Here is a 56879-nt window from a genome sequence, read left to right on the forward strand (position 1 = left end):
GTGCTGCTGTCGATGATGGCGCGCTATGCCTCGCTCGACGTCAACGTCATCGGCCTGATCGGTGAGCGCGGCCGCGAGGTGCAGGAGTTCATCGAGGACGAGCTTGGTCCGGAGGGCCTGGCGCGCAGTGTCATCGTGGTGGCGACGTCGGATGAATCGCCCTTGATGCGCCGCCAGGCGGCGCAGATGAGCTTGACGGTCGCCGAATATTTCCGCGACCAGGGTGACCACGTGCTGTGCATGATGGACAGCGTCACGCGCTTCGCGATGGCGATGCGGGAGATCGGCCTGTCGGTCGGCGAGCCGCCGGCGAGCAAGGGCTATACGCCTTCCACCTTCGCGGAGCTGCCGCGCCTCCTGGAGCGCGCTGGACCGGGCCTTTCCGGATCCGGCAGCATCACGGGGCTCTTCACGGTCTTGGTCGAGGGTGACGATCACAACGAGCCGGTCGCCGATGCGGTGCGCGGCATCCTCGACGGCCACATCGTGCTGGAACGCAGCATAGCGGAGCGCGGCCGCTATCCAGCGGTCAATGTGCTGCGATCGCTCTCGCGCACCATGCCGAACTGCAACACCGACGCGGAGACGGAGATCGTGCGGCGCGCGCGCCAGCATCTGTCGGTCTACGAGGATATGGCGGAGCTGATCCGCCTCGGCGCCTACCGCAAGGGCACCGACCCGCAGGTGGACGAGGCGATCCGGCTATTCGAGCCGCTCGAGATATTCCTCGGCCAGAGGCGGTCCGACCGGACCGACCTTCAGACCGGCTACAACCTGCTCGCCGACATTGTCGGCCTGCCGCATCCTGATGCCGAGCCACCGGCCAAGATTGGCAAGATCGGGCCCAAGGTGATCTCGTGAGCGGGCTCGACCAGCTGATACGGCTGCAGCGCTGGACGCTGGACGAGAAGCGGCGCCAGGCCAGCGATCTCGAGCTGCTGATCGAGCGGCTGGTGCAGGACATCAACAAGCTCGACGACCAGGTCGAGCGCGAAATCGAAGCCTCGCGCGCCAATATCGAGCTGCAGCGTCAGCTGCCCGGCTATCGGCAGATGATGAAGGGCCGCCGCGAACGGCTCGACAAATCGCTGCACGACCTGCGCGGCGAGCTGGAGAAGCTGCGCGAGCAGATCACCGAGGCCTTCTCCGAGCTCAAGAAGACCGAGCAGACCGTGAAGAACCGCGAGCAGCGCCAGCGCCTCGCCGAACGCCGCAAGGAGCAGGCCGCCAACGACGAGGTCGGCCTACAGCTGCACCGGCGGAAGGGGTGACGGCGGCCCTTCTCCGGGCGCCAAGGGCTATCGCATATGAAGAACGCGCGCTGCGATCTCCTCCTCCAAATTGGGGAGGTTAGGGAAGGGGAAGCCGCGTTTCGGTGGGGACAGTTATCGCTCTCTTCCCCACCCTGACCCTCCCCCAGTGTGGGGGAGGGGAATGATGCTCGGTTGCCTAAGTGCGATGACCGCGCCTTCGCGCCCGCATCTCTCAGACGGTTCCGCCCAGCTCCTCGTCGAGCTGCTGGAGCTCCTTGTCGCCGGCCATCATGATCTGCAGCCGGTCCAGCGTGATCTCCGACTTCTTGAACGTGCCGAGCGTCTTGCCGCGGTTGAGGATCGTGAAGCGGTCGCCGACGGCGTAGGCGTGGCGGACGTTGTGCGTGATGAAGATGATCCCCAGCCCCTTCTGCCGCAGTTGGCGGACATATTTCAGGACCATCGAGGTCTGGGCGACGCCGAGCGCTGAGGTCGGCTCGTCGAGGATCAACACCTTGGCGCCGAAATGGACCGCGCGCGCGATGGCGACGCACTGGCGCTCGCCACCGGACAGCGTGCCGACGTGCTGCTGCGGATCACGCACGTTGATGCCGATCTGGCGCATCTCCTCGCGTGCGATCTGGTCGGCATGCTCCATGTCGATGAAGGAGAACGGGCCGACGCGCCACTTCACCGGCTCGCGTCCCAGGAAGAAGTTGCGGGTGATCGAGAGCAACGGGATCATCGCCAGATCCTGGTAGACCGTCGCAATGCCGCGATCGAGCGCGTCGCGCGGGCTGCCGAAGGAAACCTGCTCGCCTTCGACCATGAAATCGCCATTGGTGGGACGGAATACCCCCGAGAGTGTCTTGATCAGTGTCGATTTGCCGGCGCCATTGTCGCCGAGCAGGCAGTGCACCTCGCCCGCATGGAGGGTAAGCGAAACACCGGCCAGCGCGATCACCGGCCCGAAATGCTTCACGAGGTTGTGGACCTCGATCAGCGCCCGTCCCGGCTGCGGGGTGGGCGCAATGGGGCGTATATCGGTGGCTGTCATCTCTCTGTCATCGCTCTGCCGTCACCCTGCGCCGGATCATGTTGTTGAACAGCACGGCCACCAGCAGCATCGTGCCGAGGAAGACGCGGAACCAGTCGTTGGGCACGCCGGTGTAGAGGATGCCCTGCTGCACGACGCCGAAGATCAGCGCGCCGAACATGGCGCCAATGATCGAGCCGTAGCCGCCGGTCAGGAGGCAGCCGCCGATCACCGCGGCGATGATTGCCTCGAACTCCTTGAGCAGGCCGCGGTCGGAGGCGGCCGAGCCGAACTCGAACACCTGGCAGGCGGCGTAGACCGTCGCGCAGAACGCGGTGAACATGAAAAGCGAGATCTTCACCCGGTTCACCGGCACGCCGACATTGCGCGCCGCATTGGCATCGCCGCCGGCGCCGAAGATCCAATTGCCCACCCTGGTCTTGGTCAGGATGATGTGCGCAGCGATCGCCAGCGCCAGCGCCCAGACGATCACCATCGGTATGCCGTTGACGATCGGCTCGCCGTTCGGCAGGCGATCAATCAGGTTGTTGCCGGCGAGCCAGACGAAGAACGAATTGCCGACCGTCCCGGCAAAGAGCCAGGTGACGAAGCTGTCGCCCGCGGCTTCCTTGACGCCGGAGACGATCGTGCGGTTGGAGAACAGAACAGACAACGCGATGGTCAAGCCGCGTAGGATATAGAGCGAAGCCAAGGTGACAATGAAGGACGGCAGGCCAGTGCGAACCGTGATCAGGCCGTTGAGGAAGCCGATGCCGAGCGCGCCCGCGAAGGCGAAGAGTACGCTAAGCTCGACGGGCCAGCCGAAATAGACGGTGGGCAGGGCCATCATCATCCCGGCAAAACCGATCATCGAACCGACCGAGAGGTCGAACTCGCCGCCAATCATCAAGAGCGCCGCGCCAATCGCCACGATCATGAGCTGGGCACTGACCGTCGCCCAGCTCATCATGCCATCGGCGGCGAACATGCCGGTATTGCCGGCCGTTGCACCGAAGAAGGCGAAGACGAGCACGACGCCGGCAAACGCACCGAGCGCCGGCCGGGCCATCAGGCGTTGGATCGGCGACTGGTGCGCCAGACGCTCGTCGCCGATGGTGGCGGCGGGTTTGCGATCTGGAGTGGCTGTGGACTGCTCTGCCATATGCGCTCGTGTCCTGCGAGATGTGGCATGGCGGGCGCAAGGCGCCCACGCGGATGTGGAGAGATGCCGGCGGGCTCGCGCCCGCCGGCGACCGCTGCGCCTAGCGATACTCGCCGGCGAGCTTCTCGACCAACTCGATGTTGGCCTTGGTGACGAAGCCGGGACCGGTGTTGATGTTGTTGGCCGGCATCACGCCATAGCGCGCATGTTGCGTGAGCAGCACCACAGGCAGGTAGCCCTGGAGATAGGGCTGCTGATCAATGGCGGCGTCCATGATGCCGTCCTTGATCGCCTGCGAGATGTCGCTGTCGAGGTCGAAGGTGATGAAGCTCTTGTACTTCTGGGCGGACGAGGTGTCGCGCAGCAGCTTGATCACCGGATCGGCCGAATTCGGGCCGAGCGTTAGAATGCCGTCGGTATCGGGATTGGCGGTCAGATAGGCCTTCACACGGTTATAGACCTCGGTCGGGTCCTGGCCGGAATCGAGCATCTGGCTGCCGAGCTTGACGCCCAGCGCGTCAGCATAACCCTGGCAGCGCTCAACCGAGGCCGTGTTGGTGATGTAGTGGTTGACGCACACGAACTTCGTCACTCCGGCTTCTTTCGCGCGTTCGCCGGCACCCTTGCCCGCGTCGTATTCCGGCTGGCCGATATGCATCAGCGCGCCGATCTTCTTCGACTCTTCGGCCGTGCCGGAATTGACGGTCAGGACGGGAATGCCCTTGGCGAGGGCGGCCTTGAGCGGACCTTCCAGGACGCCGTAGTCAGCGATCGTGCTGATGATGCCGGTCGGGTTGGACGCGGTCGCCTGCTCGATGATGCGCGCCATGTCGGCGATGTCGCCGGTCGAGGGGTTGCGATACTCGACCTTCACGCCGAGATCCTTCTCGGCGTTCTTCAGCGCGTTCTTGATCGTGTTCCACCACGAATCCGAATCCGGCGCATGGCTGACGAAGACGAAGCGCTCGCCTTCGGCGCTGGCGGTGGTGGCGAAGCCAACCAGGGGCAGCGTCAACGCTGCCGCGAGTAGGGCTCTTCGAATGATTCCGGTCTTCACGTGCTTATCCTCCTGTCGCATGTGAGCCGCCATCACGGCGATGGCCGACGCGTTGGAAGCGCACCTTCTCCCGGCGCCGCTGGGCGGGCCAGGAGCCATCCGTCGCCTGGAGTCCGGGTTCTTGACCGCGCGCGGGCTGCAAGCCGGTCGCAGCCTCCGCAATAGGAACGAGCCATTTCGCCGATTTCGGCGGGCGGCCCACCCTTCCTCCCAACGGGCGCGGAATGTTTGCGCCTCTGTTTTCATTTTCTTGGAATATATATTCCACGGAGCCGGTGCGGGAGTCAATACGCCTGCGGCACCAGGCGTGCCTGTTCCGCGCGGCGCAGCCGGCCCCTCAGCGGACGCGGTATTTGCTGGCGTAATGCGTGCGAAGGATCTTTCGCACCTGCTGTGCGACGCGCGTGTTGGCGCCGACCAGCCGATCGCTGCGGGAGCCTTGAGGCTTCGGTCCTTCGGTGCTTTGTTTCCGTGGCTTACGTGCCATGGCGCAGAGCTGGGATGGAGCTGGCGCCCATTCAAGAACGCCATTACACACGAAACAAAGGTGAATTCGTGCGCAGGTCAGGCCAGTGGTGCCGCACCTAGTAACGAATACCCGTTCCGGTCTTTGACCGCCTTGACCGCCCTTTGAACTTGCCGTTAGACGGGGCCATGGGACCATCACAGTATGCGAGGTCTCCATGGTACATGCAGAAGAAGGAACGCGGGTAGCAGGAGTTTGGCTTGCGATCGCCTCTCCGCTATTGGCAGCTGCGCTGGTCGGCCATGGGCCGATCCATCCTGACATGAGTCAGCAGATGGGCGTCATCGCCGATGGGCCCGTCCGATGGGCGATCGTCCATTGGGCTTCCGCGGCATCGCTATCGCTGTTCGCGCTGACAGGTCTCATCGTGCTGGTGGCCAAGTCGCGACTGACCGAGGCGTGGTGGACGATGTCTGCCTGGGGCGTGCTTACTATTGGCGCGCTCTGGACTATGACGACCGCCGTTGCCGAGGCCACCGTAGTCGCTACCGCCGCCGCTGCCGGGGACACGCCAACTTTCGAGGCCTGGTGGGCATTTTCCGAGGGAAAGGCCACTGGTTTTATGTTCCTGGCGTTAGCCGTTGCCGTCATCGCCGGCAACGAGGCGCAGACCGCTCGCCGAGCCACACCGGCCTGGGCGTCGTACGTTGCAGTCGTCGCCGGGATTGGAGCCTTCCTCGGCTGGCCCCTGGGCATGTGGTTCGGCATCACCGTGGGCAGCTTCATCTGGGTCGCGGCATCGCTGGTTATGTCGCTGTGGACACTCTGGTTCGGCTTGCGTTTGGCGCTGACTGCGGTCTCACAACGGAGCGAAGTTGAACCTGCGGCAGGAGTGCAGTGAGCGCCCCGCTCGCTGCCCAGGCGGGGAGGCGGCTAGAAAATCGTCGACGACCAGCAGGACCTCGTCTTGCGTGTAGTGGGGTTCAAGAAAGGAACCCGACGGGGCTGCCGATTGACAGGCCGAGGCCGCGGTCCGCCCGGCCCTGGTTGACGGCGATCTCCGCCAGGCCGTTGGAGTTTTCGTACCAGAATGCGCCGCCGGGCGGCAAGTCGCCGAAGGTCCGCGCGGGCTGCAGCACGCGGCCGGCGACGGCCAAGCGTGTGCCGGGAGCCAGGTGCGCGGCCCTGATGCCTGTCATGGCGTTGCCGTAGTGATCAATGTAGATGATCTCGCCGAGATCATCGGGCCAGTCCGGCCGGCGCTCCGCGCCTTCCGTGCGTGGCCGCCCGGGCGGCGGCTCGCCCCGCGCCAGCATGCCCGCGACCGGTGCGAACAAGTCGCGCCCGTGAAAGCTGGCGGAGAGCCGTTCGGGTTTCCAGTCGATGTCCCAACTCTGCTTGTCCCCAGCACGACGCTGCACCAACTCGAAGAGGCCATTGCCGGGGCCGACATACCAACGACCATCGGCTTCGACGATGATGGGTGGTCGCGGCCCACCCACGCCGGGGTCGACGACACAGACAAAGACGGAGCCCGCCTGGAACCAATCGTCATAGGCCGCCAGCAGGTAGGCTGAGGCCTTGGGATTGCCGGCTGGCGCATCGGCGAACAGGTCGATAATGGGTATGCCCGGTGCGCTCTGGTGGAGCACCGCCTTCATCTGCCCGGTGTAAGGGCCGTGCAGGCCAAAATCCGTGAACAGCACGATCATGCGGGCCAGCATGCCCCAGCGCGCGGCCGCCCTGCAACGATCGCGCATTTCGAGGACCGGCCCATTCGGCAAGCCCCGGGAGCATTGCGTCATGCCGCCGTGTTTATTTCACAGGTGCGTGACCATCGCCGGTCGCGTGCTGACATAGCGAGATCACAGTCACTAGATAGGGATAGCCGGCTGCGATCGAATCTGTGATCCGAAAGGTTCTTTGCCATGATCACCAGGCGATGGCTTTTGGCGGGAGGCGCGATGGCTGCGGTCACTGCGGCAGCGGCGCAGCGTTGGTGGATTCGTGCGCCCCAGGCCAACCAGGTTTTCGAAATTGTCCACAGCGATGACGAGTGGCGCAGGCTGCTGACACCGGAGCAATATGCAGTACTGCGGGAGGGCGCAACGGAGCCGCCTTTCAGCAGCCCGCTTCTGCACGAAGAGCGGCGTGGCGCTTTCGCCTGCGCCGGCTGCGGCCTGGATCTTTTTTCATCGACGACAAAGTTCGACAGCGGCACCGGCTGGCCGAGCTTCTGGGCGCCGCTCGACAATGCAGTCAACGAGACCGAGGATACCAGCTTCTTCATGGTCCGGACGGAGGTCCAGTGCCACCGCTGTGGCGGCCATCTTGGCCATGTGTTCAACGATGGTCCGCAACCGACGGGTCTGCGCTATTGCATGAACGGCGTTGCGTTGGTCTTCAAGCCTGCCACGGCCTGAACGGGGAGACGGACAATGTCACAATTGAATTGGCGAATATTTCTGCGTATCAGGTCGTTGACTGGCATCGCGGCTGTCGTCGGGTTTTTCGCACTGGCGTCGTGGGCGGAACCGTCCGTGGCCGGGAATGCCCGCGTGATACCCGCGCCGGCAGTCGACGAGCAGCCGACACAGTCGACCGCGGAGACTGCGGTGCTGGCCGGCGGATGCTTCTGGGGCGTGCAGGGCGTCTTCCAACACGTCGCCGGCGTGACTCGCGCTGTTTCCGGTTACGCCGGCGGCCAAGCGGACACCGCCCAGTACGAGATGGTGAGCACCGGCGCGACCAGCCACGCCGAATCCGTGCAGATCACCTTCGATCCGAGCAGGATCAGCTATGGCGAGATCCTGCAGATCTATTTCTCGGTCGCCCATGACCCGACCCAGCTCAACTATCAGGGACCGGACACCGGCACCCAATATCGCTCAGCGATCTTTCCGATGAATGATCAGCAGGCGCGGGTGGCCAAGGCCTATATCGACCAGCTCAATCGGGCGCATATCTTCGGCGATGCGATCGTCACCACGATCGAGCAGGGCCGCACCTTCTATCCGGCCGAGGGCTATCACCAGGACTTCCTCACCCGGAACCCAACCCATCCCTACATTGTCCTCAATGATTTGCCGAAGGTCGAGAACCTGAAGCGCGTCTTCCCCGACGTGTATCGCGCCGATCCGGTCCTGGTGATGGCTGCTCAGCCCAGCAATTGACAATCTATGCTGACACCCGGGTCGCCGATTTCTCGATTTCTTCCAGCGGCGAGACTGGGAACTCCTTCACCTTCTGGAAGACGAGGTCGCCGCGGTAGTCGCCGAGCGTCAGGGCTTCGTGGAACAGCTCGGTGATGTCCTGCTTGAATTTCTGCGGCAGGACGATGTGGCTGCGCACCATCAGGTCGAACTGCTTCTCGCGCACCAGCCCGTCGAACTGGAACGGGCCCATCTTCGACATGTCGACTTCGACGATGAAGCGCGTGCCGGACTTCTCGTCTTTCGCATCTTTCTGGTCCTTGCGGCGATCGCGGCGGTAGAACAGGTTGATCTGCCGGATCGTGCCGTCATCCAGGATCGGGATGAAACAGCAACGCCAGTCGATGCCCGGGCGCTCCTGCGCCAGAGTCGAGACCTGCGCGAGTTCCTGGCGGATCTTGCGCGCGCTTTCATCGCGTGTGGTGCTGCCGGAGCGCGCAGCGACCAGGGCGCCCAGCAGCGCGTCCGCATCGTTGGCGCGGATCGCCTGCATGGCCGCGACCAGTCCCGCTGCCAGTCTCGGCCCCGCTTGAGGCAGGCGGGCAAGCGCGGCCAGTGTATCGGCGTTGGTCACGCCCTGGCGCATCAGCGCGATGGCCTCCGCCAAGCTCGGCCAACCGCGCGCGATCGACAACAGCAGTTGCGGCAAGGACAGCGAGCCGGAGGGCAGCGCGGCTGCCGGCGCCGGCAGGATAGGCTCGATCGCCACCTTCAATTCGGCACCGACAGGCAGAGACACGTGACCCTGCAGGATGATGGCGCCTAAGGGTGAATGGAGAACGGCATTGCCCGAAGGCGTATAGCCGATGATCCGACCCGCCATCACGTGCTGCGCGCCAGAAGCGGGCGCCGACATTGCAAGCGCCTGTCCGGGTGCCGAGGCCATTGCAATCAACCGCAACCGCACCTCGGATCCAGTGGTCAGCGGGATCGGCAGCTTTGCACCTTGTGCCAGATTTTGGGCGAGGCCTTGCGGATTGCTTGGCGAGCTTGAGAGCAATGTACCCCTGACGTGGCTTGCCAGAGGTGGCGCGGCGCCGCCCGGCGGTGGCGGCGATGAAAAGAACAAGGCCTCAATCTTCGCCCGCACGTCCGTTTGCAGCGCGCTGACCAGTGCTCCGGGCAGAGTGCTGGCCTGCTGGACCTGCGCCGGAACAGGAGGCGCTCCCGGCTGATGGGACGCTGGCGTGGTTGGACCCGGCGCCGCACCCGCGGTAGCCGGCAGCGGGGTGCCAGAGGAAGCGGGCAGGGGAAGCCTCGTCCCCAGTTGCGCTGACGCCAACTGTGGCTGCGCGCTTGGCGGTCCAGGCAACAGCGAGCGGATGAGCTGGGCGAGCGTATCAGGTGCCGTTTGCACGATTGTGCCATGCAGCACGCTCCCGGCGATCGCGACAGGAGCCGGCGCCGGCGTGGTGCTGGTCGATGGCGGCGGCGCCTGAGTCTGGCCGGTACCGGGGCTGGCTGGTGGCGGCACGGCGCCGGTCCGTCCTCCCTGGCTGGTCGTGCCGCTCGTGGGTTGACTGTCTACCGCCAGGACCAGAACCTGCAGGCGATCGCCGGTAGCGCGCAATTCAAGCGTCACCTGGCTGCCGGTTGGAATGTTGGCAGGCGTGGAGAGCTTGACCGTGCCCTTGTCGGTCACGACCACCAGTAGGCCGTCGGGGTCGCGACCTTGCACAAGTCCCTTGACGATCGTGCCGTTGTCGAGCTGCGCCAGCTGGCGCGGCGGATCGGGAACGATCGCGGTGACGCTGGGCGCTTGTCCAGCGCTCGGCAGCCGCGGCGGCAGATTGATCGAGAACTCGCTCATCGCCGCCCGCTCATCATGATGCTTGCGCCAATTGCTGCGCGATGGCTTCCACGTCGCGTGCGGCCTCGCTGCTGGGGTGACGCGTCAACAGCGGGGCCTGCGCGCGGATCGCCTCGCGCACCTTCGGGTCGCGCCGCACGACCCCAAGCAATGGTGGCGTCATCTTCAGGAAGGTGTCGCAGGCCTTGGCCAGCGTCTTGTAGGTGCGCTCGCCCTCCGCCTTGCTGGCGGCGGCGTTCACCACGACTGACACCTTGGTCTTGGCGCCATCCTGCATCAGCAGCTTGATCAGCGCATAGGCGTCGGTAAGGGATGTCGGCTCATCGTTGGTGACCACGATCGTGCGCTGAGCTGCCCCAGCGAGATAGCGCACCGGCCGCTCGACGCCGGCGCCGAGATCGATCAGCACGCGGTCGTAGCGGCCGCTGAGATCGGCGATGCCGCGGCCGAAGCTGGTGAGCCGCGCGGGCGACAAGGTCGCCAGACTCGCCACGCCGGAACGGCCGGCGACGATGTCGAGGCCTGTTGGCTCGTGGCGCTGCGCAGCCTGGGCCAGTGGCACGTTGTTGTCGAGCACGTCCGCCAGATCCAGCTCGGGCGCAAGGCCGAGCTGGATGTCGACATTGGCGAGTCCGAGATCGCCGTCAATCAATACTGTGCGGCGACTAAGATTGGCGAGGGCATGCGCCAGCGTGATGGAGAGCCAGGTCTTTCCGACGCCGCCCTTGCCGGACGCCACGGCGATGGCATTGGCGATCGGAGCGGTCGCGGCCGTCGGAGCGGTGCGGCGGGTTTCCTGGATCATCATGCGGTACCGGAAAGCGATTTGTTATCGGAGGCGCCTGTGGTGCGCGTTTCGGCGCGACTCGCAGGCAGAATTAGACGGCAGAGCTGGTCCGCGCGCAATGCGGCAAGGCCCGACGCGATCTCGGGCGAGGTGCCGAGTCCCGCGAACGCAAGGCGTCCAGCCTCCGCCGCCGCCAGGATCCCGCCATAGCGCCGCGCCACATCCACCTTGGTGGCGACAAGGCGCGTGGCGCCCGCTTCAGCATAGGCGGCCGCGAGCTCCGCACTTTCGATCACATCGCCCCCCGCTGCCATGACCAACACGATCTCCGCGCCGGCCGCTTCGGCCCACTCGCGCAGCTGCGCCAGATCACCAGCCTTCAACGGATTGGTGCCGAGCGTGTCAATGAGGGTGAGGTCGCTGGTCTCGGTCTTCGCGACGGCGCGGCGCAACGTGGCCGCGTCCTTGGCGCGATAGGCAGGGATCTCCAGCGCCCTAGCATAGGTGGCGAGCTGCTCGATCGCGCCGGCCTTGGCCAGGTCGCAGGTGATTGCGGTCGCGGCCCAGCCATTGACCTTGGCGCGCGCTGCCAGCTTGGCGAGGGTCGCCGACTTGCCGGCGCCGGGAAGGCCGGCCAGCAGGATCGGCCTGCCAGGCTTGTGATCGGTGAGGGGCCGGAAGTCGAACCGCGCCCGCAGAGCCGCAGTCAGCACCTGCTGCGGGCTGCCGCCTTCCAACTCGCCGGCGGTCGCGAGCAGCCGATCGGCGAGTGCTCTCGGCACGCTGTGATAGTGCAAGGCGGTCTCGATGTCGTCTCCCGCGGCAGGCGCGGTGGCGGTTGCCGCGACCGAGCGAGCTGACTCGATCGCGGCGGTCAGCTTGACCTGCTTGCCGACCTGCTCGGTCGACAAGATCACGGCATCCTCTCCCAGAGCCGCGCGCACCTGGCGCATGGCCTCGCTGATGGATGGGGCTGTGAAGGTCCGAAGGCGCATGGATCAGCCCTAGATCTGTCCCAGCGTGCGGATGCGCGCGCGGGCGTGGATCTCGTTCTGCGACATCACTGTGGTAATGGGGCGGAACCGCTCGATGATCGAGCGCACATAGGGCCGGATTGCTGGGCTGGTCAGCAACACCGGGCTCTCGCCCATAATCGTGTAGCGTTCGAACGCCTGCCGGACCAGCTGAATGAACTGCTGCAAGGTGGTCGGCGCCATCACCAGCTGTTTCTCTTCGCCGTCGCCGTGCAGCGCGTCGCTAAAGGCCTGCTCCCATTCCGGCGACAGTGTGAGGATCGGGATGACGCCGGTCTGGTCGGTGGAAGCATCGCTGATCTGGCGGGCAAGGCGCGCACGCACATGCTCGGTGATCGAGGTGACGTTGCGCGAGTAGCCGCACGCCTCCGCGATGCCTTCCAGCACGTTCGGCAGATCGCGGATCGACACGCGCTCGCCGAGCAGGGCCTGCAGCACGCGCTGCACGCCGCTGACGGAGATCTGGCCGGGGATGAGATCGGCGACCAGCTTCTGATGCTCCTTGGGCAGTTCGTCGAGTAGCTTCTGCGTCTCGGCGTGCGAGAGCAGCTCGGACATGTTGTCTTTGATGAGCTCCGTGAGGTGCGTGGTGATGACCGTCGAGGGATCGACCACCGTATACCCGCGGAACAACGCCTCCTCGCGCAGGGTCGGGTCGACCCACATCGCCGGCAGGCCGAAGGTCGGCTCGACCGTCTCTTCGCCGGCGAGGTTGATCTTGTCGCCGCGCGGATCCATGACCAGCAGCATGTTGGGCCGCAGATCGCCGCGCCCGGCCTCGATCTCCTTCACGCGCACGACGTAGGAATTGGCGTTGATCTGAAGGTTGTCCTGGATGCGGACGGCCGGCAGGATGAAGCCCATCTCGCTAGCCAACTGCCGGCGCAGGGCCTTGATCTGGTCGGTCAGGCGATGGCCTTGCTCGGCGTTGATGAGGCCGAGCAGGCCGTAGCCCAGCTCGATCCGCACGGCGTCGATCGAAAGCGCGGTGGAGATCGGCTCCTCCATGACCGGCGCGGCGGCGGCCTGTTGAGCCTGCTCCGCAACGGCTTCCACCGTGACCCGGCGCTGCCGCCGGGCGATCAGGAATGCGCCGCCGCCGGCGAGCCCAGCCAACAGCAGGAAGGGCAGGGCGGGAATCCCGGGCAGCACAGCCATCGTCGCCATCAGGAACGAGGCCATGCCAAGTGCGGCGGGATAGCTCGACAACTGAGAGAACAGCGCCTTGTCGGTCGACCCGTCGACACCCGCCTTGGTGACGAGCATACCTGCGGCGGTCGAGACGATCAGGGCAGGGACCTGGGTGACGAGGCCGTCGCCGACGGTCAGCAGCGTGTAGGACTTTGCGGCATCGCCCATCGAGAGGTCCTGCTGCGCCACGCCGATGATGATGCCGCCGACGATGTTGATGAGCGTGATGATGAGGCCGGCGATCGCGTCGCCGCGCACGAACTTGGCGGCGCCGTCCATCGAGCCGAAGAAGTTGCTTTCGTCCTCCAGCGCCTTGCGGCGGGCGCGGGCGTCCTTCTCGTCGATCAGGCCGGCGGAGAGGTCGGCGTCGATCGCCATCTGCTTGCCGGGCATGGCGTCCAGGCTGAAGCGAGCCGATACTTCGGCGATACGGCCCGAACCCTTGGTGATGACGACGAAGTTGACCAACACCAGGATCGCGAACACGATCAAGCCGATGACGTAGTTGCCAGCCATGATGAAGCCGCCGAAGGCTTCGATCACGTGGCCGGCCGCGTCGCTGCCTTCGTGCCCGTAGGTCAGGATCAGGCGTGTCGAGGCGAGATTGAGCGACAGCCTGGTCATCGTGACGATGAGCAGAACGGTCGGGAAGGTGCTGAAGTCGAGCGGCTTCTGGATGAACAGCACCACCATCAGGATGAGGACCGATGCGGTGATCGAGAAGGCGAGGCAGATGTCCAGCATCCAAGCCGGCATCGGCAGGATGAGGACCGCGAGAATGAAGATGAGTCCGCCGGCGAGCATGATCTCGCCGCGCCGCAGCGTCCTGGCGAGCTGGCCAAGCCAGGCCGGCGCGCCCGTCCCGCCAGCGTTGGCCCCGCTATTGCCGGTATCCGCCATCTGATCCGATCCTTACTGGGTACAACGTGCGATCAGGCGGCCGAGAAGTGATCGCTCTCGCTGTGCGCTGAGCCGGGGACCGGCACTCCTTCTTCGCTGTACTGTTTCAGCTTGTTGCGCAGGGTACGGATCGAGATGCCGAGGATGTTGGCGGCATGGGTCCGGTTACCCAGGCAGTGCTGCAGCGTGTCGATGATGAGGTCGCGCTCGACGGCGGCGACGGTGCGGCCGACCAGGGCGCTGGTAACGCCGCTCGCCGTCTTTGCCGCTGTGGGCGCTGCCGTCAGTCCGGTTTGCTGCTGCAAGGCCGAAACCGGGATGCCGCGCCCGCCGGTCAGCAGGATGGCGTCCGGGGCGATCACCGAATCCTGCGCCAGCAGGACGGCGCGATGCATGGTGTTCTCCAGCTCGCGTACGTTGCCGCGCCACTCGTGAGCACGCAGCATGTCCATCACGTCGGGTGCGATGCCGGTGATCCTGACGCCGTTGGCATCGGCGTACTTCTTCGCGAAGTGCTCGGCCAGCACCTGGATATCCAACGGACGGTGGCGCAGCGCCGGGAGCTCGAGCGACATCACGTTGAGACGGAAGAACAGGTCGTCGCGGAAGTTGCCCTTCCGCACTTCCTCCTGCAGGTCGCGATTCGACGTGGCGAGCAGGCGGATGTCGACCTTCACCGGCTGCGTGCCGCCGACCCGGTCGACGACGCGCTCCTGGATCGCGCGCAGCAGCTTGGCTTGCAGCCGCGGATGCATCTCGCTGATCTCGTCCAGCAGCAGGGTTCCGCCACTGGCTTCCTCGAACTTGCCGATGCGGCGCGCGATGGCGCCGGTGAAGGAGCCCTTCTCATGGCCGAACAATTCGGATTCCAGCAGATTCTCCGGAATGGCCGCGCAGTTCACCGAGATGAATGGCTTGCTGGCGCGCCTGGAGTGGGCGTGGATGTATCGCGCCACCACTTCCTTGCCCGTGCCGGATTCGCCGGTGATGAGGATGCTAGCGTCGGACGGGGCGACCTGGTCCGCAAGCTTCAGCACCGCCTTCATCGCCGGATCCTTGAAGATCAGCGCGGAGCTTTCCTCCGCGACCGCGGCAAGCACGGCGGCGATCAGCTCCGCGTCCGGCGGCAGGGGCACATACTCCTTGGCGCCGGCCTTGATCGCCTTCACGGCCGTTTCGGCGCTGGTGCCGATGCCGCAGGCCACCACGGGGATGTTGATCCGCTCCGTGCGCAAGCTGTCGATCATGCGCTGAATGTCGAGCACGACGTCGAACATGATGAGATCCGCGCCCTGGCCGTTGCGCAAGGCATGCATGGCCTGATCGACATCGTCGACGTGAGCCACCTTGGCTCCGCGGCTAAGGGCGATCTTGCCGGCCGCGGTGATGTGGCCATCAAGGGATCCAACGATGAGTAGACGCATGGTTTGCTCCTGGTGCTCTTGCGGCAGCGGCCGCGCTCAATGTCAATCGAAGTAGCGAATCTGCTGCCCGGCGGGCAGAACGGTGTTGAGTAGCATCTCGAGGCGGCGCGGGTTCTCCTGCCGGCCCATCGAGGCGACGCCCATGGTGTAGACCTGGCTGACCAGCTGCTCGACCGTCGCGTTGCGCTCCAGCTTGCTCGCGAGCGGCAGGAACACGACATTGGCCATCAGCGCGCCATAGAGTGTCGTCAGCAGCGCAAGGCTCATGGCCGGGCCGATGCGTTCGGGCGAGTCCAGGCTTCCGAGCATCTGCACCAGGCCGACCAGGGTTCCGATCAGCCCCATGGCTGGCGAGACCTCCGCGGCGCGGCGCAGGATGGCGGCGGCGCGATGACGACCCTGGGCGATGGCATGCGCTTCCAGGGTCATGTTGCGCTCAATCTCGTCCACCTGCAGGCCATCGACCAGCATGCCGAGGGAGCGCTGCAGAAACGGCGCGTCGCGCAGGCCGTAGAGATCGGCCTGCAGCGACAGCAGGCCGCGCTTGCGCGCTTTGTCGGCCAAGGTCAGGACCCGGCGCGCGCCGACCCGCGGGTCGATTTCGGTGCGCAGCAAAGCCTGGCGGAAGGAGGGCTGCGCCTCGCGCAATTCCTCACCCGTATAGGAGATCGTCGTCACCGCGAAGGTTCCCAGCACCACCATCAGGATGGCCGGTATGTCGATGAAGGCGAGCGGCGAGCCATTGAGCACGATGGCGAGGCCGATCAGGGTCAGCGCCGCGGCCAGACCAAGCAGGGTGGCGAGGTCCATCTTGCGCGCGGGCGCTTCGAAGCGCAGCGGCGCATCGGCCATCGGTCGCACATCGTTAGGCGTTGTATCGGCCATCTTTATCCTGCCTTGCCATCGTTTCCACGCGCGTCCCCAAGCCGTCCTAGGCCCGGTCCGCCTTGATGATCTCCGTCATGGTGACGCCGAGACGATCCTCGACCACCACCACCTCGCCGCGCGCGACCAGTCGGTTGTTGACATAGATGTCGACCGCCTCGCCAACCTTACGGTCGAGCTCGACCACCGCGCCGCGGCCGAGCTTCAGCAGCTGGCTCACCTGCATCGAGGTGCGACCCAGCACTGCGGATACCTGCACCGGGATGTCGTAGACGGCGTCCAGGTCCTTGGCAGTACCCGGCCGGGATGGCTCCTGGCCGGCATCGGGCGGCTGGCCCTCCGCGCCTTGGAACTCGGTGAGCTCCAGATTCTCGTCACCCATCACTCTCTCCTTTCACTCACTTCGCCTCGCGGCCGTCGGCCGCGATGTATCGGTTCAGGGTTTCCTCGATTGCCCGCCAGATGCGGCCGGCCTCGCGTTCCACGCCGCCATCGGCCCATTCGACGCGGCAATCGCTTTCACCCATCGCATCGTCCGCGATCAGGACAACGCGACCCTCAAACCCGGTGGAGGCCGACAATTGCGCCAGCCGCTCCTGCAGCGCATCGAGCCGGGCGCTGTGCACATAGGCGACCAAGCGCGGCTCCTGCTTCAGGGATTCCAGGCATTGACCGAGCACGGATTCGATCTCCGCCAAGCCCTGGCGCTCGACCAGCGTTGGATGCAGCTTGCGCACGATCGCCAGCGCCAGATCGACCGACTTGCCGGCGGCCTGCGCCTCGGCGGCTACGCTCTTGGCGATCGCCGCGGTCTGCTGCGCCAGGGAGCTCAGCGTTGCGGCCACCTGCTTGTCGAAGGCCGAGATCGCCTCGTTGCGCCCACGCACCACGCCGGCTTCCTCGCCCTTGCGGCGCGCGACGTCGCATGCGCCTTGCATCTCCGCCTCGGTGAATATCGGGGCAGGGGGAGCGGGGGGCGCAGCCGGCGTGCTCGATGCACCGGCGGGCGCACCTTTGGCGCGTGCGCCGCCAACTGCACCTTGCGGCGCTTCACCGAAATCGTTGTCGAAAAGGAACTTGCGAACCACTGCCATCTCTCGCGCCAGAACTCTAGTAAATCAGCTCGTCTTCGCCCTTCTTGTCGCTCAGCATGATCTCGCCCTTGGCGGCCAGTTCCTTGGCGACGGTGACCATCGCCAGCTGAGATTCCTCGACATCGCGCACGCGGACGGGCCCCATCGCCGCCATGTCCTCCTTGAGCATCTTCGAGGCGCGCTCCGACATGTTCGACAGGAACAGGTCGCGCAGCGCTTCGGAAGCGCCTTTGAGGGCGATCGGCAGCTTGTCCTTCTCGATGTTGCGCAGCAGCGTCTGCACCCCACCCGGATCGAGCTTGCCGAGATCCTCGAACGTGAACATGAGCGAGCGGACCTTCTCGGCAGAATCGCGGTTGCGTTCCTCGAGCGCGGTCAGGAAGCGCTGCTCCGACGCGCGGTCCAGGTTGTTGAAGATTTCCGCGATCATCTCGTGCGCATCGCGGCGCGAGGTGCGGGCCAGATTGCTCATGAACTCGTTGCGCAGCACGCGCTCGACATCGTCTAGGATGTCCTTCTGCACCGATTCCATGCGCAGCATGCGCATGATGACTTCCATCGCGAAGGCTTCCGGCAGCATCGAGAGAACGCGTGCACCGTGATCCGGCTTTACCTTGGAGAGCACGACCGCGACGGTCTGCGGATATTCGTTCTTCAGGAAGTTCGCCAGCACGGATTCGTGCACGTTGCCAAGCTTGTCCCACATGGTGCGACCCGCGGGACCGCGGATCTCCTCCATGATCTGGTCGACCTTGCTCTTGTCGAGCACCTTCGAAAGTAGTCGCTCCGTGGATTCGTAGGTGCCGGTCAGCGTGCCGGTCGAGGAGATCTGGTCGGCAAACTCGACGAACAGCCGCTCGATCACCGTCGCGTTGACGGTGCCGAGGTTGGCCATTGTCTGCGAAATCTCGCGGATCTCGTCGTCATGCATCAACTGGAAGATCTTCGCGGCAGTGTCCTCGCCGACCGACATGACCAGCAGCGCGGCCTTCTGCAGCCCGTTGAGGGAGCGATAATCGTCCTTGGCGCGAATCATTGTCTTGCTCGTTCCCCGTCACTGTTCCTGGTAAACCCACTGACGGATCAGGTTCACCGCCTGCTCCGGATGCTGGTCGACCAGTTCCGATATCTTCTTGATGGATGAGGCGCGCACGCGTCCTTCGACCTGGTTGATGTCGATCATCTGGTCGATCTCCGCCGCGATCGCCTCCGCTTCGCTCGCCGACGGTACGGCCGGCAATTGAGTCTGCGCTGGCCCAGGGATCGCCAGCGCGGCGGCCGCGCCGGGCGGCAAGGCGAGCCGATCCCCGGGACCCGCAAGCGCGATATTGGCCGGCGCGATGCTCGGCATCGCCAGGATGCGGCCCAGCAGCGGACGCACGACCAGCAGCAGCACCAGCATCGCGACGATTGCCAGCACGACCAGTTCCGCCAGACGCATCAGGTCGGTCTTGTCGAGGCCGAGCAGCGTCGTGCCGGAATCCTCGAGCGGCGCGGGCTCGGCGAACTTCATGTTGACGACATTCACGATGTCGCCGCGCTTCTCGTCAAAGCCGATGGCGGACTTCACCAGCGCGTCGATCTGCGCGAGCTCCTCGGTGCTGCGCGGCTGATAGGTCTTGGCGCCGTCCGCGGCGACCTGATGGATGCCGTCAACCAACACTGCGGCCGATATGCGCTTCACTTCGCCGCCCGCTTTCACCTCGGTGCGGACGGTCTTGGAGATTTCATAGTTGACGATTTCCTCCGTGCGGCCGGTCTGCGAGCTCGAGCCGCTCGTGCCATTGGCATCTTGGCCTGGCGGATTGGGCGTGTTGTTGGCCACGCTGACGCTGTTCGCGCCCTGGCGTTCCTGCGTGGTCCCCGTCTCCTCGATGGAGTTGGTGGAGCGGACGACCTGTCCGTCTGGGTTGAAGTCTTCCTTGTTGGTGGTCACGTGGTTGAAGTCGAGCTCGGCGGTCACCTCCGCGCGCACCTTTCCGGCGCCCAAGGTCTGCGCCAGCAGCTGTTCGATAGCCTGGCTGAGGCGCGCCTCGTAGGAGCGCCGCATGTCCTCGGAGTTCGCCGTGTCCAGCCCGCCCTCATCGGCGCCGCGCGCCAGCAACTCGCCGTTGTTGTCGATGACTGACACGTTCTTGGACTTCATGCCCGGAACCGCGGAAGCGATGAGATGCTGGATGGCGGAGACCTGGCCCTTATCCAGACCGCCTTGCAGAGCGAGCACGACCGATGCCGTCGGCTCCGCGCGATCGCGGGAGAACAGCTCGCGCTTCGGCATCACCAGATGCACGCGCGCCGAGCGGACCTGATGGATGGAGCGGATGGTGCGCGCCAACTCGCCTTCCAGCGCGCGGATCTGGTTGATCTGCTGGACGAAGTTGGTGGTGCCGAGCGCATCGGCGCGATCGAAGATCTCGTAGCCGATGGAGCCGCCCGCCGGGATGCCTTCGGATGCCAGTGAAAGGCGCAGCCGCGCCACCTGATCCTGCGGCACGTAGATCTGCGAGCCGTCGCCGCGCAGTTCGTAGGGGATGCCCTGCGTGTCCATGCGTTGGACGATCTGGCCGCTGTCCGCGGGATCGAGGCCGCTATAGAGCAGCGTCATGCCAGGGCTGGCGAGACGCGTGACAATGAAGGTGAAGAAAGCGATCAGCGCAAACCCGACCGCAGCCAATGCTACGAGGCGAGTTGCCCCCAGATTGCGCAGCGTTTGCATCAGTCCATTCACGAGCGTCACCGGTATACGAATATGTGGCCCACTCGTCGGTCGGCGATCCCGTGCGTTCGCTTAAAATTTGCCGCAAATCATGGGGATCTGCGCGCGATGCCGCCCGACGTGGGTTTGACGATAGGCGGCAGGGCTTAACAAGCCCTTAAGTGACGGCAAAAATTGCCTAGAGGTGGGAAAAACTTGCCGGCGTGTGGCGGAATTTCGCAGACAGGGCGAAGAGACTCGAGAACCGAGTCTACTCGGCGGTGCGCATGTGGCCGCTCCGCCGCGCGGCGGCGCGGTAATCCTGGATACGCGTGGTCCTGAGGCCGCGCATGCCATGACGATCGATCGATCGCTGCCAGGACAGGAACTCCTCGACCGAAAGCGTATAGCGCGCGCAGGCTTCTTCAAGAGTGATCAGGCCGGCGCGCACGCCAGCGACCACCTCCGCCTTGCGGCGGATGACCCAGCGCCTTGTGCCGGGAGGAGGCAAGTCTTCGAGGCGCAAGCGGCGCCCGTCTATACCGAGAACCACCACGCCTCTGTTGCCATCGAGCTCGGCGTCCATCGACTCCTTCCTCGGTGCAATCCGATGTCCTCCGAGCCTATGACCGACGACTTAAGGAATCGCTAAATCAGGCTTACGGGCGAATTCGAGATTGTCGCAGTTTTTCGATAAAATTTTAGCTAGTTAGGGCCCCGAGCGCGGAAGCGGTCTTAAGTCGCGTTGCTGGCGCTGGCGGCTGGCTTGGTGACCTTGAGAACCTTGTCGATCGGGAAACCGACCGACCCGACGAACAGCTTCACCTCGCCATCCTTGATCTCCGTCGAGTCCACCACGCCGAAGCTGGTGATCGGAGCGGCATAGACCTGACCCTGTGCATCGCTGTAGGAGACCGCCACGCGATACGAGCCATCCGGCAGCTGATTGCCGAAGGCGTCCTTGCCATTCCATTCGACTTTATAGGTGCCAATGCCCTTGTTGGCCTCCTGCACCAGGACCACTTGGCCGCGCTCATTGATGACGGTCAGTGCTGCACTGCTGGCTGTCCGGTCGATCTGGTACTCGAACTTCGCCTTGCCATTCTTGAGGCTGATGTGACTGCTGTCCACCGCCACCTCGTTGCCGATGAAGCTGACAGCGCCGAAGGCGTTGGTCGAGGACTGAAGGGCGATCAGTTTTTCCAAACTCTTGTTCGAGGCGATCTGCTGCTCGACCTGACTGAATCCGACCAGCTGCTGCGTGAACTGTGCGGTATCCATAGGATCGAGCGGGTCCTGGTTCTGCAGCTGCTTGGTCAGCAGCAGCAGGAAATTGTTGTAGGTGTCGTTCAGCCCCGCGATCGCCTCGTCGGTCTTGGAGGTCGAGCTGGAGCTGGACTGGCTGGCGCTGGATTGCCCCAGGATGTTCTGGATATTGGGTATTTCCATCGTCTTAGCTCCCGACCTTACCTCAGACTTGCACGTCCACGACTCCTGCGGCGGTATTCACCACCGGGCCGGCCGCGCTATCCCGCTGCTCGCCATCGGCCTCGGCATCCGGGGCCGACCTGCCGGCAGCGGATGTCGCCGACCGATTCAGATCCTGAGCGAATTCCTGATCGGTACCACGGCCCAGGCTGAAAGACAGATCACCGCCCTCAAGTGACAGACCAGCATTATGCAAGGCCCGTTCCAATCCTTTGATGTCGCGCTGGAGCAGTTCGAGGGTGCTGGACCGCTCGACGGTCACTGCCGCGGTGACCCGCTTATCCTCGTCGATTTCAAGCTTTACCTGGATCCGGCCGAGCTCGGCCGGAGACAGCTGGACGGAGAACCTGCGGGTTCCGTCACGCAGCGCGCGCTGGACGTGGACCGCAACCTGCTCGTGAGCCGGCAAATTCTGCAGGTGCTGGCGCAGCTGTGCAACAAAGTCGGGTCGCTTGCTTGCCGCGCCTTGCGCCAGATGGAGCGTCCAGCCGGGTCCGGAGCCCTCCGGCGAGAATGGCTGGCCGAGCGGATCGCCAAGGCCAGCAAACTCTGTGGTCGTGCTCGGCTGGAATGGTGTCGCCGGATGCGGTTGCGCTGATTGCGGTGCGGCCGGCGTGTTGGGCTTGGGATCGGAAGCGCTGGCATGCGGTCGCGGGACGCTGGGCCGGATCTTAGTGTCCATGGCCCGCCGATCCGCCTGTGGCTGGGCAACAGTCGGCGCCAGCTGAGCGATCGGCTGAGATGCGTCCGGCATCCGCAACAGCGGCTTGTCCGCCGCGGCCCCCCCGGCAGCCGGCGCAGGCGCAGCGTTCGGCTGCGTCGCGACGACGGGCGCGTCCGTATTGGTGACCGGCATTGTGCCTTCCGAGGTCAGGGCGACCGCGACATCTGATAAGGCGGCGTCGGCCATCGCTTCAGTAGCCTGCTGTTTCATCGCGGCATCGGTCTTCTGGTGCGATCCATCGGTCGCGGCGCTGGCTGCATTCTCGGCGTCCGCGAGCACTAGGCTCTCGCCCTCGGCGGGCGTGGGCAACTCCAGCGTCAGCGCCAACTCCTGCTCGCCATCGACCTCAGTCTGTTCGGTTGGTTGCGTGGCTACGACGACCGTAACGGCGGAGTCCGGCGACTGGACCTGCTGATCGGCGACTTGCGCCAACTCTTCGGTGGCGATGGTTGCCTCGGTCTCAGCCGGCGTCTCCGCCATTTCGGGCTGGGGCGTGGCTTCCGTACTTTCCTCAGCGACGGGTGTTTCCTCGGCGGCCGTGACGCAGCGCTGATCCGTTAGGTCCCGGCAGGCATCCTTCATCTCTTTCGCTTCGCCGCGCATGGTGTGGGCGTGGGAGATAACGATGCGCGGTGGATGGCCGGACACCGGATCGGATGGGTGCTGGTGGCGCTTCACCACAGGTTCGCGGCGGTCGGCCTGGACGTTCTGCTTCATCCGGTCGGCCAGCAGATCGGCAAACATGTCCGAAGCCTGCCCAGATCCCGGGCGGTGCCAGTTGATCGGCAGGTCGGTGGTGATCTTGGGGTCGAATTGGATGGTCTGCATGCTCGTCCTGTCAGGCGATGAAATTGACCAGCGACAATCGCGAGATCTGGGCGTAGGCGCCGAAGCTGGCCTGCAACTGCAGCTCCACCGCCGCCAGCTTCGCGGCGACCTCGTTGGGGTCGACCGCCTCGATCTTGTCGGTATCCGAGACGTTGGCGTTGATGGTGGTCTGGTGCGACAAGGTGGTCGCGGAGAACAGGGCGTCGTTCACCGTGTTGTCGCTTTGCAGTGCCCGCACACCCGCGAGCGATTCCGTGGCCAACTGCTTGGCGATGGTCATCTTCTCCGCGTAGGTGTCGGGATCCTGCACCGCCGACTGGGCGTATCGCAGGGCAAGGGTCAGCTTCTGGAACGCGACCTCGTTGGCGCTGAAGGTGTATTTCACCGACATCTTGTCCGCGATCACGATCGAGGCGCGTTGCCACGCCAAGGCGGAGTCCGTCCGTTCCTGATGCACGTTGTACTGAGTGGGTGTCGGGTCCGGAACCGCGGCCGGCTGGTTGACCGTGGCTTGCGTCTTGAGTTCGATGCCGATGGTGGCGCCGGTCAGGATCAACTGGCCGCTGCCGGTCGGGCCCGGCACCGCCGAAGCAGGGAAGGGCGGCACCTGGGCATTGATCATCGCCGTCAGGCTGATGGCGATGGCATCCATGTCGGCTTCGGTGCCGTTGGTCGTATAGCGGACGGTGCGGCCGTTGACCGTGACTTCGTAGACGTCACCCTTGCGGCCGACCGCCCCGCTCAGCTGCACGGTATCGATCTGGGGCAATGGCCCGGCCGGGATGTTGGCGACCACGGTGGCCGTGGTGGGCGCGGCCGTGGTGTTCGGCGGAGCATCGGTCGACACGGTCGCCGCGTAGGTCATGGCGGAGCCCGGCGTGCCCGACGTGATCGCCAACCGGCCGTTGCGTACGGAGGCCGTGACGCCGATCCCGGCGGCGTTGATGGCAGACACGAACTTGGCCGCGATCGACGCCTGATCATCGGTGGAAGACGTGGTGACTGTGAAGGGCCCGCCGGCCGGCGCCGTGAAAGTGATCGTATACTGATCACCGGCGTCGAACGGGCCGGGGAAGCCGATCTCGTCCTGCTGCGCGACCGGCACGACCGTGCGCTGGGTCGTCTCGACGATCGGATTGTTCTGCACCGTCGCATGCGCGGTGAAGGCGGTGGCGGCTCGCAGCTCCAGCTTGCCGTCACCGAGGTTGGTCGCCGCCACCGCGAAGGGCGGCTGATGGTTGGCGATCTTGGCCACCAGTTTGTCGACGATGGTGTTGAGATCGGGTTCGTCGCCTGTGGTGCGATAGCTGATCGTCACCGGCGAGGCATGGGCCGGCGGATCGGTGATGGTAACGCTGAAGATCTCGCCGATCGTGCCGACCGGTCCCCTCAGGCTGATGACATCGACCTGATCGGCGCTGATCGGCACGTTGGCCTGGACCGTCGTGATGGTGGATGGCGTCGGGTCGTTACCGGAGATATCGACGGTGAAGCCAGTTCCGGGAGTGTCCGCCGTGATGGTGAAGCCGGTCGCGTCGACGTCCTGGACCGACACGTTGGCGAGCGGACCGACCGCTGCCGCCATGGCCGCCGCGAGCTCCTGCTGCGTCATGGGGCCATTGAAAATGAGCGGCGTGCCGTTGACCGTTACGGTCTCTGTCTGGCCCGTGCCGAGGTGATCGGTGGTGATGCGCACGACCTGCCGGATCGTGCCGCCGGCGAGCTGAAACGTCGTCTCGCTCGCGGCCGCGTTCTTGGAGCCACTCGGATCGGGCAGCCGCGACAGGTCGACGACAGGCGCCCGTTCGTTGGCGTTGATGCCGCCGAACAGATAGCGGTCGTTCACCTGCTCGTTGAGCAGCGCGTTGAGCTCGGTCAGCGCGGTATTGACCTGCGCGACGATCGGGGAAATCTTGCCGGCGCGCGTGAGGGACGATTCGATCGTGTTCTGGGCGCCGGCGGGAACGTCCGTGTTCGTGACATTGACGTTGAACAGCGGTCCGGGCTGCGTACCGGTGATGATCAGGCGGTCGCCGATGACCTCGGCCGTCGCGCGCGCGCCGGAGGTGGAATTGTTGATCTGATTGGCTAGGTTTCCGGCGACCTCGCCGAAGCTGCCTTCGGTGCCGTTCGTGACGTAGGTGAAGAGGACGCCGTCGACGACGACCTTGTAGATGTCGCCGGAATCGCCGAGATCGCCCGAGAAGGTGACGGTGTGCTGCTGCTTGACCGGCGGGTCGCTGTTGGGTGAGGTGAAGGCCTGCAGCATCGTGGCATTGATGTCCTCGATGCTGGTGAGGACGCGATCGTAGGCCTTGACGTCGGTGTGGGCGCTCTTGATGGCTTCGATGTAGCCCTGGCGGCGTGCGATCTCCGCGCGCAGATCGACCAGACGTTGCGTCTGCACGCCATAGGTCGTGAGGTCGCTCGACTTCTTGCCCGTGTTGAGCTGCTGCGTGAGTTGGGCCAGCGACGTCTGCAGGCGATGGAAGCTATTGACGTTGGAGAGATACGAGGCGTAGGTCGAATATCCGCTGACTGGCATGATGCTTCCTCGTCCTTACCGCGACACGGCCGCTTGTAAGGTGTCGAACAAAGTCTGGATCACCGTCATCAAACGGGCGGAGGCCGCATAGGCGTTCTGCAGCAGCTGCAGGTTGGCCAGTTCCTCGTCCAGATTGACGCCGGTTTCCTCCTGATAGCGCTGCTCGGTCATTCGCAGCGTCTCGGCATTCAGCTTGGCATTGTCGCTCACGATCTTGGCGTTGCTGCTGGAGGCGCCGATGATGCCCGACATCAGCCCCTTGTAGGAGACGTTGGTCAGGCTGAGGCCAACCGCGATAAAGTTGCGGTCATTGCTGTTGAGCGCGGTCACGACATCAGCAGCGGAGTTCTTCTTGAGCTGCTGCCGACCGGCAAGCAGCTCGGTATTCACCGTGAAGGTATAGCGATCGGCGTTGACGAAGAAACCCTGGGTCAGCTCCGGCAGTTGGCCGTTGACGGACGTGACCACCGTGAACGGCGTGTTGTTGCTGGTGCCGATGAGCTGTAACGAGGCGACGCCGTTGATCGCGCTCACGCCCAGGGTCGAGTCTGAATTGATGATGGCGGCCAGCTTCTGCGCGATCTGGTCGAAACTCGTGTCGTTCTGGGTCGCGGTGTAGCTGAAAGTCTTCCCCTTGATGGTGATCTCGAATACGTCGCCTTCCACCAGGCTTCCGCTGAAGGTGACGGTGCCCATCTGCGGGGTCGTGGCGCCAGGCTGCACGGTCGTCAGGTGCGATGCGCTGACCCGCAGAGAGCCGACCCCGTTGTTGTAGGCCGCCGCGAAGGTAACCGGCGAGCCGGTGGTGGTCGTGAAGGCGCTGACCACCATGTCGAGCTGCGAGCGCAGCTTGCGGATCACCTCGGAAGCCGGATCGGCGCTGGCCGGCTGGCCGGCCGCGGTGCCGTCATAGCGCAGGTTCAGCAGCGCCTTGATCTTGCCTTCGCGCAGCAGGCCATTGACCGGCGCGCCGCTATCGACGGAGATGATGTTCGTGCCGTCAAAGTCGAAGCGCGCGGGCGCGCCGTCGAGCAATGACAAACCGGCGGGCGTGAATAGCGCGATCGCGCCGTTCTCCCGCTCGACCGAGCGCACGTCCACCAGGTTGGCGATCTCGCGCACGATCGCATCGCGCTGGTCGATGAGATCCAGCCGCTCCACGCCGTTGGGGTCCGATGCCTTGATGCGCAGATTGAGCTCAAATACCTTGGCGAGCTTGTCATTGAGCTCATCCGTTGCGGCATCGAGGTCCCTGCGGATGTCGGCGTCGATCTGGTCGATGCCGGCACTGAGGCGACGCACCTCAGCCGCCAGCTGTTCGCCGAGGGCGATGACCTGCTGCTGGGCCGCCGCACTTTCCGGCTGCGACTGCAGGCTCTGCCAGGCGGCGGTGAACTGATTGAACAGTTGCGGCAGAGCGGCGGTGTCAGAGCTGGCGCCAAGCAGGTTCTGAATGCGGCCCAGATATTCCTGCTGGGTGCTGGTCAGGCCGCTGGCCGAGGTGAGGGTCTCGAACTGCCGGCGCAGCGATGCGTTGATCGCTGCCTGATAGCCTGCGATCGATACACCGCCCGCCTGATTGTTTCCCAGGAAAACGGTCTCGCGCGACAGGGTCTTCTTGGTATAGGACGGGTCGTTCGCATGCGCGACGTTGGAGGAGACCAACTGCACATGCGCCTGATTGATGCGAAGCCCGGAGATCGCCGCATTGAGGGCTGCGTCCAAGGACATGACGTCACCTGTTCCGGTTCATCCGGTTATCGTTTGATGTTGATGATGTCGGCCAGCATTTCATCCGCTGTCGTGATCACACGGGTATTGGCCGAGAAGGCGCGCTGCGTGACAATCATCTTGGAGAACTCCTCCGCGATATCGACGTTGGAGCCTTCCAGCGCGCTGCCGCGCATGGTGCCGGCGCCGTTGTCGCCGGCATTGCCGATACGCACCGCGCCGCTGTCGAACGTCTCCGTGAAGCCTTGCGCCACTTCGCGCTGCAGGGCGCTGGGATCATTGAACTGGGCGATCGGCACGCGGAAATAGATGCGGCTGCGACCATTGTCGTACTGCAATTCGACGTCGCCATTGTCGCGGATGCGCACGTCGCTCAACAGGCCTTGCGGCACGCCATCCTGGATCAAGCGCGACACATCGATATCGCTGCCTGCGAACTGGGTCAGGCCAGCCGTGGTCTGGAACTGGCCGAGATTGAGCTCGATCGTCTGCAAGCCCAGTCCGTAGTCCACCTGGAAGGAGATGATGGCATCCTGGCCGCCGGTCTGCAGGACGGGCACGGACGCATTGCCGGACGGATTGAACTGGTTTGAAAGGCCGACAATAGTGCCTGCTGTCGCCGGCGTCTGGCCGAACTGGACATCAATGAAGCCCGGGACTGTCCCGTTCGTGGCGGTGGCGGCGGAGGTGAAGGGAACGCCCGCATTGGTCGCTGTCAGGGAGATGATGCCGCCGGCAGCGGCCGCCGTGATACCGAGCCCCGGATTGGCGTTGATCTGTGCGGCGAAGCGATTCGCGAGGTCGCTGAGGCTGAGCTCAGTGCCGTCAGCGACGTAAGAGATAGACTGCGTGCCGATGGTGAGCGTGTAGGTGTCGCCAATTTCGCCCGGGCCCACCGTGCCGCCGAGGGTGAGGGTGTCGGTCTGGGCGACGGGCGCAACGTTCGCCGTGGTGGTGGCCGGGTTGGTCGGCGCGTCGCTGCTGGCGGATGTCGGCGCCGACGTGCCGCCGAAGGAAATGGTGAAGGTGCCAAGCGCGGCGTCCGATTGAATGAGTAGCTGATCGGCGCTGTCGGGGTCTGCGACCGCCGTCACCAGCGGAGCGAGCGTACCGTTGGCATTGATCGCCGTCACCAACGCATCGCGGACCGCCGTCGCGCTCGCGAGCGGGCCGGTGACCGTGACGGTCGTGCCGTTGATCGTGATTGACGCCGTATCGGCGACCGTGGGAAGGGCGACGACCTGGACGCCTTCGAGCTGTCCGGAGCCATTGCCGCCGATGTTCGTCGTGAAGGGCGTACCCGCGACGTCCGCCACAATCTGGAAGGTGTTGCCGACCACATTGGTGCCGGTGACGACGGCGCTCATGCCGGCATTGCCGTTGATGGCAGCGACCAGGGCTGAAGCGGCCTGCGTGGCGGTATATCCGGTGGAAGGCGCGGTAACGGAGACGGTGTTGGAGCCGATCGTCATGGTGATGGTGCGACCCGGCGCCATACCGGCGGCGGGCAGTGTGACGGTGTCGACCTGGGCGACCGGCGCGACGTTTGGCTGCAGCGTGGTAGTCGTCGCGGTCTGATCATTCACGCCGCTTATGGTGCCGGCAACAGGATCGAGCGTGCTGTCGTTCGCCTGGATGTCCAACATCCACAGATTGTCGGCGCGCTTGGTCCAGACCAGCGAGACATTGTGCGGGTTGCCGAGCGCGTCGAACACCTGAACGCTGGTCGGACTGAGCGGCGTCGAGGGATTGACGGGAGAGTTCGCCGGCAGGTTCCCGACGAACTCGATCTCGCTGGTCGGCGTCGGCTGGTCGATCACTTGCGAGATCTGGATCGGCGCGACGACGGACGTGTTGACCACGCCGGTCTCCGGATCCACGTTCCAGCCATTCAGGTAATAGCCACCATTGTTGACCAGATAGCCGTCGCGGTTGACCTGGAAGTCGCCGGCGCGGGTGTAATAGCGCAGCGCCTCGAAGGTCGTCTGGGTCGCCGACTGGTTGGTGGCGCGGCTGACCACGAAGAAGCCGCTGCCGGTGATAGCGAGGTTGGTGTTGTTCTGGGTCTGGGTGATGTTGCCCTGGACGGCATTGGCATAGTAGGGCGAGGCGATAACGCCACCGGGCGAATGCAGGTTCTGGTTCGACACGGTGATCAGCGTTTCGAACCGCGTCTCGACCTTCTTGTAGCCGGTGGTCTGCGAGTTCGCGATGTTGTCGGAGATGTGTCCGAGCGATCGCGACTGGGCGTTGACGCCGCTGACCGCCGTAAACATCGCGCCAAGAATGCTCATTTCAGGCCTCTTCTCATAGGGATGGTCCCGGGTAGCGGCCTTGATGCAAGCTGTGGGCCAAGTTCACGCAATCGGAATAAGCGTTACATTCCAGCTTGTTCGGGCCGGCGCCTAGCGAGGAATTGCCGCCGCTCGATATTGCGCACGGTCGTGTCCGGCCAGTCCTGCTCCTCGCTCGTCAAATTTTGCCGGGAGCGATTGCCCTCTGAGGCGAGGCCACTTTTACGCTTGATTAACTATAACGCCGTAAAGCTTGCGCCATGGGTATGAACGTTCTTCCGCTTTCCGTTCTTCGGCCAACCCCGCGCCGCCTGGCGACGGAAGCCGGCATCTGTCGCCTTCCGCGAGATGCCGACGGCGCGTCCGAATTACGCTAGGCAGGACGCTACACCGACGAGTCCCGTCAAAGGTGCATTCCCACATGATTGATGCTGCGCGAGAGAGGCGAGGGTGATTCATGGTCACAGTTGAAACCATCAAGGACAAGATCCAGCGGATGGGTGGCGACTACAAACCCGGGAACGTCAGCCGCCCTGGCCATCTCTACAATCCCCTGCCGTTTCCGGAATTTGCCGACGTTCCGTACCAGCGCGCAGCCTGCGAGGAGCGCTTCGACTTGATATCGAAGCTCCTGCCTCGGCCGTTCAAAGGCGGAACGCTGCTCGATATCGGTTGTCACACTGGCTATAACTGCTTCCGCTTTCGCGAGAAGAACTTCCAATGCACTGGCATCGAGGCCGACCCGCTGACCGCGGAGATCGCAGCCGATGTCGACCAGCTCAAGAAGACGCAGGTCAGGTTCATCAATAGCCGCGCTGACGCCAATATGATCCGCTCCCTGGGTCATTTTGATGTCGTACTCTTCCTATCCACCTTCCAGTGGGTCGTCCATTTCGACGGTTTCGACGCCGCGGTCGCGCTGCTAGCCGAGGTGCAGCGCAATTGCGACTGCTTGTTCTTTGAAACCTCCATGGGGCAGGAGGGCAAGATGAAGTTGCCCCAGCTTCCTGATGCGCGGGCGATTCACGATCTTCTCCGCAGCAGCGGCGCCCACGGAAACGTCGACTGCCTCGGAGCGATGCAAGCGCCCGGTGGGCCCAGCCATCAACAGCGTCTGATCTTCCGCTCGCACAATCGGCGCGAAGGCACGGCTCGCGATCTTACCGCGCTCTCACCGCGTGACATTGCGCAGGTCGGAGCGCTCACCACGAGCGAGAACCCGCTGTATCACAAGCGGAACGATCACTTCGAGTCTGCCGTCTTCCGCGCCAAGACGTCCGACGGAAGATCACTGGCAATCAAGCTCGTTCGCCCAATGTCGGATCTGGCGAAGGGCCTGTTGCCCCGAGAGCATGAGTTCCTGAACAAGCTGTCTGGCGAAATCGCCCCGCAACTGATCGGGTTCGGTTTTCACAAGGATCGGTACTTCCTGATCTCCGAATGGATTGAAGGCGAGATGCTATCGGCCCCGCGCCAGGCAGAGGATCTCGACTCCGACACCATCCGGCAGGAGCTCTTTCGACTTGAGGAGGCCCTGCGCAGCCACAATATCCGACATCGGGATATCAGGCCGCAGAACCTCATCCACCGAGATGGGCGGCTCTATCTTCTTGATTTTGGTTGGAGTTGCTGGGCGGATGAAGTCGGCTGCCCGCTTCCTGATCAGATTGCAGATGTTGAAGATGGTATCGCCTTGCGGCGGCTGGCAATCGGGCCAGCGGCGAGTAGTTCCTAGCGGCTGCCGAGAACTTCGCGCCTGAGTGATGGCCGCGCGCTGCCGGAGACGGCAGCGTCGATTGCCCGGCGCCATTGGGCAGCGATTGCCCGAGTGGAGTAGTCACGCCGAATGCTTGCTTGTCCGGCGGCTACGCGCTGCAATGCCGCATGCGGATCTCCCAATGCCTCTTCAAGGGCCGACCACACATCTTGCCCGAGGTAGGCGTAGTCACTGAACATCTCGTACGAGGGCAACGGATGGCCAGCGACGACGCGCCCGGCATTGATGGATTCCAGAAGGCGATTAGGGCTCTTGACCCGCTTGTCGCCGCGCTCGAGGCTTGGAATGACAACGGCATCAGCTCGTTTCAGGGCCGCCCAGGTCGCCTCGGTCGACCATTGCGTTGCCACAAAGGTGAGGCCGCCGGCAAAGGCCTGCTGGACCTTCTTCAGATTGTGCAACAGGGGATCGGAGAGCGCCGTCACCAATTCCAGCGTGACTCGACGACCGCCCAGAGGCTGCTGCCCGCTCATCTGCCGCTTCGCCAAACCTGAAAGCACGGGGTCGAGCGTATCAAGGTTGGAGTTGTGCCCGAACCAGCACAAGCGAAGTTCGTCGATGGGGGGCGAGAACTTAGGGGTGCCGGCCGGACCTTCGATCGGATCGCCGATCACAAGAGAGTCCCTACCGGTGGCCTCTCTGACCGCATCTGCCATGGCGGCGGTCGCTGCTGTGATCTCGTCTGCCATACCGGCCAGAGAAAGGAAGTGCTGGCCGATGCCCGGCCTTGCGAAGTGATTGTCGCAAAAGTCGACGATGACCCTATGTCCAGCAGCTTTGACTTGGGCAGCCGCCTCCAGGGTCCGATGGTCGAAGGACTTGCTTACAACGTAGACGCTCTCGCTGGTGCCGCCGTCAGGCAAGAACCTCACGGACTGGCGTGCGTCAACGAAGCGAACCTCGATATCGTCCCGCGCCAGCTCTCGTGCTGGCAGAAGGACTCGATAGCGCAGGCTCGCCAACGGGCTCTGGTAGCCAGAGTCGGTCGGCGTGACGGGTGCTTCAACCAGATACGTGACGCGCATGAACGGTCGTCCCATGAGCTGACGGGCGTGGCGTTTCGGCACTCTCTTGGGCGATCACCGCTTGGTTCATTGCGGGGTGACGGCTTGGGGATGAAGCTTCGCCACCACCCGACCGTCGGTGGTGCGACCGGCATGAACGGAGTGCGCCATCAGCTGCTGCCAGGGGGAAGTGGAGTTGCTTGCCTTGTGCTCCGCCACCCATTCCTCGCGATACTCGCTGCCGGTGGTTTCCTCATAGATCGGCATGCCCTGGGTGTAGTGGACCAGCTTGGCACCGCTGCGCGGCGCGTCATAGCCGACCAGATGGTTCCAATGGCCGGGCACATCGCCGACCAGCTCGGGCGCGAGCCAGTCCATGGTGTGCGGATTGACACAGCGCTTGGGATCATCGACGTAGTCTGGTGTCAAAACCCGATTAGCCGGATGGCCGCAATTGAACAGGATCATGCTGGCCCATTCGAACTTCTTCGGATTCTTGCTCACCATCGCGGCATAGCGTTCGTCAGCGAGTGCGAACAGCTCTGCGACGTCACCGAGCGCTAGGAAATCGATGTCGAGAAAGAGGGCCCAGCCCCGGAAATCGCAAAGCCACGGCACCAGGAACCGGCTGTAGGTGAAAGGGGTCAGGCCCTGGCGCTTGATCGGCAGCGTCGGGAGCACCAGCGGAGAAATGCTGAGCGGCTTGGAGGATCGTCGGAACAGGCTGAACTGCAGGACGTTCAGAGCCACCGCTTGGCGATGGTCGTAGCCAATAAAGATGCGAAGGAGTTGGTTAGTTTGCGTGTCGGACATCAGGTCGGCTCCGGGCGCGTGATTGGCGATGGTTGCGCCAAACGTGGTTAAAAAACTTATAAGGCGCTCCCACTTAAGGAGCACTCATGCCCGAACAGACGTGCATTTTGGGTGCCACGCGAAGGCCCGCGACGAGCCCCTTTAGAAGACCGAGTTGATGATCAGGCCCATCAACTTGCTGGTTGCCGGCGTGCCGATTTTGGGCAGGCTCTGGATGAAGCTGACGCTGCTGGCGATGGAGGAGGTCAGGGTGTTGGCTGCCTCGCTGATGTTACCAACCCCATAGGGATTGTCGGTGGCGCGTGCGGCGCGCTCGATCGTGTCATAGTCCGCCGAATAGAGGCCTTGGCTCAGCTGGATCGCGTAGTTGTATTCCTTGCTGCGATTGGCGCCGGTGTCGTCGGAACGCGAAACGCGCAAGATATAGTCGCCTTTCTCGATCTCGAAGATGCCGTCCCGCATGGCCTCGTAGACGGTATGAGCCGCACCCGCCTTCGGATCGGAGTCGGCGAGCAACCGCCCGGTCGATTTGTAGTAGATCTGGAACCGCAACTTGCCTTCGTCCTCTTTGCTGGCATTGAGGATGGAGAAGGTGGTGGCGGTCTTGGTCGTCACACGGAACTGGAAGCCGTCGACCGCATCGCCCGAACTCAGCGAGCTGAAGACGTTGAGGCGCGTCTGATCCTTCTTGAGCACGCCGATATTGCGGGCGGTGGCGCTGCTCTCGAACTTGACGTCGCGCGTGTCCTTCTGGAATTCTTGAACTTTCCGACCGCTGTTCTTCTGCGCCAGCTGCTGCTGGATACGCCTCACCTCGCGCTCGATGCGTTGAAGCTCCGAGCCGGCGTTTGCGGCAGAAGACGTGTTGCTGGAAGCGGTCGGCATTGTGCCCTTGCCCTCGAATCTATGCTGAAACCCGCATGACGGGTGTCGCCGTAGCTGCCCCCGGTGCTGGAGCAGCCGGGCGTGCTGCCGGCGCGTTTGCTGCTGGTTGGGCAGGTTTTGCCGACAGGCCTTCCGCGATCGCCCGGTTGATGTCCAGGATCGGACCGATCTTCGAACCGTCCAGGTCTGCCAGCCGCGCCATCGAGTGGCGGTCGATCATGACAGACAGCGCGAGCACGTTGTCGCGCACATCCTTGGGCAGGGGGCACTCAGGCTCGCTGAGGGCGGCCTGGAAAATCGACCACAAGCGCTGATTGAGGCGCAGCGCTTCCCGCAGGGCGTCGCCGTTGTCATTCATCTTGGCAGCCAAGGCCAGTCGGCGCGACGCCTCGCCCAAGGCCCAGGCCTCGGTACTGCGTGGATCGTCTCCACTCGGTCGGCTGACGTAGGCGTTCGGTGCTTTCATTCCATCCTCGCTTGCGTCCCTGGTCCCGGCCGGCGCCGTCCACGCGTCAGAACAGCTTCGCGGTCAGTTTCAGGGCGCGATAGTAATCCCGTTGACGCACAAACCGTGCCACTTCCTCCAGATCCTGGGCCCGATCGGATCGATCGGCCAGGCAATGGGCCAGCACGGTCTCGAATTTCGTGGAGGTTTCGGGTGTATCCTCCGGAAACAGATAGAGCAACTGGATCGCCAGATAGAGCTTCTTCTCGTTGGTGTCCGCCTGCTCTTCCTTCATGACCTCGCGGCCGCGCAGGAAGTTCGCCTTGTTGTAGAGATAGAAGGTTCCCGGTTCCTCGCCGCGGCCGATGACCGCGCCGTTGACGATGACCTTCTCCCCCGGGCGAAGCGAGAACTTGAGCGGCACTTGGACTTCCTCCCCCTAACGCCGATCTCGGACAGTACGGCCGATCTTCCACTTCGAACCTTCCGAGATCGTTTGGGAAGAAGCGGGCGGCGGCGGGTCGCGCCGCCGCCCGACTCTATCCGACCCTGACGGCTTAGAACAACCGCAGGATGGCCTGCTGCGCCTGGTTGGCCAGAGACAGCGAGATGGTGCCCAACTGCTGACGCGTTTGCAGCGTCAGGATGTTCGCACCCTCTTCGTTCTGGTCGGCCAGCGTCAGCTTGCCAGCGCCTTCCTTCAGCACGTCCGAGAATGCCGCCGTGAAATCGAGGCGGGTGAGGAGCGTGTTGGAGTTGGTGCTGAGCGACGAAGACGCGGACCGTAGTTTCAGCTTCGCCGCATCCAGCTGACGGATCGCATTGTCGATATCCGAGCGATCGTTCCAGTTGTTCTGGGCGAAGTCGAGCTGCAGGCCCTGGCCGTCCGTCTGGACGTTCTGGCTCACCACCGTGACCGTGCTGGTGTTGGTCTCGTTCAACTGCACAGTCAGGTTGTTGGCGTCGGAGCCGTCAACCAGCTGCTCAGTCTTCAAAGTGGCGCTCTCGCCAGCGTTGGTGCCACGCACGTCGAACGAAGCGCTCCGCTCGCCCGTGAACTCGCCACGGACCTTGTAGCTGAGCGTGCCGTCCAGCGCGCCAGACGCCGCCGAGGCGGCCGTGGTGAGCTGGAACGTCGCGCCGTCGTTCACGCCACCTGAGATGGTGAAGGTGACCGTGGTCGCCGAGGCGTCGCCGATATTAACGTTGGTCGCCGTGGCGGTACCGCCGACACCATCGGACAGCGAGATCGTCGCGGCGCCGGCCGAGCCCGAGAACGTGAAGCTGAGGTTCGACACGGTGTTTTTGGCAAAGCCAGCTGCCGCGCTGACACCGAAGTTGGCTGCGGTCAGACCGGTAGCCACTTCCGTGTTTCCGATCTCGGTCCCGCCCGCCGCCGCCGCCGTTGCCAGCAGCTTCAGCTCGGTGGTGTTCACGCCAATCGTATAAGTCGCGGCGCTGTTCGTTCCGGCACCCGTAAGGGCAAAGCTGCCAGCGCCCGCCGAGACCGCAACCGAGGCACCGCCGGCGGTCACACCGAAGTTTGCGAAGTTGTTGGTCGTGTAGTTGAACGAAGTGCCGGTGACCGAGAAGCTGAGCGTCTCGTCGACCGTGCCGCCGCTTGACAGAGTCACGGAGGTGAAGGCGGGGGCACCTGTGCCATAGGCAGAGCTGACCGCACTCGAATACTTCGAGGCGCCCAGGATCTGCCGCTCATCGAGCGTGATACGAGCCGTGCCGGAGTCGAACGCAAACGCGTTCTCGCCGTTCGAGACCTTGCCGGAGCCGAGCGCAGCCAGGCCGTCGCGCGTGACGGTCTCGCCGTTCTCGTTCTCGGCAATCACCTGCAGGTTGACGTTCTTCTCGATCACCGAGGTGCCGACGCCGGCGGTATCGGCGACGTCCTCGATGGCATCGAAGTCTACGTCAAAGCTGATGCGCGTTCCGCTGTTGAAGCTGGCGGAGAAGCGCAGCACGTTACCTGCCGCCTTTGCCGCGTTGAACTCGGCATTGGTGAAGGTCTGAGTGAAGGTCTGCGTGCCTTCGGTGACCGTGAAGGTCTTGTCCTTACCCTTACCGCCCGACAGCTTGATCGAGATGCTGTTGAGGTTGAAGTTGGACGTCGAAGCAAAGCCGGTAACCTCCACGTTGCTGATACCGCGGTCGCGCTCGGCGTTCGCGATATCGTTGGAGTTGCCGGTGATCGCGCCGTCACCCGTGACCGAGATGTCGTAGGTGTCGGCATCGACGACGTTGGTCGCACGTGCACCGCTGATGCCGGTGAGGGCATTGACAGCGCTCTTGCTGCTCGCGGTCGCGTCGATGCGGAGGCCCGATCCGACCAGGAGGTTCTTACCCTGGTAGCCAGCGTCCTGCGCCAGCTTGTCGATCTGCCGCAGCACGTTGTTGTACTGGCCAGCCAGACTGTTGCGCAGCTTGACCGAATTGGCATCGTTGCCCAACGAACCCAGAGCCTGGGTCGTCAGACCGCGCGCCTGTTCGACGAGGCTTTCGATTGCGGTGATGCCAGAGTCGCCCGCCTTGATGGTCGAAATCGCCTGACCGATCCCGTCCTTCAGGCCGTCAAGGTCGCCAGCGCGCTGGGTCAGACCCTTGGCAGCGAAGAAGGCCGCCGGGCCATCGAGGGCGGTGTTGATCTTGTTGCCGGTCGCGAGGCGAAGCTGAGTTTTTTCCAAGAGCGACGACGTCTGCTGCAACAGAAGCAAGTTGCTGCGGATGCCGCTGGTCAAGGGGATGGAGTTGTTAGCCATTACTGGTGCTCCTTTGGAGGCTAGCTAGCCGTGACGGCTTTGCGTGCACGGGCCGACGCAGATGCACCGGCAGAAGGTAGGTAGCAAGTTCCTTGCCAGCCGGCAGAAGCTGCCTATCTGTCGGAAATTCTTGCTTTTTTGCAGGCCTAGGACGATAGACTCCGGCAAGACTTGCCCTTCGACCGGCAAATTTTGCCGCACTAAGGCCTAGCGGTCGGAAAAAATTTCCCTGGTATTTCAATGGATTAGCATTCACCATTCATTAACCATCCCGGCCCTACGATCAGCTCGATCGAGCGGGACGGCTGACCGTTATTCGCAATTTGAGCAGCACTTTAGTGAGATGACATGGCGACCGGCGCACTCTCGACCCCACTGCGTCGCACGCCGGCACAGGGTGCCACGAACCCCGTGGATCAACCGCGCGTGATATCAGCGGAGGATGCAGCCAGGATCAGCGCGCTCCTGCAAACCGCAAGTCGCGCCCATCATGCACGTAACGTCGACCGCCTGAAGGCGATACTCGAGGAAATACTCGAGATCGACCCCAACCACGCGCAAGCAACCTACAATTTGGGAATTCTGCACCGGGACCGGGACGAGATCTTTCAGGCCGAGGTCTACCTTCGCCGCGCGATCAGACTGGACCCAAAGTTGATCGATGCCTATCAGGCCCTGGCGGATCTCCTGTTCAGCGTCAAGCATTCGCTCCCGGCCGCCCAGCTCTATGAGGAGGCGCTCGAACGGGCGCCCAACCGGCTGCCGCTTCTGCAGAACCTCGCAAAGACGCGCATGATCCTCAAGGACGCGCCGGAAGCCGAGCGTTGGGCACGGCGCATTCTGTCGATCGACGACAAATCCGAAGAAGCCTGGGAGATACTCGCCTGGGCGCTGCTGTTCCGGGGAAGCGACCCGCTCGACGCGCTTCATGCGGCAGAGCAGGCCGTTCGCTTCGCGTCGGGCTTGCCACGTGCCGCTGCCGCGAAGGAGCAGGCATTGCGCAGATGCGGCCGCGTAGCGGAGGCAGATCAAGCCTGGTCTGCGATGTTGGCCGATGCCGCGGGGAGCTGGGATACAGCACGCGCTCTAATGGAAGGATATTATTGGCTCGATCAGCTCGATCGTTCTCGCGCGGTCTCGACGGCGTTCGTCGAGGCGAATCCTGACGGTGCCGAGGGGCTGAAGGATCTGGCGTCATTGATGATGGCGGATGGAGATTTCGAGCCGGCGCAGGAGCTGCTGGTCCGCGCATCGAAGCTGGCGCCGGACGACCGTGGTATCCGCATGGTGCGGGGCCTGAACGCGTTTCGGCTTGAGGACTACGAGGAGGGGCTCGAGCTCTATGATGCGCGCTGGTATCGCAGCGTTCACGACAGGCCATGGGATATTCCTGTCCCCGAATGGGATGGGCGCCCGATGGAAGGGCGCCTGATCGTCTATTGCGAGCAGGGCATCGGCGACTACGCGATGTTCGCCCTGATGTTCTCGGAGCTGCGGAAACACGCAAGCTCGGTCACGATCGAGGTCAATGCCCGCATGGCCAGCCTGTTCCGGCGCAGCTTCCCCGACATGCCGGTGATCGATCGCAGCGCGCTGCCGGCGAACTGGGACCCGGCCCAGTACCAAGCCAAGGTCGCGATGGGCGATTTGTTCCGGCAGCTGGGCGCCGATATGGAAAACCTGCCCAATCGACGCGGTTTTCTCATTCCAGAACCGGCGCTGGCGCAGAAATTGCGGCATAGCTACCAAGCGATGTTTCCCGGCAAGCGGCTGATCGGGATTTCGTGGCGCAGCGGCAATCGTGACAGCGCGACCGTACGCTCAATCGACCTCAATCTGTGGCGGCCGATCCTGGAAACGCCAGATTGCGCCTTCATCTCGCTGCAGTACGGCAACGTCGGCCGGGACCTCGAAGCTCTCAGGGCAGAGACCGGCCACGAGGTCTATTGGGATCGGGAAGTCGACCCGATGCAGTTCCTGGATCCATTCACCGCGCAGATCGCGGCGATGGACCTGGTGATATCGGTCGACAACAGCACCGTCCATTTCGCTGGCGCCATTGGCAAGCCGTGCTGGGTGTTGCTGCCGCTCAACTCCGACTGGCGTTGGCTGGTCGGTCGTACCAAATCTCTCTGGTACGAAAGCCTGGATCTCATCCGGCAACAGCGTTCTGAAGGTTGGGAGCAGGTGATTGCCACTGTTGCTGAGCGCCTGCGTGCCATCGGCACCGACCCGCTGGTCGACGCCCAGGCCGAACTGTGCCTGCGATGTGGCGAGGAATTGTTGCGTCGCGAAGCGATGGAGCCGGCAGAAGAGTACTTCCGCTGGCTGCTGGAAACCGGCCGTCACAAGGCGGCAGCCTTTCATGGCATAGGCAAGGCTGCGCAAAGCGCACGACATTACCAGGATGCCGCGGCGATCCTTGGTCGCGCGGCAGAGCTGGCGCCGGAGCACATCGACTACAAGGCAGACTGGGCACTTGCCTTGTTTCAGGCGGGGTATCGCGATTCCGGTGAGCGCTTGGCGCGCGAGTTGACGCGCCAGAGCAATGATCCGACGGCGCTGACCGCGATGGGAGAGATTCTTGCTGCCAAGGGCCTGCCGGATCAGGCAACTGACTACTTCGCACGCATCCTGCGCTCGGATCCTACCCACACGGTGGCGCGGGCGATTCTCGCTGGACTACAGCGGGCGCAGGGTGAGGATGATCTGGCGCACGCTAATTTCGCACGCCTGGTGCAACAAGCCCCCGACCTGCCGGGCCCGCGCACCGCACTTTCGGAACTCGACCTGCGGTGCGGCCGCGATGAGGCGGCTTGGTCGAACTTCGCTTGGCGCTTCGGCGCCGCGCCCGAAGAGCTGCCGCGCCATTTGGCTATGATCGCTCCGCACGACCGGCCAAAATCGTTACTTGCCGGCAAGATCCGGCGCCGACGCCTGTTTCTGCGCGCCGAGCGTAATGCGATGGAGCAATTGCTGTTTGCACCCTGGCTCTCGGACGCGCTCGAGGATTCGCGCAGTGTGCGAGCGGAGTGCGACACTGCCGTCCTGCCGCTATTGGGTGCGGCCTTCCCAGACATCCGCTTCGCGGGCGCAGGGACTCTGACTCCTGCCACCCTGATCGAGGATCGGACCCAGGTCTCCGCCAGCCTCGCGGATCTTGTCGCTTCCTATCCCAAGAGTTTGGCCGGTGGCTGGTTGGCGCTCGATGGGGGCAAAGGGCGCTCCACTTTGCTGGCAGGCGGGACCGAGAACCGGACTGTCGCCCTGGCATGGCAACCGACGGACTCCCTCGTGAGCGACCTTGAAGCTTTTGCACCGCTCTTTGATGTCCCCGGTGTATCGTGGTTGGCACTGCCGGTGGGCGCCATCAGGCCGCCGCTCGCTCAGTTCTTGTCGACGCCTGGTTGCCCTCTGAGTTTTGAATCGACCTGGGTTCAGAACGGGCTAGAATCGATTGCAGAATTGATTGCCGCTGTTGATCTCGTTGTTTCAAACGAAGACGTGGCGGCAACTTTGGCAGGCGCCCTTGGCAAGCCGGTATGGAAGATCGCCGGCCCCGATGCCCATTGGTCCTGGAGTGCCGAGAGCACGACCAGCAAGTGGCATCCGACCGCGCGCGTCCTACGCGCAACACAAGGGGCCGAGCAGGTGATCGCTAGCCTGCGCACCGACCTTGAGCAATTCACCGGCGAATGACCGGGGCAGGAGACTTCGAATGAACCGTAAGCAGCGCCGCGCAGCCGAGAAGATGGCCAAGACAAAGCCCAAGAGCGGCACCCCCTTTTCAGCTGCAGACAACGTCGTCAGCAAGGCGATCGCCGCTGCGCAGGCCGGCGCATTGGCCGAGGCTGAGGTAGCCGTCAATGAAGTATTGACGCGCTTTCCCGATCACACCGAGGCGCTGCACCAGAAAGGCATGCTGCTGGCGCGTACGAACCGCATTGAAGAGGGCATCCTGCTGCTGCAGCGTGCGACTGCCCAGAAGCCGCGCGAAGCGCTCTATTGGAACAACCTGGCAGCGGCGTACCTGATGATCGAACGATCACAAGAGGCGCTCGAGGCCGCGCGCAAGGCCGTCGAACTCGATCCCAAGTATGCGATGGGCTGGCAAAATCTCGCGATGGCCGCGACCGACCTCAGTCAGCACCCGCTAGCGGCCGAGGCGCTGGAGAGGGCATCGGTGCTGATGCCAAACAACGCTGACATCTGTACCCAGCTGGGCATTGCACACCTGGAACTGGGTGACGGCGCCCGCGCCGAAACGGCATTCACCAAAGCGATCACGCTCACTCCCGGGAACGCCGAGTGTCTCAGCAATCTGGGTGGCCTGCTGGTCAAGCAGGGAAGGACCAGCGAGGCGCTGCCGCACCTGACCAAGGCTGTCGAGATCGATCCCGATCGCTTCACCGCCGCGTTGCATTACGGTGTGGCTCTGTCACTCGCCGGAGATCTGGCGAAAGGACTGCGCTGGCTGCGCCGTGCCACCTCGATCCAGCCGCGCTCGGATTCGGCGTGGGGTGCCTTGGCGGATGCCGCGATCATGGCTGGCGAAAAGGTCGAGGCACTCGACGCTGCGCGGCGCGCCGCGGAGTTCGCTCCGGCTGAGCCCGGCCACCAGGCGCGTTTGAAGAAGCTGGAGCAGTCCGAGACTGGCGCTGGATTGGTCGAACTGGATTTCGGCGGCCTACTGCATGCACCTGAAGCCAAGCCGGCCGAGCATGCGGACGTGTCGCACTCCCTGGACAAGATCTTCATCGGCTGACGCCACCACGAATCAAAACCGCCCGAAGCTTCGCGGCTCCGGGCGGTTTTTCGTTCGCGGCGAGGGTGCCTAGAACAACCGCAGGATCGCCTGCTGCGCTTGGTTGGCTAGGCTAAGGCTGATCGTGCCCAATTGCTGGCGCGTCTGCAGTTGCAGCAGGTTGGCGCCTTCCTCGTTCTGGTCGGCCTGCACCAGCTTATTGGCGCCTTCCGCCAGGACGTTGATGAACTCGTTCGTATAGTTCAATCGTGTCGTAATGATATCGAGATTGTTGCTCAGCGACGAGGCCGCCGCGCGCAGGCGGAGCTTGGCCGCCTCGACCGACTTCGCCGCGAAGTCGATATCGGCTCGGTCACGCCACTGGTTCTGCGCGAAGTCGACTGCCAGGCCCTGACCGTCGGTCTGCACGTTCTGGCTCACGACCGTCACCTGGCTAGTGTTGGTCTCGTTCAGCTGAACGGTCAGGTTGTTGCTGTCGTTGCCGTCGGTGACCTGGACCGTGTTGAGGGTTGAGGTCTGGCCGGTATTGGCGGCGCGGACGTCGAACAAGGCCTGATCGGGCGCCGTAAAGTCGCCGATCGCGTTGTATTTGAGCGTGCTCTCGGCGTTGGCGACCAAGTTGCCGCTGGTCAGGGTCAGCTGCAGCGTGGCGCCGTTGTTGACGCCGCCCTTGACCGTGAAGTTCAGCACCTGGCTGCCGAGTGTGCCGGTCACCGTCGCAGTGCCGCCATAGCCGTCACTCAACGTGAAGGTCGATGCCGATCCGGTGGTGGAGACATTGAAGGTCAGCGTGTGAGCGAGGTTGTGGGCGAGACCCGAAAGACCTGTCAATGCCACACCGCTGCCTGGTAGAGCTGCTCCGAGCGCCTGCTCCGTCGCATTGGCTTCGGAGACAGTCGAGGCCGCCGCCCGGACAATGCCCTGGAAGCCCGCCGTCTGCAGATTGAGGGTCACGTTCTGACCGGCGTCCGCGGCCGCCGAGAAGGTGTAGCTGCCGCTCGCGCTCACTGTCGTGGTAACGCCGCCGTTCGGGCCGGCCAACGTCGCCGTGTAGCTCGCGAAGGTGCCGGTGACGAAGTTGAAATCAGCCGCAGTCGCGGACGCGGTCAGCGAGTAGGTGAAGTCGTTGGCGATGCCGGTCGAGGTCAGGCCGGTGGGAATGGTCGGTGTGCCGACGATCGCGCTGGCGGCCCGTCCATACGAGGTGCCGACGGTTGCGGTGTAGGCGGAGGCCTGCAGGATGGTGCGCTCGTCGATCGTCATGCGCGGCGTGCCGGAATCAAACGCCCAGGCGTTCTCGCCGTTCGCCAGCTTCTGCTGGCCCGACTGGTTCAGCGCACTGCGCTCGATCCGCTGGCCGACGCCGTTCAGGTTAGTCGTGGCGACCGAGATGTTGACGTTCTTCTCGATCACGGACGTGCCGACGCCGGCAGTATCCGGAACGTCGTCGATCGTGTCGAAGTCGATGTTGAAGTTGATGTGCGTTCCGCTGGCGAACTGGTGATCGAAGTTGAGCAGGCGACCGGTGGCCTTTGCATCCGCCCATTGCTTGAGCGTGAAGGTCTTGGTGACGGACACGCCGCCTTCGGTGACGGTGAAGACCTTGTCCTTGCCCTTGCCGCCCGAATACTTGATGACGACCGGGTCGAAATTGCCCAGGGTCTTGCTGGCAAAGCCGCCGATGGTCAGGTTCTGGATGCCGCGATCGCGCTCGGCATTGGCGATGTCGCTGGCATCGGCGCTGATGGCGCCGTCGCCGGTGATGTCGACGACGTAGTTGTCCGCAGACACCACATTGGTGACGCGCGTGTTGCTGACGCCGGTGATGGCGTTGGTCGCGCTCTTTGAAGACGAGGTCGCGTCGAGCCTGAGGCCGCTGCCGAGTAGGAGGTTCTTGCCCTGATAGGCCGCGTCGCCCGCCAGCTTATCGATCTGCCGCAGCAGGTTGTTGAACTGCTCCGACAGCGACTTGCGCAGACTGACCGAGGCCTGATCCTTGCCGAGGCTGCCGTAGGCCGAGGTGATAAGGCCCTGTGCCTGGTCGAGCATCTGTTCGATCGCCGTCACGCCCGTGTCCGCGGCTTTGATCGTGCTGATGCTCTGGCCGATCGAGTCCTTGAGCTGCGAAAGATCGTCCGCGCGGCGGTTGAGGCCCTTGGCGGCAAAGAAGGCAACGGCGCCATCGATGGCGGAGTTGATCTTGTTGCCGGTCGCGAGCCGCTGCTGCGTGCGGTCGATCTTCTCGGATGTGACCTGCAGCAACAGCAGGTTGTTGCGGATGCCCGCAGTCAATTGAATGTCGTTTGTCGGCATCAGGGTTCTCCTTCATCTCGTGCCAACTTCGGTCGCACTTTGGCGCCCGAATCCGGTCCGCACAGGCGGTGTCGAAGCCCATGAAGCAACCCGCGTGCCAAGCTCTAAGTGGCGGAAAATACAGAGGAAAAGTTGGTTAATGGCGGTTTGAGGCAAGTATCGACCGGCAAGGAAAGGCCGGAAAGGCAGGAAAATTCGTTCCATTGCCCGGCGCGGAGTAACGGACCTGGCTCCGGGGGTATTAAGGCTTTGTTAATGGATCAGGGGAAGAATCGTCTATACTGCTGTTTCGTGTAGGCGGCCCGAACTCTCGGTCCGGCAGCAAGAGAAAGGAGCAGCGGGCCAAATGTTACGCCCGGTCACGACATCCAGTGCATCGGCCAGCGCTGCACCGGTCGCGGTGCATGCGAGCGCTGCTGCGAACCTTTCGACGAACCGGTCCGGCGCGACCACCGTCGGCGTGACTCAATCCGCACAAAGTCAGACCGGCAACGCGGAGCAGATGTTCCGCTATAATAGCTTCGAATTTGTTTACAGGCAGGATATTGGCCGCATCGTTCTGATCGGCCAGAGCCCGGAGACGGGCGAACGCGTCATCCAGGTTCCGTCGGAGCAGGCGCTGCGCGCCTATGAACGCACCGCCCGCGTCGAGCGCCAGGCGCGGATCCAGGAAGGCCAAGCGCCCGCCAAGCCGACCACTCCAACCCCGATTCCGACGCCCGCGCCCGACCTTGCGACCGCGTTGGTGGCAGCGGTCGGCGGTGCGAACAATGGCAGCGGCGTGATCAGCGTTTCGGCCTAGCAGCAATGTCCGCGCAATGATGTCGGGCCCACACGGGCCTTTTTCATGCGCGCTGCTGAACCGCTGCCGGACCGATTGCCGGCTGGCGGCGCCCTCGCCGCAGCGCGCCGCGCTGATTATAGCCAGTCACCTGCAGGCGGGGTTCCTCCAATGCTTGCACGACCGCGCGCATGACGCGCTCGTTGACGTCACGCATGGCGCGCAGCGCGCGCAGATTGTCCTGCAGCGTGGCGTGGAAACGCTCGGTCGCCTCCATGAGTTCGTTCTTCAAGACATCCGTCACGGCGTCGGCCGCGACGTCCGGCTCCTTCAGGGCCAGTACGAAAGCACGATAGGCGTCCGACAGGGTGGACTTGTCTTGCTGAAGCTGCCGCAGCTCCTGTGGCTTCATGGCGCGCAAGAGCTCAACCTCGCGCTCCATGCAGGCGATCAGCCGCGAGGTGATCGCCAGCAGATCGGCCATGCGGGAGGATTTGTTCATCTTGGAACTTCCTGAAGTTGCAGCAGCTGCTTTTGCACCATGTCGGAAACGCCGATTCCACCGGCCTTTGCGACCTGCTTGCCATACTCCTGCAGCAGGAAGGACCGGAAGATGCCCTCGGCCTCTCCACCACCGAACAGGGGATCACTGGAGAGGTCAGCAAACATGTCCTCGAAGGCATGCGTGACGAAGAAGGCCTCGAAATCCTGCGCCGTCTCCATGATCTTGGCCTGATCCCTGGCATCGATGGGCGGCGCTGCATTCTGGCGCAGCATACCGGAGCGGTCGAACGCGGTGGCGGGGACGGAGGTGGCGGCCGTAACAGTCATCACTGCACCATGAGGTCGGCTTGCAGAGCGCCTGCGGTCTTGATGGTCTGCAGGATGGAGATCATGTCCCGTGGGCTAACGCCGAGCGAATTGAGGCCGGTGACCAGCTCCTCCAGAGTCACGCCGGGATCCAGCACCGCCAGCTTGCGGTCGGCGTCTTCCTGCACCTCCACGTTGGTGCGCGGGACGACCACCGTGACGCCGGTGTTGGAGAACGGATTGGGCTGTGATACCTGCGGCGTCTCCGTGACGCGGATCGTGAGATTGCCCTGAGCCACCGCGATCTTGCTGATTCGCACGTTCTCGCCCATCACGATGACGCCGGTGGTCTCGTCGATCACCACGCGCGCCGGCAGGTCGGGATTGATCGGCAGCGATTCGATCTTGGTCAGCAGGGCCGCCGGGTCCCCGCCGCCGGCCGACACGTTCAGCATCACGGTGCCGGAATCCCTCGGGTAGGCGACATCGCGGCCGATCTGGGCGTTGACAGCATCGGCGATGCGCTGGGCGGTGGTGAAGTCGGGGTTGCGAAGCGCGATATTGACCGTTTGGAGGGATGCCAGATCGAACGGCACTTCGCGTTCGACGATCGCACCGCGGGCGATGCGGCCGCTGGTCGGCACGCCGCGCAGCACCGATTCGGCCGCGCCCGCTGCCGAGAAGCCGCCGATCGTCACCTGGCCCTGGGCGACGGCATAGACCTCGCCATCGGCGCCCACCATCGGCGTCACAAGCAGGGTGCCGCCCTGGAGGCTGCTGGCATCGCCCAGTGCGGAGATGGTCACGTCGATCTCTGAACCTTGGCGCGCGAAGGGGGGGAGGCTGGCCGTCACCATCACCGCCGCGACGTTGTCCGTCTCCAGGTCGTCGTCGCGCGCGTTGACGCCTAACCGCTCCAACATGCCGATCAGGCTTTCACGGGTGAAGATCGCGGATTCCAGGTCGTCGCCGGTTCCGTTGAGGCCGACCACGATGCCGTAGCCGACCAGCTGGTTCTCCCGAACGCCCTCGAAATCGGCGATGTCCTTGATGCGCGACGTGGCCGCAGCCGGTGCGATCATCCCGGTCCAGGCCACCGCGGCGACCAACGCCAGGCGCCCACACATCCGCAAGAGTCGCGTGATCGAATGCTGTAACATGATCTTCCTTCGGCACGTCTTATGGCAATTCTTTGCGTGACCTGACGCAACTCTCGTGCCAGAGAAAACCGCCCTTGCAAGGCATTGATTCTAAATCATATGCACGAACGAACGACGATCGCCGTCCGGCAGGAATTTCCCAGGGCGGCAATCCCCGAACGGCCACGTTAATTCCTTATTAGCGATACCGCGCCATTGTTGGCCCAGTGAGTACGGGCGCTCTGAATCCCGGAAGATTCGCCGCGCATAAATGAAGATCGACCCAACACAAATTCGACCAACAGCGACCCGCCGAGTCGGCACCGCACAACCCACCAGCAGCAGCGGCTTTGCAGCCGCGTTGCATGAGGAGAGCGCTGCCGCAGGCGGCAATGGCGCTGTCGGCGGCTCCGTCGGCCTGTCCGGCGTCTCTGCTGTCCTGGCCCTTCAGGGCGCTCCCGATTCGACCGAGCGCCGGGCGCGCCAGCGGGCCATTCAGCGCGGCGACGCCATGCTTGATGACCTGGAACAAATCCGCCTTGGCCTGCTTTTGGGGTCTATCCCGCGAGCACGGCTGGAGCAGCTGGCGCAGCTTGTCCGCGCACGACGAGAGCAGGTAGACGATCCTAGGTTGATCGCGATTCTCGATGAAATCGAGCTGAGGGCGGCCGTGGAACTTGCCAAGCTGACCGGGTAGGGCGGCCTATGCCTTTCGATTTGTCTAATGATTACAACCGCATGAAGGCTGAATTCCGCACTTGCGGCGGGAAGGCAAATTCCTATACTCCCCGGCAATCTCGCGACGGGCTGTGACCGAAGGGAGACGGCATGACGCGAGTATTGGAAAAGAACAGCTCTGAGACACGTATGAAACCGTTGCTGTCGCCTGACTACCGCCCGCATGACAAAGAAGATTTCATGAACCCAATGCAGCAAGAGTATTTCCGCCAGAAACTGCTGGCGTGGAAACAGGAGCTGTTGAGGGAATCGGGAGAAACGCTTAACCACCTGCAGGAAGAAAGCCTCTCCGAGCCCGACGTGACCGATCGGGCCACCCTTGAAACCGATCGCGCGCTGGAACTGCGCACGCGTGATCGCGAGCGCAAGCTGATCAGCAAGATCGACGAAGCCTTGCGCCGGATCGAGGAGGGGACGTACGGCTTCTGCGAGGAGACCGGCGAGCCGATCAGCCTGAAGCGGTTGGAGGCCAGGCCGATCGCCACGCTGTCGCTGGAAGCGCAGGAGCGGCACGAACGCATGGAGCGCACCCACCGCGACGATTGATCCTCGTCAATCGTCTTCGATTCTAAGAAACGGCCAGCGCGCCCGATAGCTCTCCGCTTTCTCGCGAAAGCGGAGAAGGCTGGGCGCTTTGACGTTCGGCCGTACGATTCCTTGCTCCAACTCGTCCAGCCCATACGGCGCATAGAGCTTCAGGCTGCCGTCGCCCCGCGGCGAAAGGCCGACGCAGGTGCAGCGCGCCAGGAACCGGCCGATGCCGTCCTCGGCACTGGTGAGCGCGGGATAGGGGGCGCCGAAGCGCTGCGGATACCACAGGTGTACCCGCGCCTGGTTCCGGATCTCGACCAGTGCATCGAGGTCCGCGAACAGGGTACGCCCACGCTGGATCACCGCGTCCTCCGCCTCCCACGACAGGCCCGCATCGTCGAAATAGAAGATGTCGTAGTCCTTGATGTCGCTCTGCGGTGACCGACCGGCGCGCTCGTTCCACACCGCCTGATAGACGCACCCCGCCACCAGCCACGCTTGCGGGACGCCGAGTAGCGGTAAACGCTGCAGGATCGCGCGGTTGATCGGATTGCGCAGGGCAGTGCCGACGAGGTCCATGCGGTGCAGATTACGATGGCCGTGCACTTCTTTCTATCGTCATGGTCCGACCATGACGGAGAAAGCAGTGAGACGCATCGCGGCATGCAAAAAATACCCCGCTGCTTGCGCAGCGGGGTTTCAGTTGCCGTCAGGAACTGGTGACGCGGCTTGGCGTCTGTGTTGGGCGCGCTTTTTTAGAAGGGGAACAGGATATCGAAGACCTGCTGGCCGTAGCGCGGCTGCTGCACGTCGCTGATCGTGCCAGCGCCGCCGTAGCTGATGCGCGCTTCGGCGATCTTGTCGTACGGCACCTCGTTCAGGGACGTGATGTCCTCAGGCCGGATGATGCCCTTCACCTGCAGGTCGCGCAGCTCGTAGTTCACGCGCACCTGCTGGCTGCCCTGGATGACGAAGTTACCGTTCGGCAGCACCTGCGTGATGATCGCAGCCATGCGCAAATCGATCTCTTCCTCACGCTGGGTCGATCCGGTGCCGGTGCTGGAGCTGTCGCTGTCGGCATTCACGAGATTGGTCGGGAGGGCATCGCCGTCGAAGATATTGTTGATGCGGCTCTCATATCCCAGCAAGTTGTCGAGGCCGGCGCTCTCGCCGGCGGTGCGGGCGCGTGAGGTGGAGTTGTCGAGCTCCGCCTCGTCATCGATCTCAATCACGACCGTCAAGATGTCGCCGACGCGACCGGCGCGCTGATCCTTGAAGAAGGCGCGGGAGCCTTGGCGCCACAGGGAGGCCGGCTGGCGCACGTCGCTCACGGGGTCGGGCATCGGCAGGCTGACCGGCTGGTAAAGCTCCGACGCATTTGGGTTCTCGATCGGCGACAGGGGCGGCCGGTCGCCCACGCGCGAGATGCGCTCCAGCGTGTTGCCGCAGCCGATGACCGTGAGCGACAGGCCGATGGTGACGACAAGCTGCAGATGTTTCCTGATCATGGGGGAACTCCCTAATTGATCGCCGCGACATTGAAGCCGATGGCGACGGTGCCGGCATCGATCACCGTGCCGGACAATTGGCGATTGCTGTTGACGTTGATGACGCGGATGCTCTGCCCGAGCGCCGCGTCCTGCATCGCCTTGCCCTGCACGCTCAAGGTCATCTGGCCGGTCTTCACGACTAGGCGGATCAGATCGTTCTTGCGAATGACCGGCGAAACCGCGACGTCGCTCTGGCGCAGGATCTGGCCCGCTTTCAGCGGCCGCTTGGCCATGCGGCCGATCAGCTGCTCAGCATCGGTCAGGCTGTTGCCGCTGAGGCGTGTCAGATGCACTGCCTGCCATTCCAGATCCTCAGCCACGATCGTCTCGCCGGCACTGATCAAGCGCTTCGGCACCGGGATCTGCGCCATCTCATAAACCGTTCCGAACACGTTGCGCTGGATGATCGGCGGGCCATCCGCCGGTGCCACCAGGATCGCCGCGAAGCGGTTGGAATTGGGATCGAAATTGATCGCGCTGACGGCGACGGAGTTCTCGACGTCGGTCGGCAGGTCGAGCTCAAGATCGCCGCCGTCCAGCACGATATCGAGGTCGCTGGAAGAGCCGATCCGCTCCTGGACCGCGACCGCGACGGCGTCGCGCACCATCGGCGCGGTGACACGCTGGCTCACGCGGCCGATCGTGATCTTCTGGTATTTCGAGCTCGGTTTCCAATTGAGGCGGTAGGCACGCGCAACCTGCTGCAGGAAGCGTGCATCGAGGCTCAGCGTCTGGCCGACTTTCGGCGCCTGTGCCACCGCGACGTCGCCGTCGCTGAGCGATTCCTGGAACAGATCGCCGAGCCGCACCACGTCGCCATCGACCATGATGCGCTCGCGCAGGGTGAGCGCGTTGGAATATTCCGCCGAGACCTCCTCGGCCCACGCGGCTTGAAGCGGTTGCCAGAGGCAGAGGCCGGCGAACAAAGCGATCGCGAGCGGGCGGGTACAAAGCATGGCGAGCCCTCCTTACCGGATCTGCGACATCGTCCCCATCATGTCGTCCGACGCCTGGATCACTTTGGAGTTGATCTCATAGGTGCGCTGGGCGGTGATGAGGTCGGTGATCTCCGACACGATGTTGACGTTGGAGGTCTCGAGGAAGTTCTGCTGCAACGAGCCGAAGCCGGTGGAGCCGGGATTGCCGGTGATGGGCGAACCGGAGGCCTCCGTCTCCGTCAACAGATTGTCGCCGATCGCGTCAAGGCCCGCTTCATTGACGAAGTTCGCGAGCTGGAATTGGCCGAGCAGTTGCGGCGCCGTCTGCCCGGCGATGGTCGCCTCGACCTGGCCGCTGGCATTGATAGTAAGGGAGACGGTGTTGTTGGGCACCGTGATGCCGGGGTCCACCGTGTAGCCGTCCGCCGTTACGATCGTGCCGTCGTCGGACAGTTTGAACGAGCCGTCGCGGGTATAGGCAGTAGTGCCATCCGGCAGCTCGACCTGGAAGAAGCCGCGGCCCTTGATCGCCACGTCCAGCGGATTATCGGTCAGCTGCAGGTTGCCCTGCTCGTGCACGCGATAGATCGCGACCGGCTTGACGCCGACGCCGATCTGCACGCCCGCGGGCACGATGGTGCCGCTGTCGGAGGACTGCGTGCCGACGCGGCGCATATCCTGATAGAGCAGGTCGGCGAATTCGGCGCGGCGGCGCTTGTAGCCAGTGGTGGTGGCGTTCGCGATGTTGTTCGAGATTACCTCGACATTCATCTGCTGGGCGAGCATGCCGGTGGCGGCGGTGGTGAGGGAGCGCATGGTCGTGTCTCCTTCCCTTAGGTGTTGGATGTGATGCTGCTGATGGCGCGGCGTTGACGCTCGTGCTCGGCGTCCATGAAGCGCTGCACGGCCTGATAGTTCCGCGTCACTTCGATCATGTTTGTCATTTCGACGATCGCATTGACGTTGGAATCCTCCAGCATTCGCTGCGCTACCTTGCCGGTCGCCGCGGTCGGCGCCTGGGTGCCCGCATCGAACAAGGTGTCCTCGGTCGGCGTCAGGGCGTTGCGGTCGGCGAAGTCGACGACATCGAGCTTGCCGACGACCTGCAGCAGCTGGCCGTTGCGAGCGAGATCGGTGGAGATGCTGCCATCCTCGGCAACATTGATCGGGCCGTCATCGGGATCGAGGCTGATGGAGCTGCCGCCGGCGAGCACGGGATAGCCGTGGCTGGTCACCAGGATTCCGTCGCTGTTGAGCTGGAACCGGCCAAGCCGTGTATAGCGCACGCCCTCGGGCGTCTGAACGGCGAAGAAACCGTTGCCCTGAATGGCAAGGTCCAGATCGTTGCCGGTCGGCCGGAGGGTTCCGGGAGAAAAGTCGCGCGCCGTGGCGAAGTCCTGCACGTAAGACAGCTCCGTCGTCGGGTCGGATGGCAGCTCCACCTCCGACATCAGGAGCATCTCGGCCTTGAACCCCGCGGTGTTGGCGTTGGCGATGTTGTTCGCCACCACGTCCATCTGATGGCGCAGGGTCATTTGTCGCGATAACGCGATGTAGATCGGTGTTTCCATGACAGCGTCCCATAACGGGTTCATTTGCCGGTCTTCTGCCGGCGAACCCGTTCCAGCAACTTGCGTGCCAGGGACCTAAGTCCGCGGATTGGCTAGGGATTCCGCAGCCGGCTGTGCCTGCCTGGTGGGGCGGAGCGGCAGCCTTCCCGGCAGATGCTGCCGGGTCGATGGCAGTTCCTGCCAAGGCTGTCGGCGGCTGCACTATCCATTGGCCTATGTTCTTATTTTACCTGCTCTTAACCATCCCGGACCTACCTTGCGGCCATGGGACGAGGGCGGCTCCAGCCCTCGGCGCATGCGTATGGATCGAGGGCATTAATGGCGGAAGAAGCGGTAGCTGAGGCAGCGCCACCACCAGTTCGAAGGAAGCGGATGAGCGGCAAGAAGCTAGTGCTGTTCATCATCCTGCCGCTGCTCCTGTTCGGTGGCGGAAGCGCTGCGGCGTGGCTGCTGCTTTTCCAGGGCCACCCGGCTGGCGAAGAGGTCGCGGAGGAGGAGCCGGCCCACCCGCCTGTCTACTACGACCTGGAGGAGATGACGGTGAATCTCTCCACGGTGAGCAAGCGCAACTCCTATCTCAAGCTGAAGCTGGCGCTGGAGTTGGGCTCGCCGGAAGACACCGAGACGCTGCCGAACGTGCTGCCGCGCGTGGTCGATCAGTTCCAGATCTATCTGCGGGGCGTGCGTGTAGAGGATCTGCAAGGTTCCGACGGACTTCAGCGCCTACGCGAAGAACTGCTGCTGCGGGCGCAGAAGTCTGCTGCTCCGGCAAAGGTGAGGGACGTTCTGTTCAAGGTCGTGCAGATTCAGTGACCGGACGAGGGAAAGCGTAAGCCAATGATCCCCGACGACAAAGACAATGAGGAGATGAGCGAGGAGGAGCGCGCCGCCGCTGCCGAATGGGAAGCGATGGCAGGCGCCAGCGAAGAGGCCGATAGCGATTCGCAGCTTTCCAGCGGTCCGAAATCCAACCGCGTCCTCGACCAGGACGAAATCGATAGCCTGCTCGGCCTCGGCGCCGGTGGCGGCGGCGATGACGAGAAGCCGTCGGGTATCCAGGCGATCATCAACAGCGCGCTGGTCTCCTACGAACGTCTCCCGATGCTGGAGATCGTGTTCGACCGACTGGTGCGCATGCTCTCCACCTCGCTGCGCAACTTCACGTCGGACAACGTCGAAGTCTCGCTGGACAGCATCACCGCTATTCGTTTCGGCGACTACCTGAACTCGATCCCGCTGCCGGCCATGCTCGGCGTATTCAAGGCGGAAGAGTGGGACAATTTCGGCCTTCTGATGGTCGACAGCTCGCTCACCTACTCGATTGTCGACGTGCTGCTCGGTGGGCGCCGCGGCACCGCTGCGATGCGTATCGAAGGCCGGCCCTACACCACGATCGAGCGCAACCTGGTGGAGCGCCTGATCGGCGTCGTGCTGAACGACCTCACCTCGACCTTCGATCCCCTGTCGCCGGTCACCTTCCGGTTCGAGCGCCTGGAGACCAACCCGCGCTTCGCCGCCATCGCGCGACCCGCCAACGCCGCCGTGCTGGCGCGCCTTCGCGTCGACATGGAAGACCGTGGCGGCCGGCTCGAGTTGCTGCTGCCCTACGCTACGCTGGAGCCAGTGCGCGAACTGCTGCTGCAGATGTTCATGGGCGAGAAGTTCGGCCGCGATTCGATCTGGGAAACGCATTTGTCCGGCGAGCTTTGGCAGACCGAAGTATCGATCGATGCCGTGCTGGACGAGTTCAGCCTGTCGCTCGGCGATGTGCTGAGCTGGCAGCCTGGGACGCGGCTGGAGCTGGAATGCACACCGAACTCCCCGGTCGAGCTGCGCTGCGGTGGCGTGCAGCTGTTCCGCGGCAATATGGGTCGCCGCGGCGGACATATCGCGGTCCAGATCCAGGACCGATTGATGAAGCTCTAGGCAAGTTGGGGAAGGTCACCAGATGTCTTGGTCCTTGATTGCCGATGGCGTCGTGGCGGTTCTGCTGATCGCGACCGTGATCTATATCCGGCGCTTCAGTCGCCGGATCGCGGCGATCCGCGAGAGCCGCGGCGAATTCGAGAAACTGATCGCCGACCTCACCAAGTCGACCGACCAGGCGGCGAGCCATCTGCACCAGTTCAAGTCGGCGGCGGAGCAGGTCGGCAAGGACCTGCAGGCGCGGGTCGATCGCGTGCAGGGCATGGCGAGCGAGTTCGGTCGCATCGGCGATGACCTCAATCTCTTGGCCGAACGCGCGGAAAACGCGGCCAACCGCCTGGAAACGGCGATCGGGAAATCGCGGCAGAATCCGATGAGCGTCGCACCGACGCCTGTCGTCGCAGTTCATGCTGCTGCCATCGAGTTCACGGAAGACGAGGACGATGGCAGGGTGTCGAACCTCAGTGCTCTGTCGGGATTGCGGTGAGGCGGGTCATGCGCATTCGTCTGCTACCCATCGTGATGTTCGCCTTGGTCGGCAGTGTCACCATCAAGATCGGCGCTGTCTGGGACGCCGTCGAGGTGTCCGTCGGCCGACAGTCGCTGGCGCAAGCTGAACCGGAAGCGCAGGCTCAGCCGACACCGGCAGAGCAGCCTGCAGCCGCAGCGAATGCCACTCCCTCAGAGGCCTCGTCGCAACAGGCGGCGACGACTCCAGCTGCTCCAACAGAATCGAGCGTGGGGAAGCCGGTCAAGATAGATGACGAGAAGCCGGTTCACGACCCGTTTGAGTATACCGATGAGGAAGTGGACGTCCTGCAGCAGCTCGCCAAACGGCGCGAAGAACTGGATCTGAGGGCGCGCCACCTCGACGAGCGCGAAGCGTTGATTCAGGCCGCCGAGCAGCGCATGGAGCAGAAGATGGCCGAGCTCAAGGCGCTCCAGGCCATGGTCGAAGATTTGCTGAAGGCTCGCAGCGAGCAGGAGGAAGCCGAGCTCAAGAGCCTGGTCAAGATGTATGAAAACATGAAGCCGAAGGCCGCCGCGCGGGTGTTCGAGGAAATGGACATGGACGTCCTGCTCGACGTGGTCGATCGCATGAACGAACGCAAGGTTGCACCGATCCTGGCCCTGGTCACGCCGACCCGGGCCAAGGAGATTACCTTTGAACTGGCCCAGCGCCGGCAGCTGCCGGTGCCGGAATAAGGGTACTTCGCATACTGCCGGAGGATAGGAATATCCTTGTTTAACTGCCGCTTAACCGTTGGTCCGCTAATCATCAAAACGCAATATCAGATGCTTCGGCGCGCTGGATCACGGGTCGGGGGCACAGCAAAGGAAATGGTACCATGTCCGTGGACATGAACATGAACATCCTGATCGTGGATGATTACAAGACGATGCTGCGGATCATCCGCAATCTGTTGAAGCAGCTTGGCTTCAACAATGTCGACGAGGCGACCGACGGCTCGATGGCGCTGCAGAAGCTGCGCGACAAGGACTACGGGCTCGTGATCTCCGATTGGAACATGGAGCCGATGACCGGCATCCAGCTGTTGCGCGAAGTGCGCGCCGACTCCAAGCTGAAGAACCTTCCCTTCATCATGATCACCGCCGAAAGCAAGACCGAGAACGTGGTCGCGGCCAAGGAGGCGGGCGTCAACAACTACATCGTGAAGCCGTTCAACGCGGCGACCCTGAAGACCAAGCTGTCCTCCGTTCTGGGCAACTTCTAAATGTCGGTGGCAGCGATGGCGGGCACCGCGAAATCCAAAGATCCCGGCATGCCGCCGGAATTGAATGCGCGCCTCAGCGAGCTGCAGGCACAGAGCCGCTCTCCCAGCCGGCAGGACGTGGCAGAAGTGGTGGGCGAGATGCTGCAGTCGCTGGAAGGCGATCTCTCCGAGGTCAATCTGAAGGTCTATGCGGAGCTCGAGGGTCTGGCCAAATACATCCTGGCGGCCAAGCGCGAGATCGCGGCCCTGCGTCCAGACGACATCACGTCCGAGCATCTGCCGAAGGCCGCAGATGAACTCGATGCGATCGTGGGATCCACCGAGGAGGCTACCAACGGCATCCTGCAAGCCATGGAGTTGCTGGAGAGCCTGACAGACAAGATGCCGGAGGAAGTCGCCGAGCAGGTGACGAACGCGGTGACCCAGGTCTACGAGAGCTGCAATTTCCAGGACATCACCGGCCAACGCATCACCAAGGTAGTGAAAACGCTGAAGCATATTGAGGAGCGGGTCGAGGCGCTGGTCGCGGCATTCGGCGACGAGATCCAGAAGTATCGCGAGGCTCATCCGAAGCAAGAGCAGCAGAAGTCGGGCGATGAGATGCTGCTGAACGGTCCGCAATTGCCGGACGAAGCCGGAAAGCAGGCCGAGATCGACGCGCTGCTGGCGAGCTTCGACTGACGTGCACCCTGGCGGCCGTGGGCCGCCGGTCTCAACTCCTGGCCGATTGTTAAGCGTTCCGGACAGGGCTGGGACAGCGGCTGGACCTT

Annotated in this window: 52 protein-coding genes (1 of these 52 cut by a window edge); 17 read left to right on the top strand and 35 right to left on the bottom strand. The window is 63.7% G+C overall.

The genetic code is table 11. The features are described from left to right. Both fliI and DTX69_RS12600 read left to right on the top strand, forming a co-directional pair. Positions 1-861, top strand: the 3' portion of a protein-coding gene (fliI, locus tag DTX69_RS12595; protein WP_119301898.1) for a flagellar protein export ATPase FliI. The gene continues 531 nt to the left of window position 1, outside the view; the window shows 861 of its 1392 coding nt (coding positions 532-1392); the start codon falls outside the window, past its left edge; it ends in the stop codon at positions 859-861. After that, positions 858-1271, top strand: a complete 414-nt coding sequence (locus DTX69_RS12600) for a flagellar FliJ family protein (protein ID WP_119301899.1) — start codon at positions 858-860, stop codon at positions 1269-1271. The genes fliI and DTX69_RS12600 overlap by 4 nt, the downstream gene beginning before the upstream one ends. Positions 1272-1485: 214 nt before the next feature. Here DTX69_RS12600 and DTX69_RS12605 read toward each other — a convergent pair whose 3' ends face one another. The 3 genes from DTX69_RS12605 to DTX69_RS12615 all read right to left on the bottom strand — a co-directional run bounded on the left by DTX69_RS12605 (position 1486) and on the right by DTX69_RS12615 (position 4529). Continuing rightward, positions 1486-2310, bottom strand: coding sequence for an ATP-binding cassette domain-containing protein (locus tag DTX69_RS12605; RefSeq protein ID WP_119301900.1), 825 nt, complete (start codon positions 2308-2310; stop codon positions 1486-1488). Between the two features lie 7 nt (positions 2311-2317). Further along, entirely contained in the window at positions 2318-3451 is a 1134-nt protein-coding gene (locus tag DTX69_RS12610; protein ID WP_119301901.1) for an ABC transporter permease, read from the bottom strand. A gap of 100 nt (positions 3452-3551) precedes the next feature. Further along, a complete protein-coding gene (locus DTX69_RS12615; protein ID WP_119301902.1) occupies positions 3552-4529 on the bottom strand; it encodes a sugar ABC transporter substrate-binding protein in 978 nt (325 codons plus the stop codon). A 662-nt stretch (positions 4530-5191) separates the two neighbouring features. Here DTX69_RS12615 and DTX69_RS12620 point away from each other — a divergent pair. Continuing rightward, positions 5192-5875 (top strand): hypothetical protein, encoded by a 684-nt coding sequence (locus DTX69_RS12620; RefSeq protein ID WP_162917118.1) that lies wholly within the window; start codon positions 5192-5194, stop codon positions 5873-5875. A gap of 82 nt (positions 5876-5957) precedes the next feature. Here the strand turns inward: DTX69_RS12620 and DTX69_RS12625 are convergent, their stop codons facing one another. Continuing rightward, a complete protein-coding gene (locus DTX69_RS12625) occupies positions 5958-6734 on the bottom strand; it encodes an SAM hydrolase/SAM-dependent halogenase family protein (protein ID WP_322090889.1) in 777 nt (258 codons plus the stop codon). A gap of 204 nt (positions 6735-6938) precedes the next feature. On the opposite strand from DTX69_RS12625, the gene msrB reads away from it, so the two are divergent. Both msrB and msrA read left to right on the top strand, forming a co-directional pair. Continuing rightward, entirely contained in the window at positions 6939-7397 is a 459-nt protein-coding gene (msrB, locus tag DTX69_RS12630; protein ID WP_284735726.1) for a peptide-methionine (R)-S-oxide reductase MsrB, read from the top strand. Between the two features lie 117 nt (positions 7398-7514). Further along, the gene (gene msrA, locus DTX69_RS12635) at positions 7515-8147 is read left to right on the top strand and encodes a peptide-methionine (S)-S-oxide reductase MsrA (protein WP_284735727.1); all 633 of its coding nucleotides are present in this window, start codon (positions 7515-7517) and stop codon (positions 8145-8147) included. Positions 8148-8151: 4 nt separating this feature from the next. Here msrA and DTX69_RS12640 read toward each other — a convergent pair whose 3' ends face one another. From DTX69_RS12640 to DTX69_RS12715, 16 genes are all read right to left on the bottom strand, one after another. Beyond that, positions 8152-9996 (bottom strand): hypothetical protein, encoded by a 1845-nt coding sequence (locus DTX69_RS12640; protein WP_119301906.1) that lies wholly within the window; start codon positions 9994-9996, stop codon positions 8152-8154. Positions 9997-10009: 13 nt separating this feature from the next. Beyond that, complete coding sequence (locus DTX69_RS12645) at positions 10010-10804, bottom strand: MinD/ParA family protein (RefSeq protein ID WP_284735728.1); 795 nt, start codon at positions 10802-10804, stop codon at positions 10010-10012. Next, positions 10801-11778, bottom strand: a complete 978-nt coding sequence (locus tag DTX69_RS12650; RefSeq protein ID WP_119301907.1) for a flagellar biosynthesis protein FlhF — start codon at positions 11776-11778, stop codon at positions 10801-10803. Before DTX69_RS12650 ends, DTX69_RS12645 begins: the two co-directional genes overlap by 4 nt. Before the next feature lie 9 nt (positions 11779-11787). Beyond that, positions 11788-13908 carry a flagellar biosynthesis protein FlhA gene (gene flhA / locus DTX69_RS12655; protein WP_119301908.1) on the bottom strand — a complete coding sequence of 707 codons (2121 nt, stop codon included), beginning with the start codon at positions 13906-13908 and terminating at the stop codon, positions 11788-11790. Between the two features lie 32 nt (positions 13909-13940). Further along, complete coding sequence (gene flbD / locus DTX69_RS12660; RefSeq protein WP_119301909.1) at positions 13941-15332, bottom strand: sigma-54-dependent transcriptional regulator FlbD; 1392 nt, start codon at positions 15330-15332, stop codon at positions 13941-13943. A gap of 42 nt (positions 15333-15374) precedes the next feature. After that, positions 15375-16217, bottom strand: a complete 843-nt coding sequence (locus DTX69_RS12665) for a motility protein A (protein WP_284735729.1) — start codon at positions 16215-16217, stop codon at positions 15375-15377. 46 nt (positions 16218-16263) lie between these two features. After that, the gene (gene fliN, locus DTX69_RS12670; protein ID WP_119301911.1) at positions 16264-16599 is read right to left on the bottom strand and encodes a flagellar motor switch protein FliN; all 336 of its coding nucleotides are present in this window, start codon (positions 16597-16599) and stop codon (positions 16264-16266) included. Positions 16600-16615: 16 nt separating this feature from the next. Beyond that, on the bottom strand, positions 16616-17311 hold the full coding sequence (locus DTX69_RS12675; protein ID WP_119301912.1) for a FliH/SctL family protein: 696 nt from the start codon (positions 17309-17311) through the stop codon (positions 16616-16618). Between the two features lie 16 nt (positions 17312-17327). Then, positions 17328-18347: a flagellar motor switch protein FliG gene (gene fliG, locus DTX69_RS12680; protein ID WP_119301913.1), complete on the bottom strand. Its 1020-nt coding sequence runs from the start codon at positions 18345-18347 to the stop codon at positions 17328-17330. An 18-nt stretch (positions 18348-18365) separates the two neighbouring features. Continuing rightward, on the bottom strand, positions 18366-20027 hold the full coding sequence (gene fliF, locus DTX69_RS12685) for a flagellar basal-body MS-ring/collar protein FliF (RefSeq protein ID WP_119302075.1): 1662 nt from the start codon (positions 20025-20027) through the stop codon (positions 18366-18368). Positions 20028-20277: 250 nt separating this feature from the next. Then, a complete protein-coding gene (sciP, locus tag DTX69_RS12690; protein ID WP_119301914.1) occupies positions 20278-20592 on the bottom strand; it encodes a CtrA inhibitor SciP in 315 nt (104 codons plus the stop codon). Positions 20593-20741: 149 nt separating this feature from the next. Continuing rightward, positions 20742-21455 carry a flagellar hook assembly protein FlgD gene (locus DTX69_RS12695; RefSeq protein WP_119301915.1) on the bottom strand — a complete coding sequence of 238 codons (714 nt, stop codon included), beginning with the start codon at positions 21453-21455 and terminating at the stop codon, positions 20742-20744. Between the two features lie 22 nt (positions 21456-21477). Next, complete coding sequence (locus DTX69_RS12700; RefSeq protein ID WP_119301916.1) at positions 21478-23046, bottom strand: flagellar hook-length control protein FliK; 1569 nt, start codon at positions 23044-23046, stop codon at positions 21478-21480. Between the two features lie 10 nt (positions 23047-23056). Then, positions 23057-25591 carry a hypothetical protein gene (locus DTX69_RS12705; protein ID WP_119301917.1) on the bottom strand — a complete coding sequence of 845 codons (2535 nt, stop codon included), beginning with the start codon at positions 25589-25591 and terminating at the stop codon, positions 23057-23059. Positions 25592-25606: 15 nt separating this feature from the next. Next, the gene (locus DTX69_RS12710) at positions 25607-27322 is read right to left on the bottom strand and encodes a flagellar hook-associated protein FlgK (protein ID WP_119301918.1); all 1716 of its coding nucleotides are present in this window, start codon (positions 27320-27322) and stop codon (positions 25607-25609) included. A gap of 26 nt (positions 27323-27348) precedes the next feature. Beyond that, positions 27349-29616, bottom strand: coding sequence for a flagellar hook-basal body complex protein (locus DTX69_RS12715; RefSeq protein WP_119301919.1), 2268 nt, complete (start codon positions 29614-29616; stop codon positions 27349-27351). A gap of 496 nt (positions 29617-30112) precedes the next feature. Between DTX69_RS12715 and DTX69_RS12720 the strand changes: the two genes are divergently transcribed. Beyond that, positions 30113-31351, top strand: coding sequence for a class I SAM-dependent methyltransferase (locus DTX69_RS12720; protein ID WP_284735753.1), 1239 nt, complete (start codon positions 30113-30115; stop codon positions 31349-31351). Here the strand turns inward: DTX69_RS12720 and DTX69_RS12725 are convergent. From DTX69_RS12725 to DTX69_RS12750, 6 genes are all read right to left on the bottom strand, one after another. Continuing rightward, positions 31348-32418 (bottom strand): glycosyltransferase, encoded by a 1071-nt coding sequence (locus tag DTX69_RS12725; protein ID WP_119301921.1) that lies wholly within the window; start codon positions 32416-32418, stop codon positions 31348-31350. The genes DTX69_RS12720 and DTX69_RS12725 overlap by 4 nt on opposite strands. Positions 32419-32484: 66 nt before the next feature. Next, positions 32485-33210, bottom strand: coding sequence for a glycosyltransferase (locus DTX69_RS12730; protein WP_119301922.1), 726 nt, complete (start codon positions 33208-33210; stop codon positions 32485-32487). A 141-nt stretch (positions 33211-33351) separates the two neighbouring features. Beyond that, positions 33352-34095 (bottom strand): hypothetical protein, encoded by a 744-nt coding sequence (locus DTX69_RS12735; RefSeq protein WP_119301923.1) that lies wholly within the window; start codon positions 34093-34095, stop codon positions 33352-33354. A 19-nt stretch (positions 34096-34114) separates the two neighbouring features. Beyond that, positions 34115-34561: a flagellar biosynthesis regulator FlaF gene (locus DTX69_RS12740; RefSeq protein ID WP_119301924.1), complete on the bottom strand. Its 447-nt coding sequence runs from the start codon at positions 34559-34561 to the stop codon at positions 34115-34117. A 46-nt stretch (positions 34562-34607) separates the two neighbouring features. Continuing rightward, positions 34608-34964 carry a flagellar biosynthesis repressor FlbT gene (locus DTX69_RS12745; protein WP_119301925.1) on the bottom strand — a complete coding sequence of 119 codons (357 nt, stop codon included), beginning with the start codon at positions 34962-34964 and terminating at the stop codon, positions 34608-34610. Positions 34965-35097: 133 nt separating this feature from the next. Then, positions 35098-37311: a flagellin N-terminal helical domain-containing protein gene (locus tag DTX69_RS12750; protein WP_119301926.1), complete on the bottom strand. Its 2214-nt coding sequence runs from the start codon at positions 37309-37311 to the stop codon at positions 35098-35100. A 348-nt stretch (positions 37312-37659) separates the two neighbouring features. On the opposite strand from DTX69_RS12750, the gene DTX69_RS12755 reads away from it, so the two are divergent. Together DTX69_RS12755 and DTX69_RS12760 are read left to right on the top strand one after the other, a co-directional pair. Continuing rightward, complete coding sequence (locus DTX69_RS12755; RefSeq protein ID WP_119301927.1) at positions 37660-41010, top strand: tetratricopeptide repeat protein; 3351 nt, start codon at positions 37660-37662, stop codon at positions 41008-41010. A gap of 19 nt (positions 41011-41029) precedes the next feature. Next, complete coding sequence (locus tag DTX69_RS12760) at positions 41030-42076, top strand: tetratricopeptide repeat protein (RefSeq protein ID WP_119301928.1); 1047 nt, start codon at positions 41030-41032, stop codon at positions 42074-42076. Between the two features lie 69 nt (positions 42077-42145). On the opposite strand, the gene DTX69_RS12765 is transcribed toward DTX69_RS12760, so the two are convergent. Next, the gene (locus DTX69_RS12765) at positions 42146-44389 is read right to left on the bottom strand and encodes a flagellin N-terminal helical domain-containing protein (protein ID WP_119301929.1); all 2244 of its coding nucleotides are present in this window, start codon (positions 44387-44389) and stop codon (positions 42146-42148) included. Positions 44390-44735: 346 nt separating this feature from the next. Between DTX69_RS12765 and DTX69_RS12770 the strand changes: the two genes are divergently transcribed. Beyond that, a complete protein-coding gene (locus tag DTX69_RS12770; RefSeq protein WP_162917119.1) occupies positions 44736-45191 on the top strand; it encodes a hypothetical protein in 456 nt (151 codons plus the stop codon). A gap of 43 nt (positions 45192-45234) precedes the next feature. Here the strand turns inward: DTX69_RS12770 and DTX69_RS12775 are convergent, their stop codons facing one another. Genes DTX69_RS12775 through DTX69_RS12785 form a run of 3 tightly spaced genes read right to left on the bottom strand, consistent with a single transcriptional unit; the run spans position 45235 to position 47140 of the window. Then, entirely contained in the window at positions 45235-45672 is a 438-nt protein-coding gene (locus tag DTX69_RS12775; RefSeq protein WP_119301931.1) for a hypothetical protein, read from the bottom strand. Then, positions 45669-46001, bottom strand: a complete 333-nt coding sequence (locus DTX69_RS12780; protein ID WP_119301932.1) for a rod-binding protein — start codon at positions 45999-46001, stop codon at positions 45669-45671. Before DTX69_RS12780 ends, DTX69_RS12775 begins: the two co-directional genes overlap by 4 nt. Beyond that, complete coding sequence (locus DTX69_RS12785; protein ID WP_119301933.1) at positions 46001-47140, bottom strand: flagellar basal body P-ring protein FlgI; 1140 nt, start codon at positions 47138-47140, stop codon at positions 46001-46003. The genes DTX69_RS12780 and DTX69_RS12785 overlap by 1 nt, the downstream gene beginning before the upstream one ends. A gap of 250 nt (positions 47141-47390) precedes the next feature. Between DTX69_RS12785 and DTX69_RS12790 the strand changes: the two genes are divergently transcribed. Continuing rightward, positions 47391-47816, top strand: a complete 426-nt coding sequence (locus DTX69_RS12790) for a flagellar assembly protein FliX (RefSeq protein ID WP_119301934.1) — start codon at positions 47391-47393, stop codon at positions 47814-47816. A gap of 170 nt (positions 47817-47986) precedes the next feature. Then, complete coding sequence (dksA, locus tag DTX69_RS12795) at positions 47987-48403, top strand: RNA polymerase-binding protein DksA (RefSeq protein ID WP_119301935.1); 417 nt, start codon at positions 47987-47989, stop codon at positions 48401-48403. A gap of 6 nt (positions 48404-48409) precedes the next feature. Here dksA and DTX69_RS12800 read toward each other — a convergent pair whose 3' ends face one another. The 5 genes from DTX69_RS12800 to flgF form a co-directional block, all read right to left on the bottom strand. Beyond that, positions 48410-48994, bottom strand: a complete 585-nt coding sequence (locus tag DTX69_RS12800; protein ID WP_284735730.1) for a nucleotidyltransferase family protein — start codon at positions 48992-48994, stop codon at positions 48410-48412. A gap of 149 nt (positions 48995-49143) precedes the next feature. Then, complete coding sequence (gene flgH, locus DTX69_RS12805; RefSeq protein ID WP_119301937.1) at positions 49144-49896, bottom strand: flagellar basal body L-ring protein FlgH; 753 nt, start codon at positions 49894-49896, stop codon at positions 49144-49146. A gap of 11 nt (positions 49897-49907) precedes the next feature. Next, entirely contained in the window at positions 49908-50894 is a 987-nt protein-coding gene (flgA, locus tag DTX69_RS12810; RefSeq protein WP_119301938.1) for a flagellar basal body P-ring formation chaperone FlgA, read from the bottom strand. Positions 50895-50906: 12 nt separating this feature from the next. After that, positions 50907-51692, bottom strand: coding sequence for a flagellar basal-body rod protein FlgG (gene flgG, locus DTX69_RS12815; protein ID WP_119301939.1), 786 nt, complete (start codon positions 51690-51692; stop codon positions 50907-50909). Between the two features lie 17 nt (positions 51693-51709). Next, complete coding sequence (gene flgF, locus DTX69_RS12820; protein ID WP_162917120.1) at positions 51710-52447, bottom strand: flagellar basal-body rod protein FlgF; 738 nt, start codon at positions 52445-52447, stop codon at positions 51710-51712. A 372-nt stretch (positions 52448-52819) separates the two neighbouring features. Here flgF and DTX69_RS12825 point away from each other — a divergent pair, with 372 nt between their 5' ends. The 6 genes from DTX69_RS12825 (at position 52820) to DTX69_RS12850 (ending at position 56790) form a co-directional block, all read left to right on the top strand. Then, positions 52820-53260 carry a flagellar basal body-associated FliL family protein gene (locus DTX69_RS12825; protein WP_284735731.1) on the top strand — a complete coding sequence of 147 codons (441 nt, stop codon included), beginning with the start codon at positions 52820-52822 and terminating at the stop codon, positions 53258-53260. A 24-nt stretch (positions 53261-53284) separates the two neighbouring features. Beyond that, the gene (gene fliM / locus DTX69_RS12830; RefSeq protein ID WP_284735732.1) at positions 53285-54373 is read left to right on the top strand and encodes a flagellar motor switch protein FliM; all 1089 of its coding nucleotides are present in this window, start codon (positions 53285-53287) and stop codon (positions 54371-54373) included. 22 nt (positions 54374-54395) lie between these two features. Further along, positions 54396-54860 (top strand): DUF6468 domain-containing protein, encoded by a 465-nt coding sequence (locus DTX69_RS12835; protein WP_119301942.1) that lies wholly within the window; start codon positions 54396-54398, stop codon positions 54858-54860. Positions 54861-54895: 35 nt separating this feature from the next. Next, positions 54896-55579 carry a MotE family protein gene (locus tag DTX69_RS12840; protein WP_284735755.1) on the top strand — a complete coding sequence of 228 codons (684 nt, stop codon included), beginning with the start codon at positions 54896-54898 and terminating at the stop codon, positions 55577-55579. A 143-nt stretch (positions 55580-55722) separates the two neighbouring features. Further along, positions 55723-56109, top strand: coding sequence for a response regulator (locus DTX69_RS12845; RefSeq protein ID WP_119282185.1), 387 nt, complete (start codon positions 55723-55725; stop codon positions 56107-56109). After that, positions 56110-56790 carry a protein phosphatase CheZ gene (locus DTX69_RS12850; RefSeq protein ID WP_284735733.1) on the top strand — a complete coding sequence of 227 codons (681 nt, stop codon included), beginning with the start codon at positions 56110-56112 and terminating at the stop codon, positions 56788-56790. Positions 56791-56879 lie beyond the last annotated feature (89 nt).

Origin of the sequence: Dongia deserti (assembly GCF_003574735.1) — a bacterium.
GTDB classification, from domain to species: domain Bacteria; phylum Pseudomonadota; class Alphaproteobacteria; order Dongiales; family Dongiaceae; genus Dongia_A; species Dongia_A deserti.

Bases quoted from the DNA above. Each gene is read 5' to 3' on its own strand.
- DTX69_RS12715 (WP_119301919.1), bottom strand. From the start codon at position 29,616: ATGAGCATTCTTGGCGCGATGTTTACGGCGGTCAGCGGCGTCAACGCC.
- DTX69_RS12730 (WP_119301922.1), bottom strand. From the start codon at position 33,210: ATGTCCGACACGCAAACTAACCAACTCCTTCGCATCTTTATTGGCTAC.
- sciP (WP_119301914.1), bottom strand. From the start codon at position 20,592: ATGGACGCCGAGCTCGATGGCAACAGAGGCGTGGTGGTTCTCGGTATA.
- DTX69_RS12785 (WP_119301933.1), bottom strand. From the start codon at position 47,140: ATGTTACAGCATTCGATCACGCGACTCTTGCGGATGTGTGGGCGCCTG.
- DTX69_RS12755 (WP_119301927.1), top strand. From the start codon at position 37,660: ATGGCGACCGGCGCACTCTCGACCCCACTGCGTCGCACGCCGGCACAG.
- DTX69_RS12675 (WP_119301912.1), bottom strand. From the start codon at position 17,311: ATGGCAGTGGTTCGCAAGTTCCTTTTCGACAACGATTTCGGTGAAGCG.
- DTX69_RS12725 (WP_119301921.1), bottom strand. From the start codon at position 32,418: ATGCGCGTCACGTATCTGGTTGAAGCACCCGTCACGCCGACCGACTCT.
- fliN (WP_119301911.1), bottom strand. From the start codon at position 16,599: ATGGGTGACGAGAATCTGGAGCTCACCGAGTTCCAAGGCGCGGAGGGC.
- DTX69_RS12765 (WP_119301929.1), bottom strand. From the start codon at position 44,389: ATGCCGACAAACGACATTCAATTGACTGCGGGCATCCGCAACAACCTG.
- DTX69_RS12770 (WP_162917119.1), top strand. From the start codon at position 44,736: ATGTTACGCCCGGTCACGACATCCAGTGCATCGGCCAGCGCTGCACCG.
- DTX69_RS12710 (WP_119301918.1), bottom strand. From the start codon at position 27,322: ATGTCCTTGGACGCAGCCCTCAATGCGGCGATCTCCGGGCTTCGCATC.
- DTX69_RS12695 (WP_119301915.1), bottom strand. From the start codon at position 21,455: ATGGAAATACCCAATATCCAGAACATCCTGGGGCAATCCAGCGCCAGC.
- DTX69_RS12620 (WP_162917118.1), top strand. From the start codon at position 5,192: ATGGTACATGCAGAAGAAGGAACGCGGGTAGCAGGAGTTTGGCTTGCG.
- DTX69_RS12845 (WP_119282185.1), top strand. From the start codon at position 55,723: ATGTCCGTGGACATGAACATGAACATCCTGATCGTGGATGATTACAAG.
- fliG (WP_119301913.1), bottom strand. From the start codon at position 18,347: ATGATTCGCGCCAAGGACGATTATCGCTCCCTCAACGGGCTGCAGAAG.
- DTX69_RS12840 (WP_284735755.1), top strand. From the start codon at position 54,896: ATGTTCGCCTTGGTCGGCAGTGTCACCATCAAGATCGGCGCTGTCTGG.
- DTX69_RS12740 (WP_119301924.1), bottom strand. From the start codon at position 34,561: ATGAAAGCACCGAACGCCTACGTCAGCCGACCGAGTGGAGACGATCCA.
- DTX69_RS12720 (WP_284735753.1), top strand. From the start codon at position 30,113: ATGGGTGGCGACTACAAACCCGGGAACGTCAGCCGCCCTGGCCATCTC.
- DTX69_RS12775 (WP_119301931.1), bottom strand. From the start codon at position 45,672: ATGAACAAATCCTCCCGCATGGCCGATCTGCTGGCGATCACCTCGCGG.
- DTX69_RS12650 (WP_119301907.1), bottom strand. From the start codon at position 11,778: ATGCGCCTTCGGACCTTCACAGCCCCATCCATCAGCGAGGCCATGCGC.
- msrB (WP_284735726.1), top strand. From the start codon at position 6,939: ATGGCTGCGGTCACTGCGGCAGCGGCGCAGCGTTGGTGGATTCGTGCG.
- flbD (WP_119301909.1), bottom strand. From the start codon at position 15,332: ATGCGTCTACTCATCGTTGGATCCCTTGATGGCCACATCACCGCGGCC.
- flhA (WP_119301908.1), bottom strand. From the start codon at position 13,908: ATGGCGGATACCGGCAATAGCGGGGCCAACGCTGGCGGGACGGGCGCG.
- DTX69_RS12760 (WP_119301928.1), top strand. From the start codon at position 41,030: ATGAACCGTAAGCAGCGCCGCGCAGCCGAGAAGATGGCCAAGACAAAG.
- DTX69_RS12610 (WP_119301901.1), bottom strand. From the start codon at position 3,451: ATGGCAGAGCAGTCCACAGCCACTCCAGATCGCAAACCCGCCGCCACC.
- DTX69_RS12665 (WP_284735729.1), bottom strand. From the start codon at position 16,217: ATGGCCGATACAACGCCTAACGATGTGCGACCGATGGCCGATGCGCCG.
- DTX69_RS12625 (WP_322090889.1), bottom strand. From the start codon at position 6,734: ATGCGCGATCGTTGCAGGGCGGCCGCGCGCTGGGGCATGCTGGCCCGC.
- DTX69_RS12850 (WP_284735733.1), top strand. From the start codon at position 56,110: ATGTCGGTGGCAGCGATGGCGGGCACCGCGAAATCCAAAGATCCCGGC.
- DTX69_RS12645 (WP_284735728.1), bottom strand. From the start codon at position 10,804: ATGATGATCCAGGAAACCCGCCGCACCGCTCCGACGGCCGCGACCGCT.
- DTX69_RS12825 (WP_284735731.1), top strand. From the start codon at position 52,820: ATGAGCGGCAAGAAGCTAGTGCTGTTCATCATCCTGCCGCTGCTCCTG.
- DTX69_RS12640 (WP_119301906.1), bottom strand. From the start codon at position 9,996: ATGAGCGAGTTCTCGATCAATCTGCCGCCGCGGCTGCCGAGCGCTGGA.
- dksA (WP_119301935.1), top strand. From the start codon at position 47,987: ATGAAACCGTTGCTGTCGCCTGACTACCGCCCGCATGACAAAGAAGAT.
- DTX69_RS12605 (WP_119301900.1), bottom strand. From the start codon at position 2,310: ATGACAGCCACCGATATACGCCCCATTGCGCCCACCCCGCAGCCGGGA.
- fliM (WP_284735732.1), top strand. From the start codon at position 53,285: ATGATCCCCGACGACAAAGACAATGAGGAGATGAGCGAGGAGGAGCGC.
- flgF (WP_162917120.1), bottom strand. From the start codon at position 52,447: ATGGAAACACCGATCTACATCGCGTTATCGCGACAAATGACCCTGCGC.
- DTX69_RS12835 (WP_119301942.1), top strand. From the start codon at position 54,396: ATGTCTTGGTCCTTGATTGCCGATGGCGTCGTGGCGGTTCTGCTGATC.
- flgH (WP_119301937.1), bottom strand. From the start codon at position 49,896: ATGATCAGGAAACATCTGCAGCTTGTCGTCACCATCGGCCTGTCGCTC.
- DTX69_RS12705 (WP_119301917.1), bottom strand. From the start codon at position 25,591: ATGCCAGTCAGCGGATATTCGACCTACGCCTCGTATCTCTCCAACGTC.
- DTX69_RS12735 (WP_119301923.1), bottom strand. From the start codon at position 34,095: ATGCCGACCGCTTCCAGCAACACGTCTTCTGCCGCAAACGCCGGCTCG.
- flgG (WP_119301939.1), bottom strand. From the start codon at position 51,692: ATGCGCTCCCTCACCACCGCCGCCACCGGCATGCTCGCCCAGCAGATG.
- DTX69_RS12615 (WP_119301902.1), bottom strand. From the start codon at position 4,529: ATGCGACAGGAGGATAAGCACGTGAAGACCGGAATCATTCGAAGAGCC.
- DTX69_RS12700 (WP_119301916.1), bottom strand. From the start codon at position 23,046: ATGCAGACCATCCAATTCGACCCCAAGATCACCACCGACCTGCCGATC.
- DTX69_RS12780 (WP_119301932.1), bottom strand. From the start codon at position 46,001: ATGACTGTTACGGCCGCCACCTCCGTCCCCGCCACCGCGTTCGACCGC.
- DTX69_RS12790 (WP_119301934.1), top strand. From the start codon at position 47,391: ATGAAGATCGACCCAACACAAATTCGACCAACAGCGACCCGCCGAGTC.
- fliF (WP_119302075.1), bottom strand. From the start codon at position 20,027: ATGCAAACGCTGCGCAATCTGGGGGCAACTCGCCTCGTAGCATTGGCT.
- DTX69_RS12750 (WP_119301926.1), bottom strand. From the start codon at position 37,311: ATGGCTAACAACTCCATCCCCTTGACCAGCGGCATCCGCAGCAACTTG.
- flgA (WP_119301938.1), bottom strand. From the start codon at position 50,894: ATGCTTTGTACCCGCCCGCTCGCGATCGCTTTGTTCGCCGGCCTCTGC.